Origin of the sequence: Thermomonospora echinospora (assembly GCF_900108175.1) — a bacterium.
Taxonomy (GTDB): Bacteria; Actinomycetota; Actinomycetes; order Streptosporangiales; family Streptosporangiaceae; genus Thermomonospora; species Thermomonospora echinospora.
Genome location: NZ_FNVO01000001.1, coordinates 37662 through 95332 on the forward strand (window position 1 = coordinate 37662; position 57671 = coordinate 95332).

Genomic DNA, 57671 nt, shown 5'->3' on the forward strand with positions numbered 1-57671 from the left:
GACGGCGGCCAGGACACCGATCCCGGTCCGGACACCGATCCCGGCCCGGACAGCGACGGCGGCCCGCAGGGCGACCAGAACCCGGACACCGACCCCAGGGACCCGAGCGACCCGCCGCAGCAGCCGCCCGGCGACGACGGCGGGCCGGACACCGGGGACGGTGACGGCCATGACATTCCGCCGGGCCATTTCGGCGACCAGGACCCGACGCGGCCGGGCTCGGTCGGCGACAGGTTCCGCCCCGGCGTCTACGATCCGCCGGCCGACAACCCGATCGACAACTTCGACAACAAGGAGCGGGAGACCGCCGGGCGGCGGGCCGACGAGGGCATCCTCGTCACCCGGTTGCCGCGGCATCCACTCAGCCACGACGGCTACTCCTCGATGGACGCGCTGGAACGGCGCGGCCCCGACGACCCGGGCACGCCGACCGAGTACAAGGACGTCGGCAAGGACACCAAGCGCGCCATGGACCATGCTGTCAAGGAGGGGCTCGACAAGTTCAAGCCGCAGCCGGACGGCAGCTTCAACCACGGTGACATCGTCATCGACGGCCGCCGCGGCGACCTGAGTGAGCAGAACGCGGTCAACGGCCTCAAGGGCCGGCTGACCCGCATGCTGCGCGAGGACGACCCGCGCCTGGAGCACCTGGGCAGGATCGAGACCTACCTGGGCGACGGCAGCAAGATCATCTATGAGGACGGCCGCATCACTCGGATCGACGGTAACGGCGAGCGCCTGATCGGCGAGTGGGACCGCGACGCCGGACGGTTCCGTTCACCCGACGAGAACGGCCCGCCTGGTGATGACGGCCCCACCGGCGGCCCCGATCAGGACGGTGGCCCGTCCGGGACTCCGCGTGACGGCGGTGGCGTTGCGCCACCGGACGGTGACGGCCCCGGTGAAAGGCCTGCCGGCGATGGCGGCCCTGACCTGGATGGCGGTCCAGATCAGGGTGGCCCTGATCAGGGAGGCGGTCCAGATCAGGGTGGTCCTGATCAGGGTGGCGGTCCCGATCAGGACGGTGGCCCGTCCGGGACTCCGCGTGACGGCGGTGGCGCTGCGCCACCGAGCGGTGACAACCCTGGTGAAAAGCCTGCCGGCGATGGTGGCCCGGGTGACGGCGGTCCCCCGGGCGGTGACGGTCGTACCGGCGATGACGGTCAGCAGGGCCCGCAGCAGAACGGCGGCGACACGGCCGATGAGCCCGGTAGTGACCCGGGACGGCAGGACGACCCCAACGGGCACGACGACTCCGACGACCATGACGGCGACGGCTCCACCGTGGACCCCGCCGGGCAGGAGAACCCGGACTCGGGCGGGACCGGGGACGACGGTCACACCTCAGAACCGGATTCCGGCCACCACGGGGACGCCGGGTCGTTGCCGGGCCATGTGGATGAGGACGGCATCCGCCGGTTCGACAATGACGCGGACGGAGAGGCCTACGGAGAGCGGCGCCTGGGCGGCACCTACGACGCTCTGCCGGACACCCAGGCCGACGCGGTCCGGGAGTACACCCGTCACTCCTGGCCCTACAACGGCATCCTGCGCGGGTTGGAGGACCTCCCCACAAATCTGTGGAACTGGTGGAACGATGTGGAACCCGGGTGGCACATCTTCGAGATGAACGGCGGCCGGGCGCCCTCCATCGGAGACATCTACGACGCCGCGCACCGCGCGGACTTGACGCCGGAGCAGCGCCAGATCGTCAACGACATTCTGTCGGCCGACGATCCCGGCATGAGACTCGAGCAGTGGATCAGGCACTCCGGTGTCCGCGGAGTCATCGCCAGGACGTTCGGGCACTTCCCGACGGAGGCCGATTTCCGTGAGCGCATCCGGCTGATCGACGAGGCGCTCAGCCATCCGCTGCCCGAAGGGGTCGAAGTACAGCGCGGTCTGCACTCGGTGGACTTCATGGACGGCTACAGCGGGAGTATGGAGTCCCTGGTGGGGACGAGACAGACCGAGGAGGCCTATATGTCGACGGCGCTGGGAGACAGGCCGCCGACCGTCGACGGCCACGAGATGCCGATCAGGTTGCATCTGGACGTGCCGGAGGGCTCCCGCGGGCTCTGGATGGGAAGCCGGAGCATGTATCCGGACCAGCGTGAGCTGATCCTGCCGCGTAATACCGTCTACGAGATCACCGACGTGGTGCAGGACGAGAGCGGTCGATGGCACATTCATGCGAAGGTGGTGGACACCCCTCGCAATAATGGATTGTGACTTCGAGAGGACGGTGGGTGATGGGCGGCGCGAGCGGTCCTGAGCCGCAGTATCTGGTCACCGCCCCGGGGCCGGTGCGGTATGTCGAGGTGACTTATCGCGGTGAGGTGATCGGGTGCCTGTGGGCGTCGGTGAAGTACGACGCGGCGGGATACGTCCGCAGGTTGGAAGCCGAGCCGCCTGAGGCGTTCCGCGCGCCCCTGGTGTGGAGCCGGCGGTTGCGGGCGGCGAAGGCCGAGGGGCTGCCGGCGCTGGAGGCGCTACGACGGTGGCGCGGGGCGCCGGAGGATCCGGAGGGCGGGACGGTCGTGGCCGACGCCCCTGAGCGGGACGCCGACTCCTACGACGCATTGAAGAAGCAACTCAATCCCGGTCATGTGGATCCGATGGCGGACTTCTTCGCCCAGACGCCGACGTGGCCTGACGGGACCCCGATCGACCGCTCGAAGGGATGGGACCCGTTGTCACCGATGAAGATTCCCGAGACCGACTATCCGGCATCGACGGACGGTCCGGTCCGGTATCTGCCGGTGACCCGGGGGGATACGCTCCTGGGGTATCTGTGGGCGTCGGCCGCCGATGACGCGGCGTACTACGTAGGGCGCACGGATGCCGGTGCCGATGGCTGGAACGCGGGTGTGCCGTGGGTTCTGCGGCTGCGTCGGGCGCAGCGGGAGGGCCTGACCCCTTTGCAGGCTTTGCGCAGGTGGAAGGGCGCACCGGAGGACCCTCGCGCCGGGACCATCGCCGTGGACGCCCACGAGCAGGAGGCGTCCAGTCTGGACGACCTCAAGCGACTCGCCCAGCGATGAGAGGCGGCGTGTTCGGGTGAGGCGGCACGACCGCGTGCAGACATGTTCAAGGAGTCGACCCGGTGAGTAGCACCGTAGAGATCTATCTGCGCGGTGGCCGTGACGCCGCCGCCGTCGTCCAGCAGGTGGCGACGGCGTTGGACGTGCGAGGCTACTTCGGGTCGGGCGAGGGTTACGTCCTGACTCTGTCCTCTGAGCCCTGGACCACCGGTGAAGGGGTTGCGAGCCTTGACCTCGGCCCGACCGATGAGGACCTGGTGGGCGCTCTCGGCGAGACGGCCTACTCACCGTACGACTTCCGGTTGTCGATCGAACTGCGGGGAGCGCCCGGGCTGGCTCGGGCGGAACTGCGCGAACGGCTGGGGCGTCAGGTGTTCGACCGGCTCACCGCATTGCGGTGGCCCATGGCCCTGGGCGATGCGATGAGCGTCTTCGCCGACTTCCTGCCAGGCCGGGGAGTACGCGAGTTCCCGCCGGACACCGACTGGGAGGAGGCCGGGCACGACATATGGTTCGAGCCGCGCCTGCACGGCACCGAGCCGCCCGCTTCCCGGCAACCCCCCGAGCCGCTCATCCGGGGGGCGGCGACGGTGTTCGAGACCAACGGCCTGGTGCAGTTCCTGGCATGTGACGCCGCGGGCGCCAAGGCCCCTGTGGCCTCGATCCGCTCGGAGGCCGGCGCGACCCTGCTCGGCCGCACCCTCGCCGAGGTGTTGCGGTACTCGGCCAAGGAGATCCGCACCGGCCAGGCCGACCCGTGGTCGTGGCTGACGGGCATCGCCAAGTCGTCACCCGACGAGTACGCGCGCTCCGCCGTCTCCCTCGCCATCCGGCTTGAGAACGAGCAGGTAACGGCCGTTCCGCACCGCCCCCACCCGGGCGACCCCGCCGGTCACGTGGTGCAGGGCCCCGCGATCGAGGCGCTCACCGTTCACCGGCCGGGCCCATGGGACGACACGGCCATGGGCGAACTCGTTCTGGGCCTCCTCGCCGCCGCACGCGGGAGCGTCCCCGCCTAGACGCCTCCCCTTCGGCCTTGCAGGGGCGATGGACGCCGTACCGCCGTCGGCAAGGTCGTGGGGTGCGGGCAGAGCGTCCCCGGCATCGACCCCAACGCCTTCGAGCCCGGCAGGGCCTGGTCGAGCCTGGTCGGGCTCGGCGCGGCGGCGCTGGCGGGCGCCGCCGCGCCCGGGGTCAGCCGGCCGAGGGCTCGCGCCAGCGGTTGGTGATGGGCAGGCGGCGGTCGCGGCCGAAGTTCTTCGGGGTGATCTTCGGGCCGGGCGGGTACTGGCGGCGCTTGTACTCGGCCCCGTCCACCAGCCGGATCACCCGCTCCACCAGCCCGGCGTCGTGGCCGGCCGCGATCAGCGCGTCACGGCCCAGGTCGCGTTCGACGTAGTCGTCGAGCAGCGCGTCCAGCACGTCGTACTCGGGCAGCGAGTCGGTGTCGAGCTGGCCGGGGCTCAGCTCCGCCGACGGCGGCTTGTCGATGATCTCCTGGGGGATCGGCGGGGTCTGCCCGGCCGCCACGGCCTGCTCGTTGCGCCAGCGCGACAGCGCCCACACCATCGACTTGGTGACGTCCTTGATCGGCCCGTACCCACCGGCCGAGTCGCCGTACAGGGTGGAGTAGCCGGTGGCCAGCTCGCTCTTGTTGCCGGTGGTCAGCACCAGGTGGCCGTCCTGGTTCGACAGGCCCATCCAGACCACCGCGCGCACCCGGGCCTGCAGGTTCTCGGCGGCCAGGCCGGTCGGCTCCAGCTCCCGCTCGAACGCCTCGACCATGTCGTTGATCGGCACTGTGCGCGCGTGCAGGCCCTGCCGCTTGACCAGTTCCTCGGCGTCGCTGACCGAGTGCCCGGAGGAGTGGCGGCTGGGCAGCAGCACCACGTGCACGTTGTCGGGGCCGACGGCGTCGGCGGCGATGGTGGCGACCAGAGCCGAGTCGATGCCGCCGGACAGGCCGCAGATGACCGACCGGAAGCCGTTCTTGCGCACGTAGTCGCGCACGCCCAGCACCAGCGCCCCGTACACCTCGGCGAGGTCGTCCAGGGCGGGGGCGACCGGCGGGGGAACGGGCTCGTACGGCGGGACCGGCCGTGCCGACAGCACGGTGCGCTCCACCGTGATGGTGGTGCCGTCGCCGGCCTTCACCGGCTGCTCGGCGGGCTGCGGGTCGGAGGGCGCGTCCGGCAGCGACAGGTCGGCCACCAGCAGGTCCTCGGCGAACCGGGGCGCGCGGGCCAGCAGCTCGCCGTCCGGCCCCACGATCATCGAGTCGCCGTCGAAGACCAGCTCGTCCTGCCCTCCGACCATGTTGACGTAGGCCAGCGTGCAGCCGGCCTCCCGGGCCCGCCGGGCGGCCAGTTCCAGCCGCACGTCGTCCTTGGAGCGCTCGTACGGCGACCCGTTGATCACCAGCAGCAGCCCGGCCCCGGCCGCGTGGGTGACGCTCACCGGCCCGCCGTCCTGCCACAGGTCCTCGCAGATCACCGTGGCCACGTCGACGCCGGCGACCCGCACCACCGGCAGCCGGTCGCCGCGCACGAAGTAGCGGAACTCGTCGAACACGCCGTAGTTGGGCAGGTGATGCTTGGCCGAGCGGGCCGCCACCCGGCCGTCGTGCAGCCAGGCCAGCGAGTTGAGGGGGGAGCCGGCGGGCTGGCCTAGCCGCATCTGGCCGGCCGTGCGGCGGTCCAGGTAGCCGACCACCACCGGCAGGTCGCCGAGGCCTTCGGCGGCCAGCCGCCGCGCGGTGCGCTCCAGAGTCCGCTGGGACGCCTCGACGAACGAGGTGCGCAGCGCGAGGTCCTCCACCGGATAGCCGGTCAGCACCATCTCGGGGAAGGCCACCAGATGGGCGCCGGCCTCGGCCGCGCGCCGCGTCCACTCCACGACCAGGTCGGCGTTCCCCTCTAGGTCGCCGACCGTCGGATTCACCTGTGCGAGAGCCAATCGAAGCTGTGCCACGCACCCCAGGGTAGGCGGCCGTGATCGATTTCGCTCAGCAGGACCGGGCCCTGAGTTCGGCCACCCGCCGCCGGACGGCCGGGCCGAGGGCGAACTGGCCGAGGGCGGCGACCGCGCAGACGGCCGCGCAGGTGAGCCACAGCACGGGGGCGCCGGCCTCCAGCAGCCGGGTGCCGATGAGCGGCGCCAGCAGGAACCCGCCCGACCAGGACACCCCCCACAGCGCGCTGTAGCGCCCGCGCAGGTGCTCGGGGGCCAGGTCGGCGACGACCGCCTGGCCCACCGCGGCGATGGCGACCTCGCCCGCCGTCCAGACCAGCACGACGGCGGCGTACGACCACAAGCTGGAGGCGGCGGTGTACAGCGCGGTCCCGACGGCCACCACCAGCAGGCCGGTGCCGATGACCAGGCTGTGGTCGCGGCGCACCAGCCAGGTGTTGACCAGCGGCTGCGCCACGATGATCAGCACCCCGTTGCCCGCCACCGCCAGCCCGTAGGCCTGGGGGGACAGCCCGTCGGCCCGCATCGCCAGCGGCAGCGTGGTGAACGCCTGCATCAGCACGAACGTGTAGGCCAGGAACACCAGCGTGTAACCGGCCATGACGCGGTCGCGCAGCACGTCCGCGAAACCGCCCGGCACGCGCTCGCCCTTCGGCCGGCGGGCCCGGGTCTCCGGGACGGCCCGCCAGACCAGCACGCCGAACACCAGGCAGGTGACGGCGTCCGCCCAGAACAGCCACAGGAATCCGGCGCGGGCCAGCGTGCCGCCCAGCACCATGGCGACCGCGAAACCCAGGTTGATCGCCCAGAACAGCAGCCCGAACGCCCGCGGCCGCTCGTCGGGCGGGATCAGGTCGGCCACCAGGGCCGAGGAGGCGGGCCGGAACATGTCCAGCACCAGCCCCAGCAGCAGCGCCGACGCCGTGATGGCGACCGTTCCCTGCGCGTAGCCGAGCGCCAGCATGCCCGCCGCGTTGAGGAACATCGCCAGGGTCAACGTCACCCGCCGTCCGATGCGGTCGGCCAGGGCGCCCCCGATGAGCTGCGCGAACACCGAGCCCAGGCCGAGCACGGCGAGCACCAGGCCCGTCTCGCCCAGCGACAGGCCGCGCACGGTGGTCAGGTAGAGCCCCAGGAACGGCTCCACCATCGTGCCCAGCCGGTTGATCAGCGTGCCCGCCCACAGCACCCAGAAGGGACGCGGCAGCCCACCCACGCGCTCGTGCAGGAACATCGGCAGCCGGGGCGCGGGCCGGTCGGACGGCGCGGTCACGCCGTGGGTCGTGGTCATGGGCCGAGTCTGGGGAGCGACCTGCGGGTGTGCGATTCTTTTAGCGAGGGCTAAATGATCGAGTACCTGTTCACCCCGGACGACGTCGCCCGGGTCCGCTTCGCGTTCTCGCCGCTGGGCGAGCTGGTGGCGAGCCTGCGGGTGCTGGCCGACCCCTCCCGGCACGCGCTGCACCTGCCCTGGGTGCGCGAGGTGACACCCCGGCTGGAGGGGCTGCCGCTGGAACCGCTGCGGGCCCTGGTGGGCCCGGTCGGCTACATCCCGGACTTCCTGACGCCGCCGCCACGGACCCCGCTGCCGGATCTGGAGGCCGAGCTGGCCGAGGTCCGCGCCACCGAGCCGGCCATGGTGGTCGAGCAGATCGCGTGGATGGACACCGACGAGCGGGTGCCGCCCGCGCAGCGCGCCCGCACGGCCCCCGCCCGGCGTGCGCTGACGGCCGACCCCCGGGGAGCGCTGGCCCGGCTCACCGACCTGCTCGTCGAGTACTGGGCGGCCGCCGTGGAGCCACACTGGCCCAGGCTGCGCGGCCTGCTGGAGGCGGACGTGCTGCGCCGGGCCGGCGCGCTGACCGAGCAGGGCACGCACGCGCTGTTCGCCGACCTGCACCACCGGGTGAGCTGGGACGGCGAGCGGCTGACGGTCGCCGTCAACTACGCCTACCGCGTGGAACTGCGGGGCCGCGGGCTGCTGCTGGTGCCGAGCGCGTTCGTCTGGCCGGGGGTGCTGGCGATGCTGCCGCCCTACCAGCCCCAGCTGACCTATCCTCCGTACGCCGTCGCGACCCTGTGGGACCGGGGTCCCGCGCCGCCGCCAGACGCCCTCGGCGCGCTCATCGGCCGGGGCCGCGCCGCCGTCCTGGCCGGCCTGGAGACGCCGGTCTCCACCACCGAACTGGCCCGGCGGCTGGGCGTGACCCCGGGCGCGGTCAGCCAGCATCTGGCCGTGCTGCGCGACTGCGGGCTGGTCAAGGGCCACCGGGTGGGCCGCCGGGTGCTGTACGCGCGGACGGGCTCGGGAGACGCCCTGGTCGCCGCAAGCCCTTAGCGCGCCCCTAGCACGGCTCGCGTCAGCGATGCTCGGTCAGCTGATCGTCCAGGGGCGGGCGCGGCCGGACGGCCGGCCGGTGCGCCGGGACGGTCGGAACCCGCCCGCCCGGCGGGGTGTAGCGGCCGGTCTCGGTCAGCCAGTCCAGGTACGCCCGGGGCGCGTGCAGCAGGGTGCGTACCACGACGGCGACGTCGCCGCGGTCCTGCGGCCCGATCGCCAGCCGGTCGAACTCGGTCTCCAGCGAGCGGGCCGCTTCGCGCACCTGCGGGGCGCGCCGGGCGATGTGGTCGACCACCCGGGCGGCGGCCGGCGCCGCCTCCAGCCCGAGGTCGTGGCGGACCACGGCGACCAGGTTGGCGGGCACCCGCGCGGCCTGGGCGGTCTCCCGGGGGTAGGAGACCACGTCGTTGGCCCAGGTGATCAGGTCGGCGGTGCCGTCGACCAGCGCCTTCCAGGCGGGCGTGCGCTCCAGCCGGAGATCCACCTCGACCCCCAGCACCGGCTCGATGAGGTCGTACAGGAACGGAGCGGCGGCGCGGCGCCGCAGCGGGGGGTACTCCGCGAGCGCCGGCATCCGGCCGGTGCGGCGGTTGACCGCCTCGTCGGCGCAGCCCGCCCGGTGCTGCTCCATGTGGCGCAGGAAGCGGCGCCGCCACTGCGGGCTGGTGCCCGGCACGGTGTCGTGCCACAGCTCGGCCAGCGCGAGTTCCAGGGGGTTGGCCTGCGGCCTGGCGTGCCCGCGGCGCAGCGCCCCGAGCAGGTCGCCGTACAGCCCGTCGACGGCTGTGGCCGAGCCGCCCATGGGGGTGTCGTCGAGCCGGTCGTCCAGCGCGAACGTCCACACCAGCCAGCGGGCGAACAGCGCCACCCGGTCCGCGGGCGCGTGCGGGAAGACCCGGCACGCCAGCCGTTCGAGCCGGGCACGGCCCAGCGGCGAGGCGTCCGAATCCCCGATCACCAGGGCCCGGGCGCGGGCCCAGTCGTCGGTGCGCGCGCCGATCGACTGGGCGGCGGGGTGCATGCCGGAGCGGGTGGCGAACGCTGCCACCCGGTCGGCGAGTGAGAGAACGAGTGCGGCATCCACGGCCCGACCAGGCTAGAGATCACGCGGGGGGCGGTCGCCGACCGCCACGTCAAGTCTTGGGCAACTTCCGCGGGGTGCTGGGGGCCGGCCGCGGGGACGAGCCGCCGCACGGCGGTTTTCCAGGTATTTTCGGACCTGTCGCCGGGTTTGCCGTGGCAGGCCCCTTTCGGAGGGCTCTGTAACGCCGAAGAAACAGCCGCAGGGCATACTGCTAGGTAGCCGGACGTGTCGGCGCGAACGAGGCCCGCCCGGACCTGGCGAGAGGTGCCGTCCGCGGCGCCCGGGGTACAGGGGAGTGGTCTCCTGGTAATGGTGCCGGCCGGGTAGAACGGGCCGGGCAGACAGAGGCGATCGAGGGAGAGGGCCTTGGACCGTCAGCAGGAGTTCGTGCTCCGCACACTGGAGGAGCGCGACATCCGCTTCATCCGACTGTGGTTCACCGACGTGCTCGGGTTCCTGAAGTCGGTCGCGGTCGCGCCCGCCGAGCTCGAGGGCGCCTTCGCCGAGGGCATCGGCTTCGACGGCTCGGCCATCCAGGGGTTCGCCCGGGTCTACGAGGCCGACATGATCGCCAAGCCGGACCCGGCGACCTTCCAGGTGCTGCCGTGGCGGGCCGAGACGCCCGGGACGGGCCGGATGTTCTGCGACATCCTGATGCCCGACGGCACGCCGAGCTTCGCCGACCCGCGCTACGTGCTCAAGCGGGCGCTGGGCAAGGCCGCCGATCTCGGGTTCACCTTCTACACCCATCCGGAGATCGAGTTCTTCCTGATGCGGAACGTGCCGGAGGACGGGTCCGAGCCCGAGCCGGTCGACGCCGGCGGCTACTTCGACCACACCCCGCACAGCGCCGCGCACGACTTCCGGCGCAACGCGATCATGATGCTGGAGTCGATGGGCATCTCGGTGGAGTACAGCCACCACGAGGGCGCCCCCGGCCAGCAGGAGATCGACCTGCGCTACGCCGACGCGCTGACCACCGCCGACAACATCATGACCTTCCGGCTGGTGATGAAGGAGGTGGCCCTGGAGCAGGGCGTGTGGGCCTCGTTCATGCCCAAGCCGTTCACCGACCACCCCGGCTCGGGCATGCACACCCACATGTCGCTGTTCGAGGGCGACCGCAACGCCTTCTACGAGCCGGGCGCGGAGTTCCAGCTGTCGAAGGTGGCGCGGGCGTTCATCGCAGGGCTGCTGCGGCACTCCGCCGAGATCACCGCCGTCACCAACCAGTTCGTCAACTCCTACAAGCGGCTGTGGGGCGGCGTCGGCGCGTCCGCGGGCGCCGGCGGCGAGGCCCCGTCCTACATCTGCTGGGGCCACAACAACCGCTCCGCCCTGGTGCGGGTCCCGATGTACAAGCCGCAGAAGGGCCACGCCACCCGCATCGAGTTCCGTTCGCTGGACACCGCGGCCAACCCCTACCTGGCGTTCGCGGCCATCCTCGGTGCCGGCCTGAAGGGCATCGAGGAGGGCTACGAGCTGCCGCCGGGCGCCGAGGACGACGTGTGGGCGCTGACCCCGGCCGAGCGGCGGGCGATGGGCATTGAGCCGCTGCCGCAGAGCCTGGACGAGGCCATCCACGCGATGGAGCGCAGCGAGCTGATGGCCGATGTGCTGGGCGAGCACGTGTTCGACTTCTTCCTGCGCAACAAGCGGGCCGAGTGGGAGGACTACCGCCGCCAGGTCACCGCTTACGAGCGCAAGCGCTACATCGCGGTGCTGTGATCGGCGCACCGCCGCTGCGCACGCCGCCCGCCGGCCGCCCGGCCCGGGCGGTGCGCTGTCCGCGGCGTAAACTTCGGCTCTCTTCCCGGCCCGGTTTGCCTTCCGGAACCCGGATGTCCCGTTACGGTTGAGGCCGTGAGCGCGCCGTGGACACCTGAACGCCACCCTTCCCTCACCGGCCGGCTGGCCCGGCTCGGCTTCACCGACGCCGGACACGCCGAACGCCTGCTGGCCGAGGCTGCCGGCGAGCAGATCACGGTCGTCGACCCGATGCTGGACGCCCTCGGCGGCGCCGCCGATCCCGACCTGGCGCTGGCCGGGCTGCTGCGGCTGCTGGCCGGGCTGGACGGGCCCGCCCGGGCCGCGTTGCAGGCCGACGAGGGCGCCCGGCAGCGGCTGCCGGCGGTGCTGGGGGTCAGCTCCGCGCTCGGCGAGCATCTGGCCCGCCACCCGGGCGACTGGGTGGTCCTCAGCGGTGATGGAGCGGTCCAACGGCCGCGTCCGCAGCAGTTGCGCGACAGCCTGCTGCGCGCCGTGGGCGCCGATCCCGGCGCCGCCGAGCCGTGCGCCCGGGACGCCGGCCGGCCGACGCTGGAGGCGCTGCGGGCGGTCTACCGCAGGCACCTGCTGCACCTGGCCGGCCGTGACCTGACCGGGGCCGCCGACGTCGGCGAGGTCGCCGCCGAACTCGCCGATCTGGCCGCCGCCGCCCTGGAGGCCGGGCTGGCCGTGGCCCGCGCCGAGGTCCCCGAGGCGGAGCTGTGCCGGCTGGCGGTGATCGGCATGGGCAAGTGCGGCGGGCGCGAGCTGAACTACGTCAGCGACGTCGACGTGATCTTCGTGGCCGAGCCCCGGCCGGGTCAGGACGAGACCGCGGCGCTGCGCGCCGCCACCCGGCTGGCCTCGGCCCTCATGCGGGCCTGCTCGGCCAGCACCCCCGAGGGCTCGCTGTGGGAGGTCGACGCCGCGCTACGCCCGGAGGGCAAGTCCGGCCCGCTGGTGCGCACCCTGGCCAGCCACCGCGCCTACTACGAGCGGTGGGCCAAGGCCTGGGAGTTCCAGGCGCTGCTGAAGGCCCGCCCGGTGGCCGGCGACCTGGAGCTGGGCGAGGACTACATGGCCGCCATCGGCCCGCTGGTGTGGAAGGCCGCGGCGGGGGAGGGCTTCGTCGAGGACGTCCAGGCCATGCGCCGCCGCGTGGAGAGCCACCTGAACAAGCGGACCGACGAGGCCGAGCGGCAGCTCAAGCTCGGTCCCGGCGGGCTGCGCGACGTGGAGTTCGCCGTCCAGCTGCTCCAGCTCGTGCACGGCCGGGCCGACGAGACCCTGCGCAGCCCCAACACCCTGCGGGCGCTGTCGTGCCTGTCGGAGGGCGGCTACGTCGGGCGCGACGACGCCGCCGGGCTGGCCTCGGCCTACCGGTTCCTGCGCAACGTGGAGCACTTGCTCCAGCTGCACCGGCTGCGCCGCACCCACACCGTCCCCGAAGACCCGCACGACCTGCGGCGGCTCGGCCGCGCGCTGGGGCTGCGCACCGACCCGGTCGGCGAGTTCACCACCCTGTGGCGGCGGCACGCCCGCGGCGTGCGCACCATCCACGAGAAGCTGTTCTACCGGCCGCTGTTGCGTGCGGTCGCCCGGCTGCCGCAGGAGGAGGCCAGGCTGACCCCCGAGGCGGCCCGCGCCCGCCTGACCGCGCTGGGCTTCAACGACCCGGCCGGGGCGCTACGGCACATCGAGGCCCTCAGCTCGGGGGTGTCGCGGCGCGCGGCCATCCAGCGCACGCTGCTGCCGGTGATGCTGGGCTGGTTCGCCGACGCCCCCGACCCCGACGCCGGGCTGCTGGGCTTCCGCCAGGTCAGCGACGCCCTCGGCACCACCCCCTGGTACCTGCGGCTGCTGCGCGACGAGGTGACGGTGGCCGAGCGGATGGCCCGGGTGCTGGCCTCCAGCCGGTACGCCACCGACCTGCTGCTGCGCGCCCCCGAGGCGGTCGCCATCCTCGGCAGCGACGCCGAGCTGGCCCCCCGTCCCTTTGAGGCCCTGCTGAGCGAGGCGCTGGCCGCCGTCCGCCGCCGCGAGGACGGCGACCGGGCGGCCCCCGCGGAGGGGGCGGGCCCCCGCCAGGGGGCCGGCCGTGACACGCCTGCCGAGGACGCGGTGGCGGCGGTGCGCGGGCTGCGGCGCCGGGAGCTGTTTCGTATCGGCGTGAGCGACCTGCTCGGCCTGGCCGACGTGCGCACCGTCGGGGAGGCGCTCACCGACATCACTACCGTCACCATCGAGGCGGCCCTCCAGGCCGCCGTCAACAAGATCGAGATAGAGCGCCGGGGCCCGCTGCCCACCCGAATCGCCGTGGTCGCCATGGGCCGTTTCGGCGGACACGAGCTGGGCTACGGCAGCGACGCCGACGTCATGTTCGTGCACGACCCGCTGCCCGGCGCCGACGAGCGAGACGCGCAGACCGCCGCGCACGCCGTCGCCGAGGAGCTGCGCAGGCTGCTGGCCCGGCCCGCCCCCGACCCGCCCCTGCAGATCGACCCCAACCTGCGCCCCGAGGGCCGCCAGGGCCCGCTGGTGCGCACGCTGGCCTCCTACGCCGCCTACTACGCCCGCTGGTCGGCGCCTTGGGAGAGCCAGGCACTGCTGCGCGCCGACCCGATCATCGGCGACGCGGAGCTGGGCCACCGATTCCGCCGGCTGATCGACCCGATCCGCTGGCCCCGGGACGGCGTCGACGAGGCGGCGCTGCGCGAGATCCGGCGGATCAAGGCGCGGATGGAGTCCGAGCGGCTGCCGCGCGGGGTGGAGCGGCGGCTGCACACCAAGCTCGGCCCCGGCGGGCTGTCGGACGTGGAGTGGGTCGTCCAGCTGCTGCAGCTGCAGCACGCTCACGAGATCGCCGGGCTGCGCACCACCCGCACCCTGGCCGCGCTGGATGCGGCGGTGGAGGCGGGGCTGCTGGACGACGGCGACGGCGAGGTGCTCTCGTCGGCCTGGCAACTGGCCACTCGCATCCGCGGCACCATGATGCTGGTACGGGGGCGGGCCTCGGACCTGCTGCCCACCGACCACCACAAGGAGCGCAGCGCCGTGACCCGGGTCCTCGGCTATCCGGGCACCGGCGACCTGCTGGAGGATTACCGCCGGCACGCCCGCCGCGCCCGCGCCGTCGTGGAGCGCGTCTTCTACGGCGTCACGGACTGAGCTGGCCGAACTCCTCCAGGTTGTCGTCGGCCGGGTGGGCCCTGCCCATCGGGCCGGCGGCCATGGCGTGCAGCAGGTTCTCGGTGACCTTGAGGACGAAGCGCTGCCCGGCGGCGGTGACGCCGTGCCCGCAGCTCGGCCCGCGCATCGTGCACACCCACCGCATGGTGCCGGTGGCGAAGACGCCCGCGCCGCTCCTGGTGGTGTAGTAGGTGGCGTCCGCGGTCTTCACGAACGCCCCGCAGTTGATCGGCGAGTGCGCCAGCACCTCGATCGGCCGGGGCGTCGGCCCGGCCCAGTTGATCGCGTCGGTCTCCGGCCCGATCAGCCCCGGGAACCGGGTCCCCTTGCGCACGCCGGTGCCGCGGAACAGCCAGTGCCCGGGCCGGTACACGGTGAACGAGCCGGTGGCCGGGAAGCAGTTGTACATGATCCCGATGAGGTCGCTCTCGGGCCTGGGGCGTGGCGGCAACCGCCAGTCCTGGGTCGACTCGGCCGGGTTCGTCCGCGCGACCGGGTCCTCGGCGGCGTCCTTGTAGCAGATCACCAGGCGGTCCTGGCCGAGCGGCGTGTCGGCGAACCGGATGTGCCGGTTGACGGCGTTGGCCCCCAGGAAGGCGATGTTGACGCCCTGGTCGCGGGCCCGCACGGCGTTGTCGCGCATCGCCGTGGACCAGTACTCGTCGTGGCCCAGGGTGAGCAGCCCCCGCGCGCCCCGCAGCAGGTCGGCCCGCCGGTGCAGGTCGTTGTCGGTCGCATACGCCAGCGGCACGCCCGCCTTCTCGGCCTGCACGATCGCGGTGTGCTCGTACCCCATGAACTTGCCGGTGCCGTCCTTGTCGTAGGGACGGTCGAAGCTGACCGCCCGCGCCCGGTCCGGGTAGCCGCCCGGCCCGGTATAGAGGTTGCGGCCTCCCCAGGTGTTGTAGGCCTGCCAAGTGGTGGTGGCGTTCAGGACGACGATCCGCCCGGCCGTGTCCGCCGACCGCACGGTGAGCGGCACATACCGCTGGGCGCCGGAGTCGGCGGTCAGCCGCAGCAGGTAGACGCCTTCCGGCCACCCCTGGGTGGGGACGGTCAGCGACGGCTTCCAGGGGGCGACCACCGTGCCGGTCTTGGCCTCGGTCCGGGCGGCCGGCTGCCGGACCCCCGGCTGCCGGGACGACTGCCAGACCTTGCGGGCCTGGTCACCCCCGTACCAGCCCACCCGAAACGCCTCCACCCGGAAGCCCGCCGTGGTGGTGGACACCAGCAGCCGGAACGCCTCGCCCGGCAGCACGCTGACCCGGTCGGCGAAGCCCTCGATCTCCTCCTGTGCACCCTTGCGGCGCAGCTTCCAGTCCCGGGTGCCGGGGCGGGAGTTCTCCTCGGTGACCGTCGGCGAGGGGGCGGCGCCCGCGGAACGGGACGGGGCGGGCCCGGCGTCGCGCGAGGCGCTGCACCCGGCCGTCGAGAACGGGATCAGCAGGGCCGACAGGACGGCGAGGGCGATCCCCCGATGAATGCGCACGCCGCTGAATTCTGCCGTAACTGGCCCCACGACACGCTTGGGACACTCAGGTAGTGCTGCGCACCATCTGCATCCCATACCCCACGACCCGTACGGTGCCCTGCCCGAACATCCATCCGACCAGCAGCACCGCCATGCCGCCGCCCGCGTCCAGGACGAAGTGGTTGGCGGTGCCCATGATCACTACGATGGTCCCCACCGGATAGAGCACCGCCAGGATCCGTACCCAGACCTTGCGGACGACGGCGAGGATCGCCAGCGCGCACCACAGCGACCAGGCCGTGTGCAGCGAGGGCATGGCCGCGTACTGGTTGGAGATCGTCGCCACCGGCGAGGAGTCGTACAGCCCCCAGGTGTTGAAGGCGACGACGGTGTCGGTGTACCCCGGCAGCATCCGGGGCGGGGCGAGCGGATAGGACCAGAAGCCGATCAGCGCGGTGAGCGTCGTGGCGACCAGGATCCAGCGGTAGGTGGCGTACCGCGCCGGGCGCCGCACGTACAGCCACACCAGCACCCCGAGCGTCACCGCGAAGTGCAGCGTGGCGTAGTAGTAGTTCGCCGTGACGCCGAGCCACGAGCAGGTCGTGAACAGCCGGTTGACGCCGTACTCGATGTCGATGTGCAGGGCGTCCTCGATCCGCAGGATCTCGTAGGCCCGGCCGACCGACGCGGCGTGGTCGTGCGGCACAAGGTTGCGCACCATCGAGTACGCGTGGTAACAGAGCGCAATCAGTGATAACTCGACCCACCAGCGCGGTCGGCCCGGCATCCGGTCGTGCGCCCGTTCGGCGTCGCGCCCGGCCTCCCCGGCCTCCCCGGCCGCTCGCCGTCCACGGCTGCCGATGAGGCGGATCACGGGCCTGGCCATGCAGACAAGATTCTCAGACGGAGGTCATCGAGGCATCCCCGGCGACCGGTGAGTCGCCGCCCTCGCCGGGGGACCGCGACGGTGGGACCGGCGGTGCCGCGTCCCGGCCCGGCCGTACGGAGGCCGACGGCACCGGGACGAGCCGAGGCATGGCCGGCGCGTCGCAGGTCACCCGCTCACAGGCCGGGGAGCCGGCCGCCGGCCCGGTCCGGGGGCGGCGGGCGAGGAGGACCGGCCGCCGTGCGTACAGGGCTCGCGACAAGGCCAGCGCCCCCAGCACCAGGGCGACGCCCACCACGGCGTCCACGATGTAGTGGTTGGCGGTGGCGAGGATCACCAGCACCGTGACCAGCGGGTACAGCACGCCCACCGCCTTCACCCACCGTTGGGTGCCCAGCAGCACCAGCACGAACCCGCACCACAGCGCCCAGCCCGCGTGCATGGACGGCATCGCCGCGTACTGGTTGGTCAGCGTGCCCGCGCTCTGGCCCGAGTACAGTCCCCACGAGCCCAGCGCCTGCACCGGGTCCACGAAGCCCTCGCCCGGCAGGAAGCGCGGCGGGGCCAGCGGATAGAGCCAGAAGCCGAGCAACGCCACCGCCGTGGCCGCCATCAGCGCCGTCCGCAGCCACCGGTAGTGCTGCGGACGGTACCGGTACAGCCACACCACGATGCCCAGCGTCACCGCGAAGTGGGCGGTGCCGTAGAAGTAGTTGGCCGCGCGGGCCAGCCAGGAGACCTCCAGCAGCGCCTCGTTCAGGCTCAGCTCCACATCGATGCCCAGCGCCCGCTCCAGCGCGAGGATCTCACCGGCGTTCTGGAAGGCCACCGCCGTGCCGCCCCCGTTGAGCACCAGCCTGGTGAGGGTGTACGCGCTGTAGAACAGCACGAGCAGCAGCAACTCGCGCCACACCGGAGGGGCGGCGAGCAGCCGGGAGGACCAGGGCCGGGAAGCCGTCCGGGCCGACCCTGGCACGGGCCGGAAGAAGTGTCCGCATGGGGTTGGAGGGGCGGTGGGGACCATGATATCCATCTTGGTCGGCCGCCCCTCGTTTGAGATCACCGCGACGAACGGTCTTGGTCTCAGACTTGAGTAGTAGGTCCCTTGCGCGGCATCCGGGACTTACGGGGGAGAAAGGCGCCGACCGCAACAGACCAAGGTGGAGTTTGGGCGGCCCGCGCGCCGCCCACGAGCCCCACCACGGGTGCTCCGGCGACGCTGGAAAACAGCGCTCCGTCCGGGTGGACCCCAGGTCGCGCAACGCCTCGGCCACCTCGCCGGTCCGTTCCTCCGGCGGACGAGGCCACCGCCCCCGACCGGCCGGAGCGATCATGCTCGGGTGGCACTCCCCGCCGCCCTGATCCCTCCAGTGTCCGATCTCAGGGTCGACCCTGGTCGCGGTCAAGGGCCGCCACCGCGTCGCCCTCTCCTTCCGTGCGGGCCCGGCACCGTTCCGTGCGGGCCCGGCACGCCCGCAAGAACCGGTCACCGAGGAATTTCAGAGGCGTGAAAGGGCAGAATCCGGTCCGCCCGCACGAGGCGGCGGGCGACGGGACGGACATCCGGAGGTATCCCGGACGGACGAGGGGAGCGGGCGAGCGTGCACACCCCTGACGATCTGGAGGAGTCCAGGGCGGGCGGGCTCGGCAACGGGGTCCTGCTGTTGTGGCTCGTGGGACTTCCCGTGGTCATCATGGTGCTCACCCTGCTGAGCCCCGCGGAGGCGAGGCTGGCGCTTCTGCTCATCTTCCTTCCCCCCTACATCTCCGGCAGGGGGACGGTGCGGCAGACCGCCGCCACGGCCGTGTGGGCCGGCCTGCTCGTCGTGATCTCGGTGATCGCCGATCCGCTCAGCAATCCCGTCACCGGCGCGACGGTGTGCCTGCTCTCCCTGGCCCTCGGCGCCTGGAGCGTCGTGTCGTGCCGGCGGCGGATCGCCGGGGAGGAGCGGATCCTGCGGCTGCGTTCGGCGGCCGCCACCCTGCAACGGCAGATCCTGCGCCCGCTGCCGCTGCGCACGGACCAGCTCGTGGTCGACGGGATGTACGAGCCGGCGGAGGAGGACAGCATGGTCGGCGGCGACGTCTACGAGGTCATCGCCTCGCCGTACGGCAGCCGGGTGCTCATCGCCGACGTCCAGGGCAAGGGCCTGCGCGCCATCGGGATGGCCCTCACGGTGCTGGGCGCCTTCCGGGAGGCCGCCTACTGGCAGCCGGACCTCCTCGACGTCGTGGACGCCCTGGAGAGCGCCGTCGTCCGCCAGAACGCCTTCGCCAAGGAGATCGGCGAGCGGGAGCGCTTCGTCACCGCCCTCGTCCTGGGCTTCGACGACGGGCCCCGGGCCTGTGCCGTCAACTGCGGTCACGTACCGCCGTACATCCTGGACCAGCGGACCGGAACGGTGCTCCGGCACGAGGCGGGCGTCCCCCTGGGGCTCGGCGCCCTCGTCCCGGAATCGCGTACCGTCGAATGGTTCGACTTTCCCGCCGGGGCCACCCTCCTGCTGTGCACGGACGGCATCACCGAGGCCCGTGACTCCTCCGGAGCGTTCTATCCGCTGGCGGACCGCCTGGGAGCCTGTCACGGCACCTCGCCCAGCGAGGTGGTCTCCTTCCTGCGCACCGAACTGCGGCGGTACACCAGGGAAAGGTTCCGCGACGACATCGCCGTGCTGACCCTCCGCCGCGCCCACGCGGCCGTCCCGGCCTGACCCACGCACGCGAAAGGCCACCGGCCGGAGCCCCCGGAGAGAGCCGGCCGGTGGCCTTCCGCGACGGGCGGACGCCCCCGGCGCGTCCCAGGCGGCCGGCCCACAGCCCGCCGCCCAGGCCAACGCCTCACGAGATCAGATGTCGTAGTAGAGCTCGAACTCGTGCGGGTGCGGGCGGAGCCGGATCGGGTCCAGCTCGTTCTCGCGCTTGTAGGAGATCCAGGTCTGGACCAGGTCCTCGGTGAAGACGCCGCCCTCGAGCAGGTACTCGTGGTCGGTCTCCAGCCGGTTGAGGACGGCCTCCAGCGAGCCGGGCACCTGCGGGATGGCGCGGGCCTCCTCCGGCGGCAGCTCGTAGAGGTCCTTGTCGACCGGCTCCGGCGGCTCGATCTTGTTCTTGATGCCGTCGATGCCGGCCATCAGCATCGCCGAGAACGCCAGGTACGGGTTGCAGGACGGGTCCGGCACCCGGAACTCGATGCGCTTGGCCTTGGGGTTGGAGCCGGTGATCGGCACCCGGATGCACGCCGACCGGTTGCGCTGCGAGTACACCAGGTTGACCGGGGCCTCGTAGCCGGGCACCAGCCGGTGGTAGGAGTTGACGGTCGGGTTGGTGAACGCCAGCAGCGACGGGGCGTGCTTGAGCAGGCCGCCGATGTACCAGCGCGCGGTGTCCGACAGCCCGGCGTAGCCGACCTCGTCGTAGAACAGCGGCGAGCCGTCCTTCCACAGCGACTGGTGGCAGTGCATGCCCGAGCCGTTGTCACCGAAGATCGGCTTGGGCATGAAGGTCACCGTCTTGCCGGCCGCCCGCGCCACGCTCTTGACCACGTACTTGTAGAGCATCAGCTGGTCGGCGGTGGTGAGCATCTCGCCGAAGCGGAAGTCGATCTCGGCCTGGCCGGCGGTGCCGACCTCGTGGTGCTGCATCTCCACCTTGATGCCGACCTCGAGCAGCCTGGCCACCATCTCCGAGCGCAGGTCGGTGTAGTGGTCCATCGGCGGGACCGGGAAGTAGCCGCCCTTGTAGGGGGGCTTGGCGCCGAGGTTGCCGCCGGCCTCCTCGCGGCCGGTGTTCCAGGCTCCCTCGATCGAGTCGAGGTAGTAGTAGCCGGCGTTCGGCTTGGTCTCGAACCGGACGTCGTCGAAGATGTAGAACTCGGCCTCCGGGCCGAAGTACACCGTGTCGGCGATGCCGGTGCTCTTGAGGTAGTCCTGGGCCTTCTTGGCCACGTTACGCGGGTCGCGGCTGTAGGGCTCGCCGGTCAGCGGGTCGTGCACAAAGAACGTGATGTTCAGCGTCTTGTGCTGGCGGAACGGGTCGACGACCGCGGTGGTCGGGTCCGGCAGCAGCAGCATGTCGGACTCGTGGATCTCCTGGAAGCCGCGGATGGAGGACCCGTCGAACATCAGGCCCTCGGTGAAGACGCTCTCGCCGAAGTTCTCCACGGGGAACGTGAAGTGCTGCACGGTGCCGGGAAGATCCACGAACCTGCAGTCGACGAACTGAATGCCTTCGGCCTCTATGTAGCTCAGAACCTCACCGGCGCTGCTGAACATCCAACCTCCCTGGGGCGCTTTGGTGCTTCTCGAAAAGCTAGGAGCAGGCCGTTTCCCGGCCGTGTCCCAAATGTTTCGCGTGTGTTACGCATCATGTCGGGCTGTGACATGGCGGAGACCACCCCTGCCGATCTACCCGCAGACCCCGCTCCGACACCGGCATCGGCCCCCGTCCCGGCCGCGGCTCGCCGAGGCGCGCCCCGGGCCCGGGGCGGGGAGCCCGCCCGGCGTCGGGGACCGGCCGGATCAGCGGATACCGTGGGGGTCATGAGCAGTGGCAGGCAGACGGCGGGCGGGCCGCGTTGGACGCAGACCTGGCTGGGCGGAGCGCGCTCGGCCGGTGCGGATCTGGGATATCCGGGGCAGCGGCTGGGCCTTCCCGAACACGGATCCCAGGCCGTCGCCGGCTACGGCCGCCGGCTGGTCGCCCTGTTCGTGGACTGGGGCCTGTGCATGCTCATCTCCGCGTTCCTGGCCCGCGCGTTCGAGCTGTCCCCGCCGGGCCGCAGCCTGCTGACGCTGGGGCTGTTCGGGCTGCAGGCCGTGGTGCTGACCGCCACGATCGGGATGACGCTCGGCAAGCGGCTGTGCGGCATCCGCGTCGTCCGCCTGGACGGCCGCCCGGTCGGGCCGGTGTGGGCGCTGGTGCGCACCCTGCTGATCCTGACCGTTGTCCCGGCGCTGCTGTGGGACCGTGATCACCGGGGCCTGCACGACCGGGCCGCCAACACCGCCGTGATCAACCTCTGAGACCGGCGGCGCCCCCGCCGCCCTGGAACACCGACGCAAACACCGACGCCACCGCGTGAGCGCGGTGGCGTCGACGTCTTCGGGGAGACCGGGCGGCTAGCGGGTCTTGGGGCGGGGCCCCTTGGGCATCCGCACGTTGCGCGGGATCGGGCCCTTGGGCATCTGTATTTTCTGCGGCAGCGCCCGGAGCCGGTCGTTGAGCTCCATGACCTGCGCCTTGTTGAGGTTGCGGGGCAGCTTCATCAGGTGCCGCTGCAGCTTGCCGACCGGCACCTGCCCCTCCTCCTCACCGACCTGCACGTCGTAGATCGGCACCTGCTGGGCGGCCCGGGAGATGCGCTTCTTCTCCGCGCCGAGCAGCTGGCCCACCCGGCTGGAGGGGCCCTCCGAGACCAGGATCACCCCGGGCCGGCCGACCACCCGGTGCACCATGTCCATGTTGCGGTTGCCGTTCACCGCCTCGGTGACCGTCCAGTTGCCGCGCATCGACTTCAGGATCGCCGCGGCCGCTCCCGGCTGCCCGGCGATCATCTTGTACTGGGCGCGCTGGGCCAGCTGGCCGAACAGGATCATGCCCACCAGCACCGCCACCAGCACGCCCAGCGGGGCGAAGAACCACAGGCCGCCGAAGACCAGTCCGATGACCACGAACAGCACCAGAGTGCCGAGCGCGGCGCCGACGACGATCGGGAGGGCCTTCGGGTCCGCCTGCCGCAGGATCTGGGCGATCATGCGGATCTGCTTGAGGCGACCGGGGCTCTTCCCGGCATCCGTGGCGTTGTTCGACATGCCCCTCAGGATAGTCGTGTTCCCGGTGGCGTACGTTGACCGGCGTTTACCGACGGGCGTCCACGGCCTGCCGGTAGAGCCGGCCGGCCCGGTAGCTGGAGCGCACCAGCGGCCCGGACATCACCCCGGCGAAGCCGATCTCCTCGGCCTCGGCGGACAGCTCGACGAACTCCTCGGGCTTGACCCACCGCTCGACCGGGTGGTGGCGCGGGGACGGCCGCAGGTACTGGGTGATGGTGACCAGCTCACAGCCTGCCGCGTGCAGGTCGCGCAGCGCCTGGGAGACCTCCTCGCGGGTCTCGCCCATGCCCAGGATCAGGTTGGACTTGGTGACCAGCCCCGCCTGGCGGGCCCGGGTCAGCACCTCCAGGGACCGCTCGTAGCGGAACGCGGGACGGATGCGCTTGAAGATGCGCGGCACCGTCTCCACGTTGTGCGCGAGCACCTCCGGGCGCGCCCCGAACACCTCGGCCAGCAGCGAGGGCACCCCGTTGAAGTCGGGGATCAGCAGCTCCACACCGCAGCCGGGCACCGCCTGGTGAATCTGCCGCACCGTCTCGGCGTACAGCCAGGCGCCCTGGTCGGGCAGGTCGTCGCGGGCCACCCCGGTCACCGTGGCGTACCGCAGCCCCATCGAGGCCACCGACTCGGCCACCCGGCGCGGCTCGTCGGGGTCGTAGGCGGCGGGCTTGCCGGTGTCGATCTGGCAGAAGTCGCAGCGCCGCGTGCACTGGTCGCCGCCGATCAGGAAGGTGGCCTCCCGGTCCTCCCAGCACTCGTAGATGTTGGGGCAGCCGGCCTCCTGGCACACCGTGTGCAGGCCCTCGTCCTTGACCAGCCTGGTGAGCTCGCGGTACTGCGGGCCCATCTTCAGCCGCGTCTTGATCCACGGCGGCTTGCGCTCGATCGGCGTCTGGCTGTTACGGACTTCTATGCGAAGGAGCTTGCGCCCCTCAGGGGTCACCGCAGTCACCCCTCTAATGTACGTGCTGGGCGGCACCCTCCGACCGGCCCGAACCCGGGAGCCAAGATGATCCTGAGCACGATGAACGACCTGCCGGGCCACCAGGTGACCGAGGTGCTCGGCGACGTGTTCGGCCTGACCGTCGTCGTGCGGGCGCCCGCCTCGCAGATCGAGGCGGGGCTGCGCACCTTCTTCGGCGGCGGCGAGGCCCGCGGGCTGGCCGGCCAGTTGCACGAGGGCCGGCTGGAGGCGCGCAGGCGACTGAGGGAGGCGGCCGGGGAGCTGGGCGCGGACGCGGTGCTGGCGATGCGGTTCGAGACCAGCGAGCTGCGCGAGGGCGGCCTGGAGATCTGCGCGTACGGCACCGCCGTCCGGGCTCGCCGGATTGAGGAACCGTAACGATTCGGGCGCCAGGACCGGGGATCGCGCACCGATTCCGGTGTTCCGGACCGGCGTGGCCGTCGATCTCTCTAGGGTGACTCCCTGTTGTCGTTACCGAGTCGTAGGTGAAGGAGCCATGTCGTGGGCCTGGCGATGTCGTACCTCAGGCTGCCCCCGTCGCTTGAGGGCGAGCAGGATCCGGGCCGGATCGCCCATCTGGTGTTCGGCCGGGCGGACTGGCGCCGGCGCCATCCGGCGGACCGGATGCTGGACGTGGGTGGCGCCTGGCAGGCGCTGCACTATCTGATCACCGGCGATCCGTGGGACGGCCGCCAGCCCGGGGCCGACGTGGTGTGCGGCGGCCGGCTGCTCACCGAGGATGGCGCGGACGGGCTGGGCATGGACGTGATCCACCTGGTCCCCGAGCGGGTCCGGCCCGCCGCCGACCTGCTGACCGGCACCTCGTTCGACACGCTGGCCGGGCGGTTCGACCCGGCCGCGATGGCCGCCGCCGAGGTGCAGGACGCCGCCGGGATGGACGAGACGACGCGGGACCGGGTGCTCCGCCCTGCCTACGAGCGGCTCACCCGGCTGTTCGCGGCGGCGGCGGCCGACGGCCAGGCCGTCTACAAGGTGATGGTCCCCCAGGACTCCTGACCCGGCCCCGGCCGTCACGCCGGGGCCGGACTTCGCCCCGGCGTCGCGCCGGGCGCGGATCTCCGCCCGCAGGGCCTTGGAGCCGCCCCGGAAGGCGGGTTCAGCCGGTGAGCTGGGCGAGCGTGCGGTGGAAGGTCTCCCGGACGCCCAGCACCTCGGCCAGGTGCCGTTCCACCAGGGGCAGGATCTCCTGGACGGGGACCCGGCGGCCCAGTTCCTCGCTGAGCGAGGTGGATCCCACGTCCCGGATGCCGCACGGCACGATGCGGTCGAACCAGGACATGTCGCAGTCGCAGTTGAGCATGAAGCCGTGCATGGTCACGCCGCGCGAGACCCGCACGCCGATCGAACCGATCTTGCGGTCCGGCCGGCCCGGCACCCACAGCCCCCGGCGGCCCTCCACGGTGACGGTCTCCAGCCCCAGCTCGGCGCAGACCTTCATCATCATGGTCTCCAGCCGCCGCACGTAGGAGATCACGTCCACCGGGTCGGGCAGCCGGACGATCGGGTAGCCGGTCAGCTGGCCGGGACCGTGCCAGGTGATGTTGCCGCCGCGGTCCACGTCGATCACCGGGGCACCCGGGTCGGTGAGCGGCCGGTCCAGCGGAGTGGTCCGCTTGCCCGCGGTGTACACCGGCTGGTGCTCCAGCAGCAGCGCCGTGTCGGGGATCTCCCCGGCGATTCGCCGCTCCTGGGTGCGCCGCTGGAGTTCCCAGGCGGTCTCGTACGGGATGGCGTGCTCCCCGAACCCCACGTGGACGATGACCAGGTCGCCGGTACGTGTCGCCGCCGCCTGGGTCCCGCCCGCCTCAAGTACGTCTGTCACGGTGACCAGCCTACGTCCGCGGGAACGGGCGTGACCGGGGTTGCCGCCGATCTCACGTCACGACAGCATGCGCGGCTCGATCACCGTCTCCTTGGCGGCGCCGGAGCCGTCGGGCTCGACGCTGTAGGCGCGGCCCTCGGGGCGGTAGGAGACCGCCTGTACCAGCTCGGTGCCCACATAGTGCAGGCCGACCCCCTCGTCGGCGGCGTATCCGGCCGGCAGCGTGCCCTCGCCCACCAGCCGCTGCAGCAGCGGCCGCCGCTGCGGGTCACTGTCGTAGTGGACGCCGCACGAGTACGGCAGGAAGCCCAGGCCGTCGGTCAGCGGACGCAACAGCGGCCCGAAGGAGTCGGTGTTGCCGCCCACGTGCCAGCACAGGGCGCCGGCGCTCTGCCCGGCCAGGACCACGCCCTCCTGCCAGGCCTCGCGCAGAATGTCGTCCAGGCCGTGCAGGCGCCACAGGGCCAGCAGGTTGGCGACGCTGCCGCCGAACACGTACAGCAGGTCCTGACTGAGCAGGTGGGACCGCATGTCGGCGATGTTGGGCATCGGGAACAGCACCAGATGGCTGGTCTCCACATCGAGCCCCGACAGCGCCGCGTACCCGCGTGCCACGTGCTCGGCGCCGTCGCCCAGCGCGGTGGGCAGGAAGCACACCCGCGGCCGGTCCTGGCCGGTCAGGTCGAGCGCGTACCGCAGCAGCGGGCTGGGAGCCAGCCCGTACCGGTCGTCGGGGACGAACGTGCCCCCGCCGATCGCCAGAATGTGCGGCTGCCCGTCAGTGCCCATCTCGCCACCCCCTCAGTGGATCTGTCATATCGCAGGTCACCGTAGGACCACAGGTCCAGTCAGGGGGTCACTTTGGCCAATCTTGAACTCACCGGCGCGCCAGTTCCGCCTGCAGCGCCCCCGCCAGCTCCGGGTGGGCGAAGACGAACCCGGCCTCGGTCAGCCGGCGCGGCACGACCCGCTGGCTGACGAACAGCGCCTCGTCGGCGAAGCCGCCCATCGCGAGCCTCAGCGGAAGCTTCGGCGCCACCCAGGGGGCGGGGCGTCCCACCGCCCTGGCCAGCGCCTTGGTGTACTCGGCGTTGGTGACGGGCTGGGGCGCGGTCAGGTTCACCGGGCCGGACAGATCCCCGTCGATGAGGAACCGCAGCGCAGCCACCTGGTCAGCCAGCGAGATCCAGCTCATCCACTGCCGTCCGCCGCCCAACCGGCCGCCCAGCCCCAGCTTGAACAGCGGCAGCAGCCTGCCCAGCACCCCGCCCCGCCGCGACAGCACCACCCCGGTGCGCGGCAGCACCAGCCGGATCCCGGCGTCGGCGGCGGGCCGGGCCGCCGCCTCCCAGTCGGCCACGAGCCGGGCGAGGAAACCCTCGCCCTGCGGGGCGTCCTCGCCGGCCTCCCGGTCGCCGGTGTCGCCGTAGTAGCCGACCGCCGACCCGCATACCAGCACGGCGGGCCTGTCGTTGAGCCCGGCCAGCGCGGTGGCGATCGTCCGCGTCCCCGCCACCCGGCTGTCGCGGATCCGCCGCTTGTACTCCTCGTTCCACCGCCTGTCGCCGATCCCGGCCCCGGCCAGGTGAACGACCGCGCCGACGCCCTCCAGCGCCGCGGTGTCGACGTCCCCGCCAGGGTTCCATCGCACCTCGCCGGGCTCCTGCGGCTCGCGCCGGACGAGCCGCAGGACCTGATGCCCGTCGGTTTCGAGACTGTGCGCCAGCGCGCTTCCGATGAGCCCGGAAGCCCCGGTGATCGCGATCTTCATGAATCCGTTCCAGGAGACGTCGACTCGGGTACTCGGGCCGGTCGCCGGCGGGAGGGGGCAGCCGAACGGTTTCGGCAGTGGAGCGTCCTCGCCGTGACGGCCGTAGGGCGGTGTACCCGTACCCGGCATGGCAGAACCCCGCCGCCCCCGGTGGGGGAGCGGCGGGGTCCGACACGGAGGGCGACGGGTCAGAGGCCGAGCTCGGACTCGAAGTTGCCCTCCTCCAGACGCTGCTTGATGGTGCCGAGGAAGCGGGCGGCGTCGGCGCCGTCGATCAGCCGGTGGTCGTAGGTCAGGGCCAGGTAGACCATCGACCGGACCGCGATGACCTCGCCGAGGTCGGGGTCGTCGATGACGGCCGGGCGCTTGACGACCGAGCCGGTGCCCAGCATGGCGACCTGCGGCTGGTTGAGGATCGGGGTGTCGAACAGCGCGCCCCGGCTGCCGGTGTTGGTCAGCGTGAACGTGCCGCCGGACACCTCGTCCGGGCTCAGCTTGTTGATGCGGGTGCGCTCGGCCAGATCGGCGATCCGCTGCGCCAGCCCGGCCAGGTTGAGCTGGCCGGCGTTGTGGATGACCGGGACCATCAGGCCGCGCTCGGGCACGTCCACCGCGATGCCGAGGTTCTCCACGTCGTAGTAGGTGACCTCGTTGGTCTCGCTGTTGATGACCGCGTTCAGCTTGGGGTGGACCTTAAGGGCCTCGACCGCCGCCTGCGCGAAGAACGGCATGAACGACAGCTTGACACCCTCGCGCGCGGCGAAGTCGGCCTTGGCCCGCTCCCGCAGCCGCGCGATCTTGGTGACGTCCACCTCGACCACGGTGGTGAGCTGGGCGGAGACCTGCAGCGACTCGACCATCCGGCGGGCGATGGTCTGCCGGGTCCGGGTCATCTTCTCGGTCTTGCCGCGCAGCTGCAGCGCCTCGGAGGAGGGTGCCGCATGGGCCGGAGCGGGCCGGCTCGGGGCCTGCGGTGCGGCCGCGGCCGGAGCCGGAGCCGGGGCGGCGGCCTGCTTGGCGGCGGCCTCCTTGGCCTTGGCGGCCTCGAGCACGTCCTGCTTGCGGATGCGGCCGCCGACGCCGGTGCCCTTGACCTCCGACAGGTCCACACCGTGCTCGGAGGCCAGCTTGCGCACCAGCGGCGTCACGTAGGGGCCCTCACCGGACGGCGCGGGCGCCTCGGGCGCGGCCTGCGGCTGGGGCGCGGCCTGCGGCTGGGGCTGCGGGGCCGGAGCCTGCTGCGGGGCGGGCTGCGCAGGCGCCTGGGGCGCGGGCTGCGCGGCTTGCGCGGGCGGCGGCCAGGAGGCGGGCGGGGCGGACTGCGCGGGGGCCTCCTGCCGGGGCTCCTGCGCGGGCTCCGGCTCCTGGGCGGGCTCGGCGGCGGGCGCGGCCGGCTCGGCCTCGGCGGCCGGGGCCTCGTCCTCGGAGGAGATGACCGCCAGCTCGGCGCCGACCTCCACGGTCTCGTCCTCGGCGACGGTGATGCTGGTCAGAACGCCCGACGCAGGCGAAGGGATCTCGGTGTCGACCTTGTCGGTCGACACTTCGAGAAGCGGCTCGTCCGTCGCGACGTGCTCACCCTCCTTCTTCAACCAGCGGGTGACGGTGCCCTCGGTGACGCTCTCGCCGAGCTGGGGCATGGTGACGGAGACCGGCATGGCTCTCAGCGACTCCTTCGAATATGTGCGGGCGGATCAGCCGTGCACGTGCAGTGGCTTGCCGGCGAGCGCCAGGTGTGCCTCGCCGACCGCTTCGGACTGGGTCGGATGGGGGTGGATCAGCTGCGCGACCTCGGACGGGAGGGCCTCCCAGTTGTAGATGAGCTGGCCTTCGGTGATGAGCTCGCCGACCCGGGCGCCCACCATGTGCACGCCCAGCACCCGTCCGTTCTTCTCGGCGATCACCTTGACCTCGCCCTGGGTGCCCAGGATCTTGCTCTTGGGGTTACCGGCAAGATCATAGGTGACCTGCGAAATCTCGTATCCCCGCTGGGTCGCCTGGGCGGAGGTGAGGCCGACCGAGGCCACCTCCGGGTCGCAGTAGGCGATGCGGGGCACGCCGTCGTAGTCGATGGGGGCGGGCGACAGCCCGCCGAGCCGCTCGGCGACACCGATGCCCTCGGCGAACCCCACGTGCGCCAGCTGCGGCGTTGCGATCAGGTCGCCGACGGCGCTGATGGTGGGCACACAGGTGCGGCAGTACTCGTCCACCTTGACGAAGCCGCGCTCCAGCTCGACGCCGGCGTCCTCGAAGCCGAGCCCCTCGGAGACCGGCGCGCGGCCGACCGCGACCAGCAGCAGCTCGGCGTCCAGCGTCCTGCCGCCCTCCAGGGTCACCGACACGCCGTCCCCGGTGGTCTGGACGCCCTCGAAGCGGGCACCCAGCTCGAACTTGATACCGCGCTTGCGGAAGGCCCGCTCCAGCCGCTTGGAGCTGGACTCCTCCTCCAGCGGCAGCAGGTGCGGCAGCGCCTCGACGATGGTCACCTCGGCACCGAACGAGCGCCAGACGCTGGCGAACTCCACGCCGATCACGCCGCCGCCCAGCACGATCACCGAGCCGGGCACTCGGTCCAGCACCAGCGCGTGGTCGCTGGAGATGACCCGCTCGCCGTCGATGTCCAGGCCGGGCAGCGAACGGGGCGCCGAGCCGGTGGCCAGCACGATGTGCCGGCCCTCGTAGACCTCGTCGCCGACCTGCACACGGGTGGGCCCGGCCAGCCGGCCCTCGCCCGCCACCACGGTGATGCCCTTGGACTTGATCAGGCCGGTCAGGCCCTTGACGGTGGTGGAGACCACCTTGTCCTTGTAGGCGTGCACGCCCGGCACGTCGACGCCCTCGAAGGTCGCCCGGACGCCGAACGCGGCGGCCTCACGGGCCTGGTCGGCGACCTCGGCGGCGTGCAGCAGCGCCTTGGTCGGGATGCAGCCCCGGTTGAGGCAGGTGCCGCCGAGGGTGTCCCGCTCGATCAGCGCCACCGTCATGCCGAGCTCCGCAGCCCGCAGGGCACACGCGTATCCGCCGCTGCCACCACCCAGGACGACGATGTCGAAGGGGTCGCCGTTGGCCAACTGAACGCTCCTTTGCGCGTGGTCGTACCTGCTCACGTCCCGGCAGGGGACCGTAGGGAAATCTTTTCACTTTTTTCGCGGCGACACTGCGGGATACGCCGCGATAAGGCTCACAGCGTCCCGGCGGCCACGTCCTCGGCGATCTGCACCAGCGTGCGGGTCGCGGCGCCGGTGCCGCCCTTGGGGGTGTCGCCGTAGGGCTCGCCCTTGTTGAAGGCGGGGCCGGCGATGTCCAGGTGCGCCCACCGGACGCCCTCGGGGACGAATTCCGCCAGGAACACGCCCGCCACGAGCATCCCGCCCCAGCGCTCGCTGCTGATGTTGGCGATGTCGGCCACCGCCGAGTCCAGCCCCTTGCGCAGCTCCGGCGGCAGCGGCATGGGCCAGGACGCCTCCCCGACGCGCCCGGCCGCGGCGACCACCCTCTCACGGACCTCGTCGTCGTTGGCCATCACCCCGAACGTCCGGGTGCCCAGCGCCACCAGCTGCGCCCCGGTCAGCGTGGCGACGTCCACCAGCAGGTCGGGGGAGTCCTCGCCGGAGCGCGCCAGCGCGTCGGCCATGACCAGGCGGCCCTCGGCGTCGGTGTTGAGCACCTCCACCGTCTTGCCGCCGTAGATGGTCAGCACGTCGGAGGGACGCTGCGCGGTACCGCTGGGCATGTTCTCGGCCAGCGGCAGGTAGCCGATCGCGTTGACCTTCGTCTTCAGCAGGGCGATGGCGCGCAGCGCGCCCAGCACGGCGCCCGCCCCGCCCATGTCGGACTTCATCCAGTCCATGGCGTCGGCCGGCTTGAGAGACAGGCCGCCGGTATCGAAGGTGATGCCCTTGCCGACGAACACCACCGTCCGCTCGGCCTCGGGGTGGGTGTAGGACAGCCGGACCAGGCGCGGCGGGCGGACCGAGCCCTGCCCAACGCCCACGATGCCGCCGTAGCCGCCCTCGGCCAGCTCCTTCTCGTCCAGGACCTGCACGCCCAGCCCCACCTCGCCGGCCACCTTCGCGGCGATCTGCGCGAGGTCCTCGGGGCCGAGGTCGGACGGCGGGGTGTTCACCAGGTCGCGCACCAGCGTGATCGAGGACGCCAGCGTCCGGGCCCGCTCCAGCGCCTCGACGGCGCCACCGGTCTCCTCACCGGTCAGCACGGTGAGCTCGGCGACCGGCTCCTTGCGCTCGCCGGTGCGGTACCGCCCGAAGGAGTAGTTGCCCAGCAGCGCGCCCAGCGCCACCGCGGCCACCTCCTCGGCCGAGCCCGCAGGCAGCGCCAGGGCCACCCTGGCCGACCCGGCCAGCGAGCGCACCGCCGCGCCGGCCGCGCGCCGCAGCGCGTCCGGGCCGGCGTCGGCGCCGAGCCCGGCGGCCACCACGACGGGGGCGGTCAGGGCGCCCAGGGTGGGCAGCTTGGTGATCTCACCGGCCTTGCCGGTCGCGCCCAGCGCGCTGAGCGCGGCGGCCAGCCGGCCGTCGAGGGCACGGTCGACATCCTGCGCGCCGCCGGCCGTCCGGAGCCCCGGGCCTGCGGCGTCCGGGGCGGCGGGCTCGTCGGGAACGATCCCGATCACGATCGCGTCGACTTCCAGAGCCGACGGGGCTGTGCTGGCAAGACTGATGGTCGTCACGTAATCCGATGCTAGTCCTCCGGCTGACCTGTTTCGTTCTTTTGGATCAAGCCTTCGGCCGCCCGGAGCGCTCAGCGCACGGCGAGGACGACGAGGGCGGCCGTGGTGGCGGTTTCGGCGAGTGCGCCCAGAACGTCCCCGGTAACTCCGCCCAGGCGCCGGACGGCGTGCCCCAGCAGGAGCAGCGCGGCGCCGAGTCCGGCCGCCACGGCCAGGCCGCTCAGCGCGATCCCCGGCACGCCGCCCAGGAGGGCGCCGCAGGCCATGGCGATCACCAGGACGACCACGGTGACGGCGACCGCGTCGGGGGTCCGCACCGTCCCGGCCACCGTCGCGCCCAGGCCGCCGGGCCGCGCGGCGGGCACCCCGTCGCGGCAGGCCCAGGGGAAGGCGAGCCGGCCGGCCACCGCGGCGAGGATCACCGCGTACGCCCCGTGCGGGCTCTCGGCCAGCGCGGCGGCCTGCACCAGCAGCACCAGCAGCAGCGTGACCACGCCGAACGGCCCGATGTCGGAGCGCTTCATGATCTCCAGCGCCCCGGCCGCGGGACGGCCGCTGCCCAGCCCGTCGGCCAGGTCGGCCAGCCCGTCCAGATGCAGGGCGCGGGTGAGCAGGGCCATCGCCGCCAGCGCCAGGGCCGCCCGCAGCAGCCCGCCCAGGCCGAGCAGGTCCCCGGCCGCCATGACCAGCGCCCCGGCGCCCCCCACCAGCAGCCCCACCGCCGGGGCCAGCAGCATGGCCCGCCCCGCGGTCCGCGGGTCGATCCGCCCGGCCCGTACCGGCACCACGGTCAGCAGGCTGATCGCCAACCGGGGTCCGTCGGTCACCGGAACGTCTCCAGGACCCGGCCGGCGACCACCAGCGCCGTCTCCTCCGACTCGGCCGCCAGCCGCCGGTTGAGATCGCCGAGGACGTCCCGGAACAGCCGGCCCGCCCGCGTGGCCGGCACCGGCGACAGCCCGACCTCGTCGCTGACCGCGACGACGCAGGCGCCTGTCGAACGCCACGCCGCCACCAGTTCGTCCACGTGCGGCCGTACTGCGGCGGGGTCCTCCCACGCGCCGGTGGCGTCCATGACGGCGGTGAGCCAGGAGCCGATGCTGTCCACCAGCACGGCCCCGGTGCCCGTCCGCAGCACGGCCGGCACGTCGGTGGTCTCGGCCGTCCGCCACCACCGGGGGCGGCGGACCCGGTGCGCCTCGATCCGGGCCGCCCACTCGGCGTCGCCGGGCACGTACGCGGCGGTCGCCACGTAGGTCACGTGCGGGTGGGACAGCAGCCGCAGCTCGGCCTCGGCGGACTTGCCCGACCGCGAGCCGCCCAGCAGCAGGGTGCGGTGGGTGCCCGTACGCGGCCGCGCCCACCAGCCCAGCCGGCGCCGCAGCTCGCCGGGGGAGGCCAGACGGTGGTCGTTGTGGACGGCCAGCACCTCGGTCCCGGACGTGACCGCGCCGCCGTGCCGGAGCCGTCCCAGATGCTCGGGATGCCCGGCCAGGTCGAGCAGGACGGCGTCGTAGGTCACGCCGTCCGCCGGTTGCGGGCGGGCGCCGGGCCCGTCGGCGACCAGGACGCGGCCGCCGCCCGGCACCCGCACGTCGTGGCCGCCGGGCACCTGCGAGCGCGGCAGCCGTTCCAGCGGCACCCCGTTCACCAGGGCCCGCGTCGGCTCGAACGCGATCCCGTCCGCCCGCAGCCCGTTGCAGGACGCGCAGCGGCAGCCGGGCTCGGGCCAGCCGCGAGGGCCGGCCGTACCGGGGAGTTCGATCTTCGTCCGAGCACTCATACTCAGGGCACCCTACGGACCGGAGTCATACTCAGGGCACTCTACGGACCGGAGTCATACCCAGGGCACTCTACGGACCGAAGTCATATCCGGGGCACTCCACGGCGCCGGAGGCGTCGGAGGCGGTGCGCTCCACCGCCTCCGGCGCCCGGTGAACCGATCTCAGCGGCTAGTCTCGCCTCCGACAAGGGAGGTAGGACTTCCATGCCGTGGAGCTGGCGTTTGCAGAGGGGCGACGGCGGGGCCGCCACCGTGCCCGGCCTGCCCGAGGAGACGTTCACCACCCAGGCCGACGCCGAGTCGTGGCTGGGCCTGAACTGGCGTGAGCTGCGGGAGGCCGGGGTGGAGCAGGTGACCCTCCTCGAAGACGACGTCGTCGTCTACCCCATGAGCCTGCTCGATCCCGGGTGACGTCTCCCGGGCTGATGACCGGCCTCACAGGACCCCAGGAGTGCCCCCGTCGCGCGGCGGGCACCCCTGGGAGGGCGCGTCTCAGGGGCGCTTGCTCGGGCTACCGGTCTCGGCCGGGTCGCGCACGACCACCGGGCCCAGCACGTCGTCGATGCGCTTAAGCACCTCGGCGTCCAGCTTCACCCCGGCGGCCTTGACGTTGTCGCGGACCTGCTCGGGCCGGGAGGCGCCGACGATGGCCGCCGACACGTTGGGGTTCTGCAGCACCCACGCCACCGCCAGCTGCGCCATCGTCAGGCCCAGCTCGTCGGCGATCGGCCGCAGGTTCTGCACCCGGGTGAGGATGTCGTCGGTCAGCATGCTCTTGATGAAGCCCGCCCCGCCGGCCTGGTCGGTCGCGCGCGAGCCGGGCGGCGGCGGCTGCCCCGGCTGGTACTTGCCGGTCAGCACGCCCTGGGCGATCGGCGACCAGACGATCTGGCCGATGCCCTCCCGCTCGCACAGGGGCACGACCTCCTCCTCGATGACCCGCCACAGCATCGAGTACTGCGGCTGGCTGGAGATGATCCGGTCGAAGCCCATCTCGTCAGCGATCTTCAGGGCGCGCTCGATCTCCTCGGCCCGCCACTCCGAGACGCCCACGTACAGCACCTTGCCCTGCCGCACCAGGTCGTCGAACGCCCGCAGGGTCTCCTCCAGCGGGGTCTCATGGTCGAACCGGTGCGCCTGGTAGAGGTCCACGTAGTCGGTCTGCAGCCGGCGCAGCGAGCCCTCGATCGACTCCATGATGTGCTTGCGCGACAGCCCGCGGTCGTTCTTGCCGGGGCCGGTGGGCCAGTACACCTTGGTGAAGATCTCCAGGCCCTCGCGCCGCTGGCCCTTGAGGGCGCGGCCCATGACCTCCTCGGCCCTGGTGCCGGCGTAGACGTCGGCGGTGTCGAACGTGGTCACTCCCTCGTCGAGGGCCGCGTGCACACAGGCCACCGCGGCGTCCTCCTCGACCTGGGAGCCATGGGTCAGCCAGTTGCCGTAAGCGATCTCGCTGATGATGAGACCGCTACGGCCGAGGTGTCGGAATTCCATGGAATCGACCCTAGCTCGGCGCAGGTCAGCCGTTGGTGCGCGCCTCCACGCGTTCGCCGATCTTCACCTGGGGGGCGGGCACCCGGAAACGGCGGATCTGCATGGCGCGCACGGCCGCGTACAGGCCGACGCCCTTGAGGTCCTCGCCGGGGAAGCGCGCGGCGGCGAGCTTCTTGACTCGTGAGCTGATCCACAGCCCCTCGACCAGCACCCAGGCCAGCAGCAGCGGCGGGGCGAACAGCATCAGCAGCGCCGTGACGGGGGTGCGGATGAAGCTGAGCAGCACGATGACGAACATCGAGTACATCAGGTAGGAGCCCACGGTGCGCCGGCCGTCGACGTAGTCGCGGGCGAACCGGCGGACCGGGCCCTTGTCCCGCTTGAGCAGGTAGCGCTCGTCGCCCTGCTTCATGCCCTCGCGGACTTTGTCGCGGTTGTTCGCCTGCCGCTCGCGCATCTGCCGGTAGGCCTCTTTGCGATCCCGCGGCGCGGTGATGTACTGCTGGCGCCGCTTCTGGGCCTCGCTGCGTTTGGGCGTGGGACGGCCCTTGCCCCCCGGCTTGACCACCTGGGGGGCTTCCTCGGGGGCGGTCTCGGTACGACGTCGGAACACGGCTTCAGGGTACCCTCCGCCGCCCGCTGGGCCGTCCGGTGGAACTTCGGGACGGACGGGTACGTCCTACCAGAACCGAGCCAGGGCCGGGGGGTGGCGACATCGTGGAGCCGCCGTGTGTTAACGCGTAGGGTGATAACAACCCCAGCAGTGGTCATTGAGTACATCACGAAGGGACCGGCGCCGCGCGATGAGCGTGATGAAGCGAATGTCGATGATCTTCAAGTCCAAGGCGAACAGGGCGCTGGACCGCATGGAGGATCCTCGCGAGACCCTGGACTACTCCTACCAGCGCCAGCTCGAGATGCTGCAGAAGGTCCGCCGCGGAGTGGCCGACGTCGCGACCTCGCGCAAGCGCCTGGAGCTGCAGATCCAGCAGCTGGAGCAGCAGCAGAACAAGCTGACCGACCAGGGCAAGAAGGCGCTGCAGGTGGGCCGGGAGGACCTGGCCCGGGAGGCGCTGACCCGCCGGGCCGGCCTGGACTCCCAGCTGAGCGACCTGCGCGTGCAGTACCAGAACCTGCAGGGCGAGGAGGAGAAGCTGACGCTGGCCTCCCAGCGGCTGCAGGCCAAGGTGGACGCCTTCCGCACCCGCAAGGAGACCATCAAGGCCACCTACACCGCCGCCGAGGCGCAGACGAAGATCAACGAGGCGTTCTCCGGCATCTCCGAGGAGATGGGCGACGTCGGCCTGGCCATCCAGCGGGCCGAGGAGAAGACCGAGACCATGAAGGCCCGCGCCGGGGCCATTGACGAGCTGCTGGCCTCGGGCGCGCTGGAGGACTTCTCCGGCCCCCGCGACGACATCCAGGCCGAGCTGGACCGAATGGGCGCCGGCACCGGTGTGGAGCTGGAGCTGGAGCGGATGAAGGCCGAGCTCGGCCAGGGCCCGGCCCCCAAGCAGCTGGACCCGGGCGCCCCGCAGGGCCAGCCCCAGCAGGCCCCGCAGCAGCAGGCCGCCCCGCAGCCGCCGGCCCAGGGCCAGTGGCCGCAGCAGCCCGGGGGTGCCCAGTGATCGTCCGGATCATGGGCGAAGGCCAGCTGGACGTGGGCTCCGCCGAGCTGGCCGCGCTCAACGAGCTGGACGGGCGGGTGGAGGCCGCCATCGAGGCCGGTGACGAGACCGCCTTCCGGGCCGCCCTGCACGACCTGCTGGAGAACGTGCGCAACGTCGGCAAGCCGCTGCCGGCCGACAGCCTGGAGCCCTCGGAGCTGATCCTGCCGCCGGCCGACTCGGCCATGGAGGAGGTCCGCAAGATGCTGGGGGACGAGGGGCTCATCCCGGACTGATGGGGGGACCGATCCACGGGCGGCGCTGGGCGCACGCCCGCTACTGTGACGCGGCCGAGGCGGAGATCGCGGCCTTCGCCGCGGCGGTCCGCGAGGCCGATCCGGCCGCGCCGGTCCCGACCTGCCCGGGCTGGTCGGTGGCCGACCTGGTGCTGCACCTGGGCCGCACCCACCGCTGGGCGCACGCGCTGGTCGACCGGCTGTCCCCGGGTAACCTGCGGCATCGCGACATCGACATGGACTTTCCCGCCGACCGCCGCGATCCGGCCGGCTACCTGCCGTGGTTCGACGCCGGGGCCGCGGCGCTGCTGGGGGCGCTGCGCCGGGCCGACCCGCAGGCGGTGATGTGGTCCTGGGGCGCCGACCGGCGTGTGCGGTACTGGTCGCGCAGGATGCTGCACGAGACCGCCGTGCACCGCTGTGACGCCGAGTTCGCGGCCGGCCGCGACCCGGTCCTCGACGAGGAGGTCGCCGAGGACGCCGTCGACGAACTGCTGGACAACCTTCCCTACGCGGCCTCCTGGGCGCCCCATGTCGAGAGGCTGCGCGGCGCCGGCGAGACGATCGCGCTGGTCTCGTCGGGGACCGGCACCCGGTGGCTGATCCGGTTGGAGCCCGGCGGATTCTCCTGGAGCCGTACGGCCGAGGAGGAGACCAAGGCCACCGCCTCAGTACGGGGGACGGCCTCCGATGTGGACCTGTTCCTGTGGGGGCGGCGCAAGCTGGGGGATCCGCGTCTGGAGTTCGCCGGCGAGGATGCCTTGCTGATCCACTGGGTGGAGAACTCCGCGATCTGACCAGCGATCCACCCCGCGACCTGACACGCGCCCGCCCGGCCGCTGGCCAGGGGCGGATGCGCGGGGCCGCCGTGACCACGCGGTGGGCGTGGTCACGGCGGAACGAGCACCTTAGGGAAGAGCCAGCATCTGGTCCAGGGCCACCTTGGCGTAGTGCGCGGTCTCCTCGTCCACCTGGATCCGGTTGACGACCTCGCCCCGGGCCAGGGACTCCAGCGACCACACCAGGTGCGGCAGGTCGATGCGGTTCATCGTCGAGCAGAAGCACACGGTCTTGTCCAGGAACATGATGTTCTTGTCAGGGTGCGCGTTCGCCAGCCGCCGCACCAGGTTCAGCTCGGTGCCGACCGCCCAGGACGAGCCGGCGGGCGCCGCGTCCAGGGTCTTGATGATGTACTCGGTGGATCCGATGTAGTCGGCCTCCAGCACCACCTCGTGCCTGCACTCGGGGTGCACCAGGATGTTCACCCCGGGCACGCGCGCCCGCATGTCGTCCACCGACGCCTTGCTGAACCGCCCGTGCACCGAGCAGTGTCCGCGCCACAGCAGCATCCGGGCGTCCCGGAACTGCTCGCGGGTCAGCCCGCCGTCGGGCCGGTGCGGGTTGTAGACGACGCAGTCGTCCAGCGAGAAGCCCATCTCCAGCACGGCGGTGTTGCGACCCAGATGCTGGTCGGGCAGGAACAGCACTTTCTTGCCTCCACCGCCCGAACCTGCCTCCCCCTTCGCGTACGCCCAGTCCAGGGCGCGCCGCGCGTTGGAGGAGGTGCACACCACGCCGCCGTGCCGCCCCACGAACGCCTTGATGTCGGCCGAGGAGTTCATGTACGTGACGGGGACCACGTCGTCGGCGATCCCCATGTCCTCCAGGACCTCCCAGCACTCCTCGACCTGGTCGAAGGTGGCCATGTCGGCCATCGAGCAGCCGGCCGCCAGGTCCGGCAGCACCACCTGCTGGTGCCCGGCGGTGAGGATGTCGGCGGACTCGGCCATGAAGTGCACGCCACAGAAGACGACGTAGGGGGCCTGGGGACGGGCCGCCGCCTCACGGGCCAGCTTGAAGGAGTCGCCGGTCACGTCCGCGAACTGGATGACCTCGTCGCGCTGGTAGTGGTGGCCCAGCACGAAGACCTGGTCGCCCAGCGCGGCCTTGGCGGCCCTGGCACGCTCCACCAGTTCGGGGTCCGAGGCCGGAGGCAGCTCTCCGGGGCAGGCGACACCGCGTTCACTGGCCGGATCGGACTCGCTGCCCAGCAACAGCAGCGGAAGGCTCCGGGCACCGATCTCCGGGGTGGTGGTCACAGGATCCTCCTTGGGCGACGGCGACTTATCGTCGCTCTGACACTAATGGTGGCACATCCGTGGGGGTGCGCGTCGCGCCGGGTCCGCCCGCGGGCGGACGACGCGGACGGCGAGGTCAGGGGGAGCCGTCGCGGTCCGGCCGGGTAGGCGGAATGCCCGTGCGGCGGGGTACGTTGGTGTTTCGAGGAGGCGCTGCGACGTCTTCGGGGCCTGGCGCCCCAGCCAGATGTCACACAATCGGACGCGCCGGACGGCCGGCGAAGCTAGACCGGGAGCTGAACACATGACGGTAGAGAGCACGCAGGGGACCAGCGAGCAGGTCACGGGCGTCATCCTCACCGACGCGGCGGCGAGCAAGGCCAAGGCCCTGCTGGAGCAGGAGGGCCGCGACGATCTGGCACTGCGCGTCGCCGTGCAGCCGGGCGGCTGCTCCGGGCTGATCTACCAGCTCTTCTTCGACGAGCGCGAGATGGACGGCGACCAGGTCCAGGACTTCGAGGGCCTGGCGGTGCGCGTCGACCGGATGAGCGCCCCCTACCTGACCGGGGCCACCATCGACTTCGTGGACACCATCGAGAAGCAGGGCTTCACGATCGACAACCCGAACGCCACGGGCTCGTGCGCCTGCGGCGACTCCTTCAACTAGACGGCCGGGCGCCCGCGGGCGCCGGTGACGATCATGCGGCCCGGGCGCCAGGCGCCCGGGCCGTCGTGTGTCCGGAGCCGGCCGCGCGGCGGTGCGCCGGCTGTCACCACCGGATGACTTGACCGCGCCCGGTCTGTACGGCAGCGTGTCGCCTTTCGGGGGCTTCCCGGGCACGGCGGCCGGAGGTCTCCGCTCTCGGAGCAGGCCCGGGGGACGTTAGCCTTGGCAGGCCCCAAGGCGGCACCCGTGAGGCTTCGCGGGGTTGACACAGCCGGACAAACAGCCGGACGACACCGACGAGGAGAGCGACGCCGTGCGCATCGCCGTGACCGGATCCATCGCGACCGACCATCTGATGACCTTCCCCGGCAAGTTCGCCGACCAGCTCATCCCCGACCAGCTGCACCGGGTGTCGCTGTCGTTCCTGGTGGACGAGCTGGAGATCCGCCGGGGCGGCATCGCCGCCAACATCTGCTACGGGATGGGCTCGCTGGGCCACCGGCCGATCCTGGTCGGCTCCGTGGGCGACGACTTCGCCGACTACCGCTCCTGGCTGGAGCGGCACGGCGTGGACACCGACTCGGTGCACGTGTCCGAGCTGCGGCACACCGCCCGCTTCCTGTGCACCACCGACGAGGAGCACAACCAGATCGCGTCCTTCTACGCCGGCGCCATGAGCGAGGCGCGCGACATCGAGCTGGGGCCGGTCGCCGACCGGGTCGGCGGGCTGGACCTGGTGATGATCAGCCCCAACGACCCCGAGGCGATGGTCCGGCACACCGAGGAGTGCCGCGAGCGCGGCCTGGCCTTCGCCGCCGACATCTCCCAGCAGCTGGCCCGGATGGACGGCGCGCAGATCCGCGGGCTGATCGAGGGCGCCGCGTACCTGTTCACCAACGAGTACGAGAAGGCCCTGGTCGAGCAGAAGACCGGCTGGAGCGACACGGAGATCCTGGACCGTGTTCAGACCCGGGTGACCACGCTCGGCCCCAAGGGCGTGGTGATCACCCGCAAGGGCCAGCCGGAGACCCACGTGCCGGCCGCGCCCGTGGACAGGGCCGTCGAGCCCACCGGGGTCGGTGACGCCTTCCGCGCCGGCTTCCTGTCGACCGTCGCCTGGGGCCTGTCCCTGGAGCGCGCCGCCCAGGTCGGCAACCTCGTCGCCGCCCACGCGCTGGAGAGCCCCGGCCCTCAGGAGTACCGCCTGGAGCGGGAGGTCTTCCTGACCCGCCTCACCGACGCCTACGGCCAGAGCGCCGCCGACGAGATCGCCCCCCACCTGCCCTGACCCGCCGCCCCGAGGACGGACCTCGCCGGGGCGCGGGGCCGGGCGATCTCCGCTCCGCGGCCGCCCGGCCCCGTCGACCTCGGGCCGGGCGATCACCGTCGCGCCACCTGACTGCGGGTGCCGGGCCACCGGCCGGGCGCCCGCGGGTCACGGTCCAGGTCTTCGCCAGGTCACCGTCACGGGCCGGCGCCCGCGGGCCACCGTCTCGGCGGAGCCTTCAGTAGCAGCGGCGGATGTGGAAGGCCCAGCCGCGAGAGAGGGTCTCCTCGCGGACGAACTCCTGGGACTTCATCCGGCACCAGGCCGGCACGTCGGTGCGGGCGGCCACGTCGTCGGCCAGCACCGCGACCACCTCGCCGACCGGCACCTCTCGGATCCGCTCGGCCAGCCAGATGATCGGGATGGGGCACTTGCGGCCGATCGCGTCGATCACCAGCACCGGCGGGGGACCGACCGGCTCGGCCGGCCCGGCGGGCTCCACAGGGGCCGGCTGCACGGGCGCGCCCGCCGCCCGCCGTCCGCGACCGGTCGTCCTGCCTGATCCGCGGGTACCGCGGCCTCGGAACATCATGAGGGGACTACGCCTCCTGTCGCGCGGTGGTCATGCCGGCACTGCGGCGTAGGCGGCTCACGGCGTCCGGAAGCACGGCGAGGAACCGGTCGACGTCGGGGGATTTCACGCCACGAGGCAGCGATACCCGTACGTTCCCATGGGTAATCACTCTCATCGCCTCCAGCACATGGCTAGGACGCAGCGTATCCGCCGTACATGAACTACCGGACGATACCGCGAACCCCAGCCGGTCCAGTTCGGTGAGAAGAGCCTCACCTTCGACGTAGAGGCACGAGAAGGTGACGATGTGCGGCAGGCGCCGCACCGGGTCGCCGACCACCTCCACGTCGGGCACCAGCCGGGGGACCTCCCGGCGGATCCGGTCCACCAGGGCCGACAGCCGGGGGCCCTCGGCGGCCATCTCCGCGTGGCGGGCCTCCAGGGCAGCCGCGGCCGCCACCGCGCCCGGCACGTTCTCGAACCCGGGGACCCGCCGCCCCTCCCGCTCGTCGTCGGGCAGCGGCGACCGCCACCGGGTGTTCTTGCGGATCACCAGCACCCCCACCCCGGCGGGCCCGCCCCACTTGTGCGCGCTGGCGGCCAGCATCGACCAGTCGCCGGGCAGGTCCACCCGCCCGGCGGACTGGGCGGCGTCGGTGAACAGCGGGACCCGGGCGGCCCGGCACGCCTCGGCCACCTCCTGCACCGGCTGCACCGTGCCCACCTCGTGGTTGGCGGTCTGCAGGCAGGCCAGCACGGTGTCCGGGCGCAGGGCGGCGGCGAACTCCGCCGGATCGACCCGGCCGTACCGATCCACCCCCACCCTGGTGACCTCGCCGCCGTCCCGCTCGTGCAGTTCGGCGGCGTGCAGCACGCTGGAGTGCTCCACCTGGCCGACCACCAGATGGCGTCCGGTCCGGCGGCGGGCGCGCAGCCCGCCGAGCACCGCCAGGTGCACCGCCTGGGTGCCGGAGGAGGTGAAGAAGACCTCGTCGAGCCGGACGCCGAGCACCGCGGCGACCCGGGAGCGTGCCCGGTCCAGCAGCATCCGGGCGCCGCGCGCGGCCCCGTACAGCCGCGCCGGATCGGCCCAGCCGGTCTCCAGCGCGTCCAGCAGCGCCGCCCGCGCCGCCGGGTGTAGCGGTTCGGTGGAGGCCGCGTCGAAGTAGGCGCCGGGAGCGCTGGGGCGCGGCCCGCTCATCGCCCACCGGTCCGGGCGGGCGGGGACGAGGGTAGGGATGACACGTTCCGACACTAACCCGGCACCCGATCAGGGGGGTGCCCCACCCGCGCGCTAATGTGTCCTGCACACGTGTGAACTACCGATCTGACCGCCCGGTGACTCCGGGCTTCATCTGTGGGGAAGGCATTCCGTGAGTCCGACCCGCTCAAGGGAGCGGCGTACGCCGGTGCGCGCCCGCCGCGCGTTGACCAGTGCCGGCGCGCTGGCCCTGCTGGCGATGACCGCCACCGCGTGCAGCGGTGAGGCGGCCCGCCTTGGCATGCCCGAGCCGATCAGTGACCAGGCCGATCGCGTACTGCAGCTGTGGCAGGGTTCCTGGATCGCTGCGTTCGCCGTGGGCGGCGTCGTCTGGGGTCTGATCATCTGGGCGGTGTTGTTCCACCGCAAGCGCTCCGATGACCTGCCGCCGCAGGTGCGCTACAACCTGCCGATCGAGATGCTCTACACGGCGGTGCCGTTCGTCATCATCGCGGTGCTGTTCTACTTCACCGCCCGTGACCAGAACTACATCGAGAAGACGACCAACGACAACGTGGCCGCCGTGATCGATGTGCACGCCTTCCAGTGGAGCTGGCAGTTCGACTACAAGGAGAGCCTGGCCAAGGACGCCAAGACGGTGGCGTCCGTGGTGGGCATCCCGGTCGACCCCAACACCGCCGACAAGGTGCGGGTGATGATCCCGGCCGGGCAGAAGGTGCGCTTCCGGCTGCACTCCAACGACGTGATCCACTCCTTCTGGGTGCCGGCGCTGCTGTACAAGAAGGACGTCATGCCGGGCTACGTCAACGAGTTCGAGATCACGGCGAACAAGACCGGTCTCTACGAGGGGCGCTGCGCCGAACTGTGCGGCGTCGACCACAGCCGGATGCTGTTCCAGATGCAGGTCGTCACGCCGGCCGAGTACCAGAAGTTCATCGCCGCCTCGAAGGCGGCCGGAGGAGCCAAGTGACCACGCTCAGCCACGCTCCGAGCGCACCGCTCGCCGCATCGCGGACGAGCAAGGGACGTCTCATCGCGTCCTGGGCCTCGTCCACCGACCACAAGGTGATCGGTTACCTGTACCTGATCACCTCGTTCGTGATGTTCCTCATCGGTGGCGTGATGGCCATCGTCATGCGCGCCGAGCTGTACAAGCCGGGCATGCAGATCGTCAGCAACGAGCAGTTCAACCAGCTGTTCACCATGCACGGCACGATCATGCTGCTGATGTTCGCGACGCCGCTGTTCGCCGGCTTCGCCAACGTGATCATGCCGCTGCAGATCGGCGCGCCGGACGTGGCGTTCCCCCGGATGAACATGCTGGCCTACTGGCTGTTCCTGTTCGGCAGCCTGATCGTGATCGCCGGCTTCCTGACCCCCGGCGGCGCCGCCAGCTTCGGCTGGTTCGCCTACGCCCCGCTGTCGGACGCGGTCCGCTCGCCGGGCGTCGGCGGCGACATGTGGGTGCTGGGCCTGGCCATGTCCGGCTTCGGCACCATCATGGGCGCGGTCAACTTCATCACCACCATCCTGTGCATGCGGGCCCCGGGCATGACCATGTTCCGGATGCCGATCTTCACCTGGAACATCCTGCTCACCTCGATCCTGGTGCTGCTGGCGTTCCCGGTGCTGGCGGCGGCGCTGCTGGCGCTGGCGGCCGACCGGCTGTTCGGCGCGCAGGTGTTCGACTCCGCGCACGGCGGGGCGCTGCTGTGGCAGCACCTGTTCTGGTTCTTCGGGCACCCGGAGGTCTACATCATCGCGTTGCCGTTCTTCGGCATCGTGACCGAGATCCTGCCGGTGTTCAGCCGCAAGCCACTGTTCGGCTACATCGGCCTGGTGTTCGCGACCATCTCCATCGCCGGCCTGTCGGTCACCGTGTGGGCGCACCACATGTACGTGACCGGCCAGGTGCTGCTGCCGTTCTTCTCGTTCATGACGTTCCTGATCGCGGTGCCCACCGGGGTGAAGTTCTTCAACTGGGTCGGCACGATCTGGCGGGGGCAGCTCACCTTCGAGACGCCGATGCTGTGGTCGCTGGGCTTCCTGGTGACGTTCCTGTTCGGCGGGCTGACCGGCGTCATCCTGGCCTCCCCGCCGCTGGACTTCCAGCTGTCGGACTCCTACTTCGTGGTGGCGCACTTCCACTACGTGGTGTTCGGCACGGTGGTGTTCGCGATGTTCGCCGGGTTCTACTTCTGGTGGCCCAAGTTCACCGGCAAGATGCTCAACGAGCGGCTCGGCAAGCTGCAGTTCTGGATGCTGTTCATCGGCTTCCACGGCACCTTCCTGGTGCAGCACTGGCTGGGCGCCGCGGGCATGCCGCGCCGCTACGCCGACTACGCCTCGGAGTTCACCGCGCTGAACCAGATCTCGTCGATCTTCTCGATCCTGCTGTCGGTGTCGCTGCTGCCGTTCTTCTACAACGTGTACATCACCGCGAAGAAGGGCAAGAAGGTCGAGGAGGACGACCCGTGGGGCTACGGGAACTCGCTCGAATGGGCGACGTCCTGCCCGCCGCCGCGGCACAACTTCACCTCGATCCCCCGGATCCGCTCCGAGCGCCCGGCCTTCGACCTGCGCTACCCGCACGTGGGTGCGCAGGGCGAGCTGACCGGCACCGGGGTGGGCAAGACCACCGGATCGGAGCTTTGACCCATGCGCGTACAGGCGTTCATGTTCTACGGCTGCGCGATCTTCTTCCTGGTCACCGACGTCGTCTACTGGCTGTGGTCCAAGGACTGGACCGGCACTACCGCGCTGGCCCTGTCGGTCGGCCTGGCCGGGCTGATCGGGTTCTACATCCACTTCACCGTGCGGCGGCTGGAGAAGGCCAACGAGGGCCCGCTGTACGAGGACGACCCGCAGGGTGAGATCGTGCAGGCGGCCGGCGAGGTGGGCTTCTTCAGCCCGCACAGCTGGTGGCCGCTGTTCGTGGCCGCGTCGGCCGCGTGCATCACCCTCGGCTTCATCTTCGGCTGGTGGCTGGTGGTCTTCGGGGTCGCCGCGACGCTGATGAGCTGCATCGGCCTCGTCTTCGAGTACTACCGGGGTCACTTTCAGCACTGATTGGGCAAAGGTCGGCTAAGGGGGCCGGTGTCCCGCTTATCAGCGGGCACCGGCCCCGTTCATAATCAACCCGTCGAGACATCGCGGGCGGCCTGTGTCACAGGGGGGACCACGAGCCGTCCGGCCCGCCGCACCGGCCGGCCGGACGATTCGGTGACCCGGCCGCCCAGACCACGGGGGGTTGTGAGGGTGTACGTCAGCGTCCGGACACCGGGAAGCAGGCGGGCCATCCGCTCGGCCGCCCGTTCCGTCGGAGCAACGGCCATGGGCGTGACGATGGCGGCGGTGGCCGCCGGCTGTACCGAGGACGAGCGTGTGGTGTCCAAACCGGTCGGCCTGAGCATCGAGCCGCACAACGGCTCCGCCCAGGTCCGTCCCGACACCCCGATCCTGGTCAGGGCCGCGGGCGGCACGCTGCAGAACGTCACCGTCCGCGCGCGGGGCGCCGACGTGGCGGGCCTGACCAGCGGGGACCGTAGCCAGTGGCGGTCGCGGTGGACCCTCGCCCCGGACACCCGCTACGACGTCGTCGCCACCGCGCTCGGGAAGGACGGCCGGACCCGCACGGTCAGCAGCGCGTTCACCACCCAGAAGGTCAAACGGGCGGTGACCGTCTCCATGGAGGCGCCCAACCAGGGCGAGACGGTCGGCGTCGGGATGCCGATCATCTTGCGTTTCGACCGCGAGGTCACCGACCGGGCCGCGGTGGAGCGGGCGCTAGAGGTGCGCTCCAGCAAGCGGGTCGAGGGGGCCTGGCGCTGGCTCGAGGACGGGAGCCTGGTCTTCCGCACCCGCAGGCACTGGCCGACCCACACCGACGTGCGGGTGATCGCCCATCTGAACGGGGTCCGCGCGCTCCGCGACGGCTACGCCACCCAGGACCTGGACGTGAAGTTCAGGATCGGGGAGGAGCACGCCACCGTGGCCGATGCCAAGACCCATCGCATGGTCGTCTACCGCAACGGCAAGCAGATCCGCGACTTCCCGGTCAGCATGGGCCGGGGCGGAGTCCACAAGTACATCACCACCAGCGGCAACCATCTGACGATGGACAAGGGCAACCCGGTGATCATGGACTCGTCCACGCTCGGCTGCGGGCCCGGCTGCCCCGGCTACTACCGCATGGCCGTCTACTGGTCGGTGCGCATCTCCAACAGCGGCGAGTACGCGCACGCCGCGCCGTGGTCGGTGGGCTCCCAGGGCAACTCGAACGTCACCCACGGCTGCGTCAACATGCACCCGGATGCGGCGCAGTGGTTCTACAAGTTCAGCTACCGGGGCGACCCCTTTAAGGTCGTCGGCACCAGCCGGGAGCTGGAGCCCGGCAACGGGTGGGGCTACTGGCAGATGGACTGGGAGAAGTGGGCGGAGGGCAGCGCGCTGAAGCAGACCCTGTGGGTCGGCCCCGAGGGCTCGGTGCCCGTCCAGGCGAAGCGGCTCCAGGCGCCTAGGCCGACGACCTCGCCTTCGGCCTGATCCCCTCGCGACGCGGGCGCGGGATTCCGGCGGCCCGCCTTGACCTCGCACATGAGGTGATCCTCTCGCGACGCGCGGGCGCCGGCCCTTCCCACCGGGACGGGTCAGCGCCGCAGCGAGGGCGGCTCGGGTATCCGGTGCAGGCGCGCCCAGTCGCGGGCCATGGCGATGCGTTCGGGTGCGCCGGGATGGCTGAACCACAGGACGTACTCCAGCGAATCCGGCCGTAGGTCCGACAGGTTCCGCACCGACAGCTCGTGCTGCATCGACACGAACGTGACCGGATCGCGGGTCAAGTCCAGCGCGTGCGCGTCCGCGCGGGCCTCGATCCGCCTGCTGACGAGGTTCTGCACGGGGCCGCCGAGCTGGGTCAGGACGACGACGGCGGCCAGCAGCAGGGCCACCGAGCGGGGATCGGCGGCCGCCTCTCGCTCGTCCGGCGCACCGTCGCCGTCCCGCAGCCCGGCCCTGCGCCGCAGCCTCGGCGAGGTCAGCGCCAGGAAGAGCAGGCAGACGGCGCCCGAGGTCCCCAGAGCCCCGACGAGCGTGCCGTACAGGACGTCGTTGCGCTTGGCGTGGCCGAGTTCGTGGGCGACGATCGATTTGATCCGGGCCGGGGACGACTCCAGCAGCGTGTCGTAGACCACGATGCGGCGGGTGGAGCCGAAGCCCGACACGTAGGCGTTGAGCGAGGTGGTCCGCCGGGACGCGTCGGCCACCAGCACGTTCTCGACCGGCACCCCGTCCCGGTCGGCCATCGCCAGCAGGTCCGAGCGCAGCGGCCCGGCCGGCAGCGGGCTGAACCGGTTGAACACCGGTTCCACGACCAGCGGGTAGACGAACGAGATCGCCACCACCAGGGCGAAGCCGCCCGCGGCGGCCCCCGTCCACCAGTACCGCGGAAAGCGCCGGGCGAGCGCGAACAGCAGCAGCACCGCCACCGTCCAGACCGCCCAGCTCAGCCCCAGTGACTTCAGCTCGTCGACCGCCCACCCCGGCCAGGTCTGGACGGACAGCCCGTACCGGCGCAGCGCGTTCTCCCGCCAGACGCCGAACGGCAGCCCGGCCGCCCACAGCAGCGTCGTCATCGCGATCACCGCCACGACCAGCCGCGGCGTCCGCCTGGGCACCCTGGCGGTGCACCAGCCGATGAAACGGGCGCCCAGCGGGGTCAGCCCCAGCGCCAGGGCGACCGCCAGCCCGGCGGCCAGCCCCGCGTACGCCGGCGGGTTGATCGCCGCGTCGAAGGCCGCCGAACGGGCCAGCTCGGCGGGGGAGAAGTCACGGGCCGGGTCGGGCGGCACCGCACCGCCCGGCACCGCACCGGGCAGCGGATCCCACGGGGTGGTCGTCAGCAGGACGACGCCGACGGCCACGAAAAGCCCCGCCGCCGTAACGAGGGCCGCCGTCCGGGCCCGTCCGAGACCGCTCATCCCAGCTCCTTCCGCAGATGGTCCCGCCACATCGCGGTGAGCTCGGCGGTGTCCAGATCCAGGACCGAACGTAGCGCCGCGTCCTGGGAGCGCTCGCCCGCGGCCCGGTAGAGCCGCAGTAGCGCGGCCTCCCCGTACCGTTCGGCGATCATGCGGCAGGCCAGCCACGCCTCCGCGTACGCCTGCGGCAGCCGGTCCGAGCCGCTCTCGAAGTCGTCGCGTCCGGGCAGCGCCTCGGGCAGCCGCCCGGCCGCCACCTCCGCGCGCAGTTCCCGGGCCGCCGAGCGTACCGGCACCGCCCGGTCCCGGTAGCCGACGTAGTCGGCCAGCCCCTCGATCAGCCACAGAGGCGTGCGGGTGTCGCGGGCGCCCCCGGTGGCGACATGGGTCAGCTCGTGGGTGAGCACCACCTCGCGGCCGAGGGGGTTGAGCCGGGAGAAGGTACCGGGAGCGATGACGATGCGGTCCTCTCCGGACGGGCCGGAGGTGGCGAGTGCGGCGATGTTCGCCAGGTCGTCCGCCGGGTCGTTCGCCAGGCCGTTCAGCGGGTCGTCCACCGCGCCGTTGCCGGGGACCAACGCGGCGGCCCGCCCGTCGTCGGCCGGGACGAGCGCGACCGCCCGCCGCGCCCAGCGTCGTCCCACGACCTCGGTGACGGCGGGCACGGCCGCATCGAGCCGGTCGGCGATCTCCCGCAGGGCGGGGGAGGAGCCGATCACCAGGCTGTGCTCGCCGCGCACGACGGTGAGCGGGCCGCCATCCCAGATATCGGCGTCGTCACGCAGGCCGTGCGCGGTGCCGTCCCCGACGATCCGCCAGCCGCCGCCGCGCCGGGCGACGGTCAGATAGCGGGTCCGGGTCACCTCGCCGCGGTCGTATCCCCGCAGCCGATACCGCAGCGTCACCTTGAGCGTGGAGCCGTCCCGGCCGCCCGCCACCGGGACGGACGAGTCCAGGTCCTCCCGCCAGGACCGCAGCGGCAGCCGGGCGAGATTGTCGAACAGGGTGCGCTGCGCCTCCCGGAACGCCGGGGGCGCGGTGATCACGGTGGCCAGGAACGCGGTCCGGTCGCCGTCCCGCACCGCACGGGCCCGGCCCGCCAGGACGGCCTCGACGGCCCGCGCGTCCGGCGGGACCGCCGGGCCGGTCGCGGTGCCGGCCGGGGCGGGGGACCCGCCGGACCGGGTCGTGCCCCAGACGGCGCCGGCGATCAGGACGACAGCGGTGACCAGGGCTGAGACGACGAGCACCGGCCGGCGCGTGCCGCGCCGGCCGGTGCCGGTAGCCGGTGTCCCGGACGGGTCGTCCATGCCGGTGATCCTATTGACAGTTCACCGGTGCCGGGTCACGGGTGCCGATGCGCTTACTCGGCGTAGTCGGGGTATCCGTAGCCGACGATGTTGGAGGAACGGATCTTGGACACGACGGAGTCGGAGATGTTGCCCTCCACGGTCTTGACCGTGCCGTCGTCCAGCACCTCGGTGACCATGCCCACGTGGTCGATGCCGCCGATGGTGTCGCCGCCGCTCCAGTCGAAGAAGACGATCGCGCCGGGCTTGGGCTGGGTGCCCCAGCGCCCCTGGTCCTTGAACGACTGGGCGTAGGTGACGGTGTAGGGGTCGGCGCCCAGCGCGTCGGTGCCGGCCTGCTGGGCGGCCCAGGCCAGGAACATCGCGCACCAGGCGGCGCCCTCGTAGACGCTGGTGTCGTACCCGCCCTCGTCGCGTTCCAGGGTCTCCTTGGCGCGCTGGGTCGAGGCGTACCACCTGCCGAACTTGCTCTTGCCGAGGTCGTCCTCGGTGGTGCCGACCTGGGACTCGGCCACCCTGATCACGTCCTCGGCGGAGACCGTCCGGACGGCCTTCGCGGGGGGCGCGCCGAGCGCAAGGGTGGTCTGGGCCTGCGCCTGTCCCACGCTCTGGGGGCTGACGCCGGTCAGCGACTCGGTGACCCTGCTGGTCTTGCCGAGGGCGGTGATCGGGGCGGCGGCGCCCACGGCGGCCTGGGCGGGTACCTGGGCGGCGACGGTCAGCGCGCTGGTGGCCACCGCGCCGGCGACCAGCGCGCTGGCCACGGCGCCCTGCCGGGAGGAGAAGCCGCTGCGCAGCCCGGTCAGGCTCAGTCGGCTCAGACAGGTCAGGCCGGGGTGGTTGGTGATGCGGTTGAAACGGTTGACACGCTTGAGACGGCGCTTGCCTGCCACGGCATGTGCTCCTCTGCTTCCATGTCGCCTACCGGGTTAGCTGACGGGTTCGGGCTTGGAAGTCGCCCTACGGCCGCGAGCGGCCGATTCACCCCGGGAAAGGTGGGTCCCCGGCTCCGCAGCCCGGTCAGCGGGCATGCGGACTCGGCGGCGGACGTCCGGGGACGGACGTCCGTCTGAGTGTTCGGAAAAGTCCCGCAAGGGAGAGACCTTCGGAAAGGTCCCGTGAGGGGGAGGCCTTCGGAAGGGTCCCTGCGAGGAAGACGGCGCGGCGCTACGGCCGGGCCGGAAAGTCTGGGTGCGCCGCAACGGGCGCGATGCCCGCGGGCATCGGTGCGATCAGCGCACTGGGGTGCCGTACCTGGCGTCGGTGGCGTCGGCCGCGCCCGTCATGGGACGGTGCTCGTGCCAGGAGGCGGTCCGGGCCTGCTCGGCGGTGGCCGCCGTGCCCGATCCCGTGGGTGCCTGGGCCGGTGTCGCGGTGGCCAGGACCAGCACGGGGGTGAGGGTCAGCGCGCCGAGGAGCGCGCCGCCGGTGAGCTTGATGCCTCGGGTGATTCTGCTGACAGCGTTGCTGGACAGGGTGGACTCCTTCTTCCAGACGCCTACCGGGTTAGCTGACGGGTTCGGGCTGGAAGTCGCCCTACGGCACCTCTCACCTGCGGAACGAGGGTCCACTGGGAAGATGCGCCGATTCACCCCGGGAAAGGTGGGTCCCCGGCTCCTCACTTCCGCCGTGCGTCCGGTGACCGGGTCGTCCGGTGCCGGGATGTCCGCACGTCGAAGGTGATGGACTCGGCGTGGCCGCGTGCTGCGGCGCTGATTTGACGAGTGCCTGGTTGTCACGGCCGGACCGCCGCAGGCCCTTTGCGCCCGCGATGATCACGGTGCGCACTGGGCGGCCGGACGGCCGTTGCATGGGCGGCATCTGGGGGACGTCGCCACCGATGCGACGCCTGGGAAGCGCCGCTGTCCGACACAAGGTACCAAACAGCAAGCCTGAAGCAAACCCCTCGCAAAACGGACATTGACCAGGTCAAGTGGGTCCAGCGGGGTGTCCGCCCCAGGTCTCACCCAGGCAAAACCAGGGTCTGCACCGATCCATTCCCGGGTCACGGGACCTCCTCCCGTGACCCGGGGGGGCGCTCAGGGGCGACCGGCGCCGTAGTAGTTGGTGGCGTAGTAGCCGGAGGTGATGTTGACGACCTCGACGTTCTTACCGGTGCGCGGGGCGTGCACCATCTGGCCGTTGCCGACGTACAGGCCGACGTGGCCCAGGCTGCTGAAGAACACCAAGTCGCCCGGCTGCAGGTCGCTCTTGGCGACCCGCTTGGTGGCGCTGTATTGCGAGTAGGTGGTGCGCGGCAGGTTCACCCCGGCGGCGCCCCACGACCGCATCGTCAGGCCGGAGCAGTCGTAGCTGTTCGGGCCCTCGGCGCCGTACTGGTACGGCTTGCCGATCTGGGCGTAGGCGAACTGGAGGGCCACCCGGGCCGAGCCGCTGGCCGGACCGGTGTAGGTGCCGCCGCCCCCGCCGCTCGGACGGTCCGGGGTGACGCCGAGGCGGCTCAGCAGCTTCTCCTGCGTGTCGATGGACTTCTCGACCTTCTGCTTCTGCTCCTTGAGTTCCTTGGAGCGGCGCAGGACGTCGTCGTAGGCCTCCTGGGCCTGGGCCTGCTGGCGCTGCAGCCGCTGCGCGGCGGCCAGGAACACCGTCAGCTCCGAGCTGCGGTTGCGGGACAGATGCGCGAAGACCGCGGTCTGGTCGAGCACGTTCTGTGGGTCGCCGGTGCCCACGAAGCCCGCCACGTCGCCCATGTCGCCGTTCTTGTAGGCGGTCGCCGCCATCTCGGCGATGCGGGCGCGGGTCTTCTCGAAGTCGGCGGCCTCGGCGGCGGCGGCCTTCCTGGCGGCCTTGAGCTTGGCCTTGGCGGACTTGAGGTCCTCCTCGGCCTGGTTGTACTTCTCGACGAGCTGGTCGACCTGCTTGTTGAGCGCGTCCAGCTTCTTCTGCACCGAGGAGGCCGAGGGTGTGGGCTCGGCGTGCGCGGTGGCGACGGGGAGTGCCACCGTCGTGGCGACGGTAAGGCAGGCGGTTGCCCAGAACCGACGGGTTTTCTCACTGGCCACGGTCGCGTTACGCCCCTCTCTTCCCACCCTCTTCGGCGGAGACACTAGCGAGGGGCCACACCCGTCACAACCGATTCGTACGTTCTCACCCCGGCATTTCGGACTTGATGACGTTGTGTGCCGTTATGCTCACGAAGCGCGTTCGTGGCGCAGTGGCGGGACCATGCCCAGCTCGGCCAGCAGATCCAACGCGGCCAGTTCGCCGTCGTCCAGATGGATCACCTGGTCGGGCGGGGGTGCGGCGGCGGGCCCCGGCCCGGCGGCCCGACCCGGCCCGCCGATCTGGAGCAGCGCGGTGACCACGCAGTCCCCGCACGCCCGGACCCGGCAGGTGTCGCACTCGATCAACATCGACGTCTCCTCGTCGTCTCCTCGTCGCCCGGTGACGGCTGACGGGGACGACGCTAAGCACGGGGTACGACAAAAGCCGGACGGCCCCTCCCGGCCCGTGCCGGGCGCGGACGGCCGTCAGCCCCGGCCGAGACGGCGCAGCAGCAGGGTGGAGGGGGCGGGACGGGCCTCGGCGCGCCGGGCGGCGTCGGCGACCTCCCGGTCGGAGGAGACCACCACCACCGGCCGGCCCGGCGGCTCGGCCCGCACCAGCTCGCCGATCAGCTCGTCGGCGGTCTGGCTCGGCCGGCTGAAGCGCACCCGCACCCCGCGCGGCGCCGCGATCGCCACCGGGGCGTCCAACTCCGCCCCGTCGAACACGCAGGTCACCTCGGCGCCGGTCTGTGCGGCCAGCCCGCCCAGGCCGTTGACCAGCCGGCTGCGCTGGTCGGCCAGCGGCAGCTCTCCGTAGCCGGTCTTGGTGACGTTGTAGCCGTCGATGATCAGATGCACCTGCGGCAGCGTGAGCAGCCGGTCCAGCAGCCGGGGGTCCTGGTCCGACAGGGCCCGGCCGGGCAGCGCCCGGTGGCCGGGCCGCTCGGGGTCCACCGAGCCCACCGCGTCCGCCGGGCGCTCGATCATCGACGGCAGCGCCAGCTCCCGCCGCACCCCCTGGGCGGCGTCGACCAGGGTGTCCAGCAGCATCCGCAACCGCACGTCGTCGACGTTGCGGCCCTCGCGGGCGGCCCGGCGGGCGCTTTCGGCGGTGGCCTCCGCCTGCGCCAGCCTGGCCCGCAGCCTGCGCAGCTCCTTGTCGGCGGCGGCGCCGACCTCGCGGGCCGTGGCGCGCTCGCGTTCGGTCTCGGCGGCCAGCACCTCGGCCCGCTGCCGGGCGGCCTTGGCGGCGGCGCGCTCCTCGTGCAGCTTGCGGCGCAGCTCGGTGATCTCCGTCTTGGCCTCGCGCAGCTCGGCACGCAGCCGCTCCAGCTCGGCCGCCCGGCCGGTGCGGGCGGCGGCCAGCTCCTGCTGCAGCGCCGTGATCCGGCGCTCGTACGCCTCATCCTCGGCGGCGCTGGCGGAGCGTTCCAGCTCCCTGCGGGCCGCCTCCACCAGCCGCGGCCAGCCGGAGGGGCGCAGCAGATAGGCGATGACCGCCACCCCCACCGGGTCGGCGGCCGGCGGCACCACGCCTGCCTCGACCGCCTCGACCAGCTCCGGCTCGGCGTTGCGCAGCGGGCCGGCGACCCGTTCCCGGAACCCGGGGTCCTTCTCCAGGACGGGGGCGATGTGCCGGCCGGCGTGCCTGGCCCGCTTGCGGCGCTCCCATCGGGCGAACGGGCGCAGCGAGGACGGGATCTCGTCCATCGGCAGCGTCCCGACCAGGTCCGCGGCCGCCTCCACGACCCGCTGGCGCACCGCCTCGGGCAGCGGGCCGTCGAGCCGTTCCGCCGGAGCCTGCGGGACCTTGGGGGTCTGCGGGCCGCTGTCGATGATCGTGCTCCTCCCAGGCTCCGGCTCCCGATACGGCGCCCCTGCCGGGCTTTCCCCGGCCTTCCACGCGCCGCCCGATCGCAAACGCACAAGCGTACGCATCCACCCTAGAGCCACCGCCGGGGACGTGGGCGGGGGGTGACCGGACTGGAATGTCGGCGTCGTGGACTACGGTGCCCCCCATGACCGCAGAAGGGACCGCCGGGGCGGGCGTCGGCCCGGGGGCGCGGGGCGTGCAGGGCACCCTTGATGACCTCGGGACACCGCTGGCGGAGGTCACCTTCGTGGTGGTGGACCTGGAGACCACCGGGGGGTCGCCGGCCGAGTCGGCGATCACCGAGATCGGCGCGGTCAAGGTGCGCGGCGGCGAGCCGCTCGGCGAGTTCGCCACGCTGGTGGACCCCGGCGCCCCGATCCCGCCGTTCATCACGGTGCTGACCGGGATCACCCAGCAGATGGTCACCGCCGCCCCGCGGATCGAGGCGGTGCTGCCGGCGTTCCTGGAGTTCGCCCGCGGCTGCGTGTTGGTCGCCCACAACGCGCGGTTCGACGTGGGGTTCCTGCGCGCCGCCTGCTCGGCGGGCGGCTATGCCTGGCCGTCGTTCCCGGTGGTTGACACCGCCGACCTGGCCCGCCGGGTGCTCACCCGCGACGAGGTGCCCAACTGCAGGCTCGGCACGCTGGCCCGCCACTTCCGGGCCGGCACCGAGCCGTGCCACCGGGCGCTCGCCGACGCCCGGGCCACCGTGGACGTGCTGCACGGGCTGATCGAGCGCATCGGGTCCTACGGCGTGCACTCGCTGGAGGAGATGCGCGCCTTCGCCAAGACCCCCACCCCCGAGCAGCAGCGCAAACGACACCTGGCCGACGGCATGCCCAGCGCCCCCGGCGTCTACCTGTTCGAGGACGCCCGCGGCGAGGTGCTCTACGTCGGCAAGAGCGGCGACCTACGGACGCGGGTCCGCTCGTACTTCACCGCCTCCGAGACCCGCCGCCGGGTCCGCGAGATGGTGGGCCTGGCCGAGAGGGTCCGGCCGATCGTGTGCGCCACCGCCCTGGAGGCCGAGGTGCGCGAGCTGCGGCTGATCGCCGAGCACAAGCCCCGTTACAACCGGCGGTCGAAGTTCCCCGAGCGGGCCCTGTGGCTGAAGCTGACCGTCGGCGAGACGTTCCCCCGGCTGTCGATCGTCCGTGAGTGCCGCGACGACGAGGGCGTCTACCTCGGCCCATTCGGCTCGACCAGGCTGGCCGAGGAGGCCAGGGCCGCGCTGCACGAGGCGGTGCCGCTGCGCCAGTGTACCCAGCGCCTGACGCCCCGGCTGATCGAGCAGGGCAGGGCCCGCACCTGCGCGCTCGGCGAGATCGGCCGCTGTGGGGCGTCCTGCGAGGGCCGCGAGCCGCCCGAGGCGTACCTGCGGCACGTGGAGACGGCGCGCGGCGTCATGGAGGGCGACGTGCGCCCCGTGGTGGCCGCCGCCCAGGTCCGCATCGACCGCCTCGCCGCGGAGCTGCGCTACGAGGAGGCCGCCGCCCAGCGTGATCGGCTCGCTGCGTTCGTCCGGGCGGCGGCCCGCGGCCAGCGCCTGGCCGCGCTGGCCCGCTGCCGCCAACTGGTGGGCGCCCGGCCCGGGTTCGGTGGCGGCTGGGAGCTGGCGGTCGTCCGGTACGGCCGGCTCGCCGGCACCGGCACGATCCCGCCCGGCGCCCATGTCTGGCCCTACGTCGACGCGGTGGTCGCCACGTCCGAGACGGTCTTCCCCGGACCCGGCCCGGCCGGCAGCGCGACCGCCGAGGAGATGGAGTGCGTGCTGCGCTGGCTGGACGGCCCCGGCGCGCGGCTGGTTGAGGTGGACGGTACCTGGAGTTGCCCAGTGCACGGCGCCGAGAGCCTGCGCGAGTGGCTCGACCGCGCCTACGCCCCGGTCGAGCCCGAGGACGGCGGCCGGCGGGCCGGTCGGCCACTAAGGTGAGCGGGACGATCCAGGCGTTCGGGAAACCGAGGGGAAGCGCGCGTGGCCCTGCCTCTGTACGACAGCCAGCCCGCCCGGCGCGCGCCGGTGGTCACCTACCTGCTGGTGGCGGTCAACGTCGTGATCTTCCTGCTCACGCCGATGGCGAACTTCGCCGCCTCCTACGGTGAGGGACGCACGCGCGAATGCAACGCGGTGGAGTTCACCCTTGAGCACGGCGCGATCCCCAAGGAGCTGACCACCGGCCGGCAGCAGCCCGCCCCCGAGCGGGTCGGCCCGTGCGCCGTGGAGCCGTACCACAAGGTGCCCTGGGTCTCGGCGTTCACCTCGATGTTCCTGCACGGCGACTGGCTGCACCTGACCGGCAACGTGGTGATGCTGTTCGTGCTGGGCGCCGGGGTGGAGGACCGCCTCGGCAGACTGCGCTACCTGTTGAGCTATCTGCTGTTCGGGCTGGTGGCCGTGTACGGGTTCGCGTTCGCCTCGCCGGGCTCGACGGTCCCGCTGATCGGCGCGTCGGGCGCCATCGCCGGCGTGCTCGGCGCCTACCTGATTCTCAACCCGCGGGGCCGCATCGTCAGCTACGTCCCGCCGGTGATCTTCAGCCGGCTGCCCGCCTGGGTCGTGCTCGGGCTGTGGTTCGTGCTGCAGTGGTTGTCGCTGGGCGATGAGGACAGCAACGTGGCCTATGTGGCCCACATCTACGGCTTCGTGACGGGCGTGCTGTTCG

Annotated in this window: 51 protein-coding genes and 2 riboswitches (1 of these 53 only partly in view); of the genes, 22 read left to right on the forward strand and 29 right to left on the reverse strand. The window is 72.2% G+C overall.

Annotation, left to right across the window (positions count from 1 at the left end; genetic code table 11):
• From C4U03_RS00170 to C4U03_RS00180, 3 genes are all read left to right on the forward strand, one after another.
• A partial coding sequence (locus tag C4U03_RS00170; RefSeq protein WP_327372188.1) for an ADP-ribosyltransferase occupies nt 1-2232 on the forward strand: 2232 nt, incomplete at its 5' end.
• Nucleotides 2233-2252: 20 nt separating this feature from the next.
• Nucleotides 2253-3044, forward strand: a complete 792-nt coding sequence (locus tag C4U03_RS00175; protein ID WP_103935535.1) for a hypothetical protein — start codon at nt 2253-2255, stop codon at nt 3042-3044.
• Between the two features lie 62 nt (nt 3045-3106).
• Nucleotides 3107-4063 (forward strand): hypothetical protein, encoded by a 957-nt coding sequence (locus C4U03_RS00180; RefSeq protein WP_103935536.1) that lies wholly within the window; start codon nt 3107-3109, stop codon nt 4061-4063.
• A gap of 175 nt (nt 4064-4238) precedes the next feature.
• Here C4U03_RS00180 and C4U03_RS00185 read toward each other — a convergent pair whose 3' ends face one another.
• Nucleotides 4239-6014 carry an NAD+ synthase gene (locus C4U03_RS00185; protein ID WP_103935537.1) on the reverse strand — a complete coding sequence of 592 codons (1776 nt, stop codon included), beginning with the start codon at nt 6012-6014 and terminating at the stop codon, nt 4239-4241.
• Nucleotides 6015-6048: 34 nt separating this feature from the next.
• Nucleotides 6049-7305: an MDR family MFS transporter gene (locus C4U03_RS00190; RefSeq protein ID WP_200826942.1), complete on the reverse strand. Its 1257-nt coding sequence runs from the start codon at nt 7303-7305 to the stop codon at nt 6049-6051.
• A gap of 54 nt (nt 7306-7359) precedes the next feature.
• On the opposite strand from C4U03_RS00190, the gene C4U03_RS00195 reads away from it, so the two are divergent.
• Nucleotides 7360-8352, forward strand: a complete 993-nt coding sequence (locus C4U03_RS00195) for an ArsR/SmtB family transcription factor (protein WP_103935538.1) — start codon at nt 7360-7362, stop codon at nt 8350-8352.
• 22 nt (nt 8353-8374) lie between these two features.
• On the opposite strand, the gene C4U03_RS00200 is transcribed toward C4U03_RS00195, so the two are convergent.
• A complete protein-coding gene (locus tag C4U03_RS00200) occupies nt 8375-9439 on the reverse strand; it encodes a terpene synthase family protein (RefSeq protein ID WP_200826943.1) in 1065 nt (354 codons plus the stop codon).
• 366 nt (nt 9440-9805) lie between these two features.
• Between C4U03_RS00200 and glnA (C4U03_RS00205) the strand changes: the two genes are divergently transcribed.
• Nucleotides 9806-11167, forward strand: a complete 1362-nt coding sequence (gene glnA, locus C4U03_RS00205) for a type I glutamate--ammonia ligase (protein ID WP_103935539.1) — start codon at nt 9806-9808, stop codon at nt 11165-11167.
• Nucleotides 11168-11302: 135 nt separating this feature from the next.
• Entirely contained in the window at nt 11303-14374 is a 3072-nt protein-coding gene (locus C4U03_RS00210) for a bifunctional [glutamine synthetase] adenylyltransferase/[glutamine synthetase]-adenylyl-L-tyrosine phosphorylase (protein ID WP_103935540.1), read from the forward strand.
• On the opposite strand, the gene C4U03_RS00215 is transcribed toward C4U03_RS00210, so the two are convergent.
• Genes C4U03_RS00215 through C4U03_RS00225 form a run of 3 tightly spaced genes read right to left on the reverse strand, consistent with a single transcriptional unit; the run spans nt 14364 to nt 17728 of the window.
• The gene (locus C4U03_RS00215) at nt 14364-15884 is read right to left on the reverse strand and encodes a N,N-dimethylformamidase beta subunit family domain-containing protein (protein WP_200826944.1); all 1521 of its coding nucleotides are present in this window, start codon (nt 15882-15884) and stop codon (nt 14364-14366) included. The two genes, C4U03_RS00210 and C4U03_RS00215, sit on opposite strands and share 11 nt — an antisense overlap.
• 46 nt (nt 15885-15930) lie before the next feature.
• Nucleotides 15931-16752: a phosphatase PAP2 family protein gene (locus C4U03_RS00220; protein WP_103935541.1), complete on the reverse strand. Its 822-nt coding sequence runs from the start codon at nt 16750-16752 to the stop codon at nt 15931-15933.
• A gap of 13 nt (nt 16753-16765) precedes the next feature.
• A complete protein-coding gene (locus tag C4U03_RS00225) occupies nt 16766-17728 on the reverse strand; it encodes a phosphatase PAP2 family protein (protein WP_235017518.1) in 963 nt (320 codons plus the stop codon).
• A 625-nt stretch (nt 17729-18353) separates the two neighbouring features.
• On the opposite strand from C4U03_RS00225, the gene C4U03_RS00230 reads away from it, so the two are divergent.
• Nucleotides 18354-19463 carry a PP2C family protein-serine/threonine phosphatase gene (locus C4U03_RS00230; RefSeq protein ID WP_200826945.1) on the forward strand — a complete coding sequence of 370 codons (1110 nt, stop codon included), beginning with the start codon at nt 18354-18356 and terminating at the stop codon, nt 19461-19463.
• Nucleotides 19464-19598: 135 nt separating this feature from the next.
• On the opposite strand, the gene glnA (C4U03_RS00235) is transcribed toward C4U03_RS00230, so the two are convergent.
• The gene (glnA, locus tag C4U03_RS00235; protein WP_103935542.1) at nt 19599-21023 is read right to left on the reverse strand and encodes a type I glutamate--ammonia ligase; all 1425 of its coding nucleotides are present in this window, start codon (nt 21021-21023) and stop codon (nt 19599-19601) included.
• 267 nt (nt 21024-21290) lie between these two features.
• On the opposite strand from glnA (C4U03_RS00235), the gene C4U03_RS00240 reads away from it, so the two are divergent.
• Complete coding sequence (locus C4U03_RS00240) at nt 21291-21773, forward strand: RDD family protein (RefSeq protein WP_103935543.1); 483 nt, start codon at nt 21291-21293, stop codon at nt 21771-21773.
• Between the two features lie 96 nt (nt 21774-21869).
• Here the strand turns inward: C4U03_RS00240 and C4U03_RS00245 are convergent, their stop codons facing one another.
• Nucleotides 21870-22562, reverse strand: coding sequence for a DUF4191 domain-containing protein (locus C4U03_RS00245; protein ID WP_103935544.1), 693 nt, complete (start codon nt 22560-22562; stop codon nt 21870-21872).
• A 46-nt stretch (nt 22563-22608) separates the two neighbouring features.
• Nucleotides 22609-23535: a lipoyl synthase gene (lipA, locus tag C4U03_RS00250; RefSeq protein ID WP_103935545.1), complete on the reverse strand. Its 927-nt coding sequence runs from the start codon at nt 23533-23535 to the stop codon at nt 22609-22611.
• Nucleotides 23536-23592: 57 nt separating this feature from the next.
• Here lipA and C4U03_RS00255 point away from each other — a divergent pair, with 57 nt between their 5' ends.
• Both C4U03_RS00255 and C4U03_RS00260 read left to right on the forward strand, forming a co-directional pair.
• Complete coding sequence (locus C4U03_RS00255) at nt 23593-23925, forward strand: YbjQ family protein (RefSeq protein WP_103935546.1); 333 nt, start codon at nt 23593-23595, stop codon at nt 23923-23925.
• Nucleotides 23926-24048: 123 nt separating this feature from the next.
• The gene (locus C4U03_RS00260) at nt 24049-24564 is read left to right on the forward strand and encodes a YfbM family protein (RefSeq protein ID WP_103935547.1); all 516 of its coding nucleotides are present in this window, start codon (nt 24049-24051) and stop codon (nt 24562-24564) included.
• A gap of 100 nt (nt 24565-24664) precedes the next feature.
• On the opposite strand, the gene lipB is transcribed toward C4U03_RS00260, so the two are convergent.
• The 8 genes from lipB to C4U03_RS00300 all read right to left on the reverse strand — a co-directional run bounded on the left by lipB (nt 24665) and on the right by C4U03_RS00300 (nt 33634).
• Nucleotides 24665-25333, reverse strand: a complete 669-nt coding sequence (gene lipB, locus C4U03_RS00265; protein ID WP_103936238.1) for a lipoyl(octanoyl) transferase LipB — start codon at nt 25331-25333, stop codon at nt 24665-24667.
• Nucleotides 25334-25447: 114 nt separating this feature from the next.
• The gene (locus C4U03_RS00270; RefSeq protein WP_103935548.1) at nt 25448-26179 is read right to left on the reverse strand and encodes a Type 1 glutamine amidotransferase-like domain-containing protein; all 732 of its coding nucleotides are present in this window, start codon (nt 26177-26179) and stop codon (nt 25448-25450) included.
• 88 nt (nt 26180-26267) lie between these two features.
• Nucleotides 26268-27161: a TIGR01777 family oxidoreductase gene (locus C4U03_RS00275; RefSeq protein WP_103935549.1), complete on the reverse strand. Its 894-nt coding sequence runs from the start codon at nt 27159-27161 to the stop codon at nt 26268-26270.
• Between the two features lie 188 nt (nt 27162-27349).
• Complete coding sequence (sucB, locus tag C4U03_RS00280; RefSeq protein WP_103935550.1) at nt 27350-28819, reverse strand: 2-oxoglutarate dehydrogenase, E2 component, dihydrolipoamide succinyltransferase; 1470 nt, start codon at nt 28817-28819, stop codon at nt 27350-27352.
• Nucleotides 28820-28855: 36 nt separating this feature from the next.
• A complete protein-coding gene (lpdA, locus tag C4U03_RS00285; RefSeq protein ID WP_103935551.1) occupies nt 28856-30232 on the reverse strand; it encodes a dihydrolipoyl dehydrogenase in 1377 nt (458 codons plus the stop codon).
• A gap of 110 nt (nt 30233-30342) precedes the next feature.
• On the reverse strand, nt 30343-31851 hold the full coding sequence (locus C4U03_RS00290) for a leucyl aminopeptidase (protein WP_103935552.1): 1509 nt from the start codon (nt 31849-31851) through the stop codon (nt 30343-30345).
• Nucleotides 31852-31922: 71 nt separating this feature from the next.
• Complete coding sequence (locus C4U03_RS00295; protein ID WP_103935553.1) at nt 31923-32678, reverse strand: adenosylcobinamide-GDP ribazoletransferase; 756 nt, start codon at nt 32676-32678, stop codon at nt 31923-31925.
• On the reverse strand, nt 32675-33634 hold the full coding sequence (locus tag C4U03_RS00300; RefSeq protein WP_103935554.1) for a bifunctional adenosylcobinamide kinase/adenosylcobinamide-phosphate guanylyltransferase: 960 nt from the start codon (nt 33632-33634) through the stop codon (nt 32675-32677). Before C4U03_RS00300 ends, C4U03_RS00295 begins: the two co-directional genes overlap by 4 nt.
• Before the next feature lie 222 nt (nt 33635-33856).
• On the opposite strand from C4U03_RS00300, the gene C4U03_RS00305 reads away from it, so the two are divergent.
• The gene (locus C4U03_RS00305) at nt 33857-34045 is read left to right on the forward strand and encodes a hypothetical protein (protein WP_407701398.1); all 189 of its coding nucleotides are present in this window, start codon (nt 33857-33859) and stop codon (nt 34043-34045) included.
• A gap of 81 nt (nt 34046-34126) precedes the next feature.
• Here the strand turns inward: C4U03_RS00305 and C4U03_RS00310 are convergent, their stop codons facing one another.
• Both C4U03_RS00310 and C4U03_RS00315 read right to left on the reverse strand, forming a co-directional pair.
• Nucleotides 34127-35128 carry an aldo/keto reductase family protein gene (locus C4U03_RS00310; RefSeq protein WP_103935556.1) on the reverse strand — a complete coding sequence of 334 codons (1002 nt, stop codon included), beginning with the start codon at nt 35126-35128 and terminating at the stop codon, nt 34127-34129.
• Between the two features lie 25 nt (nt 35129-35153).
• Complete coding sequence (locus C4U03_RS00315) at nt 35154-35741, reverse strand: DUF3043 domain-containing protein (protein ID WP_235017520.1); 588 nt, start codon at nt 35739-35741, stop codon at nt 35154-35156.
• 190 nt (nt 35742-35931) lie between these two features.
• Between C4U03_RS00315 and C4U03_RS00320 the strand changes: the two genes are divergently transcribed.
• The 3 genes from C4U03_RS00320 to C4U03_RS00330 are packed head-to-tail and all read left to right on the forward strand — an operon-like array spanning nt 35932 to nt 37828.
• Nucleotides 35932-36756, forward strand: coding sequence for a PspA/IM30 family protein (locus tag C4U03_RS00320; protein WP_103935558.1), 825 nt, complete (start codon nt 35932-35934; stop codon nt 36754-36756).
• Nucleotides 36753-37031 (forward strand): PspA-associated protein PspAA, encoded by a 279-nt coding sequence (gene pspAA / locus C4U03_RS00325; protein WP_103935559.1) that lies wholly within the window; start codon nt 36753-36755, stop codon nt 37029-37031. The genes C4U03_RS00320 and pspAA overlap by 4 nt, the downstream gene beginning before the upstream one ends.
• The gene (locus C4U03_RS00330; RefSeq protein ID WP_103935560.1) at nt 37031-37828 is read left to right on the forward strand and encodes a maleylpyruvate isomerase family mycothiol-dependent enzyme; all 798 of its coding nucleotides are present in this window, start codon (nt 37031-37033) and stop codon (nt 37826-37828) included. The genes pspAA and C4U03_RS00330 overlap by 1 nt, the downstream gene beginning before the upstream one ends.
• Before the next feature lie 111 nt (nt 37829-37939).
• On the opposite strand, the gene nadA is transcribed toward C4U03_RS00330, so the two are convergent.
• Complete coding sequence (gene nadA / locus C4U03_RS00335; protein WP_103935561.1) at nt 37940-39130, reverse strand: quinolinate synthase NadA; 1191 nt, start codon at nt 39128-39130, stop codon at nt 37940-37942.
• A gap of 283 nt (nt 39131-39413) precedes the next feature.
• On the opposite strand from nadA, the gene C4U03_RS00340 reads away from it, so the two are divergent.
• Both C4U03_RS00340 and C4U03_RS00345 read left to right on the forward strand, forming a co-directional pair.
• A complete protein-coding gene (locus C4U03_RS00340) occupies nt 39414-39776 on the forward strand; it encodes a HesB/IscA family protein (protein ID WP_103935562.1) in 363 nt (120 codons plus the stop codon).
• Nucleotides 39777-40089: 313 nt separating this feature from the next.
• Complete coding sequence (locus C4U03_RS00345; protein ID WP_103936239.1) at nt 40090-41064, forward strand: carbohydrate kinase family protein; 975 nt, start codon at nt 40090-40092, stop codon at nt 41062-41064.
• A gap of 217 nt (nt 41065-41281) precedes the next feature.
• On the opposite strand, the gene C4U03_RS00350 is transcribed toward C4U03_RS00345, so the two are convergent.
• Both C4U03_RS00350 and C4U03_RS00355 read right to left on the reverse strand, forming a co-directional pair.
• Nucleotides 41282-41503 (reverse strand): sulfurtransferase TusA family protein, encoded by a 222-nt coding sequence (locus C4U03_RS00350; RefSeq protein ID WP_407701404.1) that lies wholly within the window; start codon nt 41501-41503, stop codon nt 41282-41284.
• Nucleotides 41504-41642: 139 nt separating this feature from the next.
• Complete coding sequence (locus C4U03_RS00355; RefSeq protein ID WP_103935564.1) at nt 41643-42818, reverse strand: cysteine desulfurase family protein; 1176 nt, start codon at nt 42816-42818, stop codon at nt 41643-41645.
• Nucleotides 42819-42990: 172 nt separating this feature from the next.
• Here C4U03_RS00355 and ctaC point away from each other — a divergent pair, with 172 nt between their 5' ends.
• From ctaC to C4U03_RS00375, 4 genes are all read left to right on the forward strand, one after another.
• The gene (gene ctaC, locus C4U03_RS00360; RefSeq protein ID WP_235017524.1) at nt 42991-43809 is read left to right on the forward strand and encodes an aa3-type cytochrome oxidase subunit II; all 819 of its coding nucleotides are present in this window, start codon (nt 42991-42993) and stop codon (nt 43807-43809) included.
• The gene (gene ctaD, locus C4U03_RS00365; protein WP_103935566.1) at nt 43806-45494 is read left to right on the forward strand and encodes an aa3-type cytochrome oxidase subunit I; all 1689 of its coding nucleotides are present in this window, start codon (nt 43806-43808) and stop codon (nt 45492-45494) included. Before ctaC ends, ctaD begins: the two co-directional genes overlap by 4 nt.
• A 3-nt stretch (nt 45495-45497) precedes the next feature.
• Nucleotides 45498-45908: a cytochrome c oxidase subunit 4 gene (locus tag C4U03_RS00370; protein ID WP_103935567.1), complete on the forward strand. Its 411-nt coding sequence runs from the start codon at nt 45498-45500 to the stop codon at nt 45906-45908.
• A gap of 264 nt (nt 45909-46172) precedes the next feature.
• On the forward strand, nt 46173-47384 hold the full coding sequence (locus C4U03_RS00375; RefSeq protein ID WP_235017527.1) for a L,D-transpeptidase: 1212 nt from the start codon (nt 46173-46175) through the stop codon (nt 47382-47384).
• A gap of 104 nt (nt 47385-47488) precedes the next feature.
• Here C4U03_RS00375 and C4U03_RS00380 read toward each other — a convergent pair whose 3' ends face one another.
• The 7 genes from C4U03_RS00380 to C4U03_RS00405 form a co-directional block, all read right to left on the reverse strand.
• Nucleotides 47489-48817 (reverse strand): M48 family metallopeptidase, encoded by a 1329-nt coding sequence (locus C4U03_RS00380; protein WP_103935569.1) that lies wholly within the window; start codon nt 48815-48817, stop codon nt 47489-47491.
• The gene (locus C4U03_RS00385; protein ID WP_103935570.1) at nt 48814-50127 is read right to left on the reverse strand and encodes a gluzincin family metallopeptidase; all 1314 of its coding nucleotides are present in this window, start codon (nt 50125-50127) and stop codon (nt 48814-48816) included. Before C4U03_RS00385 ends, C4U03_RS00380 begins: the two co-directional genes overlap by 4 nt.
• Before the next feature lie 53 nt (nt 50128-50180).
• A complete protein-coding gene (locus C4U03_RS00390) occupies nt 50181-51020 on the reverse strand; it encodes a C40 family peptidase (protein ID WP_103935571.1) in 840 nt (279 codons plus the stop codon).
• Nucleotides 51021-51029: 9 nt separating this feature from the next.
• Nucleotides 51030-51180, reverse strand: a riboswitch (cyclic di-AMP (ydaO/yuaA leader).
• A gap of 179 nt (nt 51181-51359) precedes the next feature.
• Nucleotides 51360-51518, reverse strand: coding sequence for a hypothetical protein (locus C4U03_RS40260; RefSeq protein WP_160146879.1), 159 nt, complete (start codon nt 51516-51518; stop codon nt 51360-51362).
• Nucleotides 51519-51607: 89 nt separating this feature from the next.
• Nucleotides 51608-51778, reverse strand: a riboswitch (cyclic di-AMP (ydaO/yuaA leader).
• 388 nt (nt 51779-52166) lie between these two features.
• Entirely contained in the window at nt 52167-53090 is a 924-nt protein-coding gene (locus C4U03_RS00395) for a C40 family peptidase (protein WP_103935572.1), read from the reverse strand.
• 189 nt (nt 53091-53279) lie between these two features.
• Entirely contained in the window at nt 53280-53501 is a 222-nt protein-coding gene (locus C4U03_RS00400) for a hypothetical protein (protein WP_103935573.1), read from the reverse strand.
• A 117-nt stretch (nt 53502-53618) separates the two neighbouring features.
• Entirely contained in the window at nt 53619-55073 is a 1455-nt protein-coding gene (locus tag C4U03_RS00405) for an NYN domain-containing protein (protein ID WP_103935574.1), read from the reverse strand.
• A gap of 80 nt (nt 55074-55153) precedes the next feature.
• Between C4U03_RS00405 and C4U03_RS00410 the strand changes: the two genes are divergently transcribed.
• Nucleotides 55154-56941, forward strand: coding sequence for a DEDD exonuclease domain-containing protein (locus C4U03_RS00410; protein WP_235017531.1), 1788 nt, complete (start codon nt 55154-55156; stop codon nt 56939-56941).
• A gap of 42 nt (nt 56942-56983) precedes the next feature.
• Nucleotides 56984-57671, forward strand: partial view of a rhomboid family intramembrane serine protease gene (locus tag C4U03_RS00415; RefSeq protein WP_103935576.1) — the 5' portion only. The gene runs 59 nt beyond the window's last position; 688 of the gene's 747 nt are visible here — the first part of the coding sequence; its start codon is at nt 56984-56986; its stop codon lies beyond the right edge, outside the window.

Excerpts from the sequence above, each read along its gene's own strand:
- C4U03_RS00240 (WP_103935543.1), top strand. The coding sequence starts at position 21,291 with ATGAGCAGTGGCAGGCAGACGGCGGGCGGGCCGCGTTGGACGCAGACC.
- C4U03_RS00175 (WP_103935535.1), top strand. The coding sequence starts at position 2,253 with ATGGGCGGCGCGAGCGGTCCTGAGCCGCAGTATCTGGTCACCGCCCCG.
- C4U03_RS00405 (WP_103935574.1), bottom strand. The coding sequence starts at position 55,073 with ATGCGTACGCTTGTGCGTTTGCGATCGGGCGGCGCGTGGAAGGCCGGG.
- C4U03_RS00380 (WP_103935569.1), bottom strand. The coding sequence starts at position 48,817 with ATGAGCGGTCTCGGACGGGCCCGGACGGCGGCCCTCGTTACGGCGGCG.
- C4U03_RS00300 (WP_103935554.1), bottom strand. The coding sequence starts at position 33,634 with ATGAGTGCTCGGACGAAGATCGAACTCCCCGGTACGGCCGGCCCTCGC.
- C4U03_RS00270 (WP_103935548.1), bottom strand. The coding sequence starts at position 26,179 with ATGGGCACTGACGGGCAGCCGCACATTCTGGCGATCGGCGGGGGCACG.
- C4U03_RS00410 (WP_235017531.1), top strand. The coding sequence starts at position 55,154 with ATGACCGCAGAAGGGACCGCCGGGGCGGGCGTCGGCCCGGGGGCGCGG.
- C4U03_RS00375 (WP_235017527.1), top strand. The coding sequence starts at position 46,173 with ATGGGCGTGACGATGGCGGCGGTGGCCGCCGGCTGTACCGAGGACGAG.
- C4U03_RS00245 (WP_103935544.1), bottom strand. The coding sequence starts at position 22,562 with ATGTCGAACAACGCCACGGATGCCGGGAAGAGCCCCGGTCGCCTCAAG.
- C4U03_RS00330 (WP_103935560.1), top strand. The coding sequence starts at position 37,031 with ATGGGGGGACCGATCCACGGGCGGCGCTGGGCGCACGCCCGCTACTGT.
- C4U03_RS00190 (WP_200826942.1), bottom strand. The coding sequence starts at position 7,305 with ATGACCACGACCCACGGCGTGACCGCGCCGTCCGACCGGCCCGCGCCC.
- C4U03_RS00320 (WP_103935558.1), top strand. The coding sequence starts at position 35,932 with ATGAGCGTGATGAAGCGAATGTCGATGATCTTCAAGTCCAAGGCGAAC.
- C4U03_RS00310 (WP_103935556.1), bottom strand. The coding sequence starts at position 35,128 with ATGGAATTCCGACACCTCGGCCGTAGCGGTCTCATCATCAGCGAGATC.
- C4U03_RS00195 (WP_103935538.1), top strand. The coding sequence starts at position 7,360 with ATGATCGAGTACCTGTTCACCCCGGACGACGTCGCCCGGGTCCGCTTC.
- C4U03_RS00400 (WP_103935573.1), bottom strand. The coding sequence starts at position 53,501 with ATGTTGATCGAGTGCGACACCTGCCGGGTCCGGGCGTGCGGGGACTGC.
- C4U03_RS00370 (WP_103935567.1), top strand. The coding sequence starts at position 45,498 with ATGCGCGTACAGGCGTTCATGTTCTACGGCTGCGCGATCTTCTTCCTG.
- C4U03_RS00340 (WP_103935562.1), top strand. The coding sequence starts at position 39,414 with ATGACGGTAGAGAGCACGCAGGGGACCAGCGAGCAGGTCACGGGCGTC.
- sucB (WP_103935550.1), bottom strand. The coding sequence starts at position 28,819 with ATGCCGGTCTCCGTCACCATGCCCCAGCTCGGCGAGAGCGTCACCGAG.
- glnA (WP_103935542.1), bottom strand. The coding sequence starts at position 21,023 with ATGTTCAGCAGCGCCGGTGAGGTTCTGAGCTACATAGAGGCCGAAGGC.
- C4U03_RS00220 (WP_103935541.1), bottom strand. The coding sequence starts at position 16,752 with ATGGCCAGGCCCGTGATCCGCCTCATCGGCAGCCGTGGACGGCGAGCG.
- C4U03_RS00255 (WP_103935546.1), top strand. The coding sequence starts at position 23,593 with ATGATCCTGAGCACGATGAACGACCTGCCGGGCCACCAGGTGACCGAG.
- C4U03_RS00355 (WP_103935564.1), bottom strand. The coding sequence starts at position 42,818 with ATGAGCGGGCCGCGCCCCAGCGCTCCCGGCGCCTACTTCGACGCGGCC.
- C4U03_RS00275 (WP_103935549.1), bottom strand. The coding sequence starts at position 27,161 with ATGAAGATCGCGATCACCGGGGCTTCCGGGCTCATCGGAAGCGCGCTG.
- C4U03_RS00385 (WP_103935570.1), bottom strand. The coding sequence starts at position 50,127 with ATGGACGACCCGTCCGGGACACCGGCTACCGGCACCGGCCGGCGCGGC.